The sequence below is a fragment of the Streptomyces anthophorae genome, assembly GCF_049310305.1.
GTDB lineage: Bacteria > Actinomycetota > Actinomycetes > Streptomycetales > Streptomycetaceae > Streptomyces.
This window is the reverse complement of record NZ_JBLWQQ010000001.1, coordinates 5,040,416-5,098,086: the sequence shown is the minus strand read 5'-3', so window position 1 is coordinate 5,098,086 and position 57,671 is coordinate 5,040,416. Positions and strand designations below refer to the sequence as shown.

48 protein-coding genes and 3 rRNA genes (2 of these 51 running past the window's edge) are annotated in these 57,671 nt (G+C 69.9%); 16 read left to right on the top strand and 35 right to left on the bottom strand.

The features are described 5' to 3' along the window. Positions 1–558, bottom strand: partial view of a redox-sensing transcriptional repressor Rex gene (locus tag ACNYS0_RS23245; RefSeq protein ID WP_422407996.1) — the 5' portion only. It extends 246 nt beyond the left edge of the window; the window shows 558 of its 804 coding nt (coding positions 1–558); its start codon is at positions 556–558; its stop codon lies beyond the left edge, outside the window. 362 nt (positions 559–920) lie between these two features. Next, positions 921–1,208: a glutaredoxin family protein gene (locus ACNYS0_RS23240; protein WP_399238511.1), complete on the bottom strand. Its 288-nt coding sequence runs from the start codon at positions 1,206–1,208 to the stop codon at positions 921–923. A gap of 106 nt (positions 1,209–1,314) precedes the next feature. Between ACNYS0_RS23240 and ACNYS0_RS23235 the strand changes: the two genes are divergently transcribed. The 3 genes from ACNYS0_RS23235 to ACNYS0_RS23225 all read left to right on the top strand — a co-directional run bounded on the left by ACNYS0_RS23235 (position 1,315) and on the right by ACNYS0_RS23225 (position 4,905). Continuing rightward, complete coding sequence (locus ACNYS0_RS23235; protein WP_422476409.1) at positions 1,315–2,253, top strand: HAD family hydrolase; 939 nt, start codon at positions 1,315–1,317, stop codon at positions 2,251–2,253. Positions 2,254–2,591: 338 nt separating this feature from the next. Beyond that, positions 2,592–3,416 (top strand): ECF subfamily RNA polymerase sigma factor, BldN family, encoded by an 825-nt coding sequence (locus ACNYS0_RS23230; RefSeq protein WP_385760890.1) that lies wholly within the window; start codon positions 2,592–2,594, stop codon positions 3,414–3,416. A 262-nt stretch (positions 3,417–3,678) separates the two neighbouring features. Continuing rightward, positions 3,679–4,905 (top strand): DUF5667 domain-containing protein, encoded by a 1,227-nt coding sequence (locus ACNYS0_RS23225; RefSeq protein WP_422476408.1) that lies wholly within the window; start codon positions 3,679–3,681, stop codon positions 4,903–4,905. A gap of 126 nt (positions 4,906–5,031) precedes the next feature. Here the strand turns inward: ACNYS0_RS23225 and ACNYS0_RS23220 are convergent, their stop codons facing one another. The 16 genes from ACNYS0_RS23220 to ACNYS0_RS23145 form a co-directional block, all read right to left on the bottom strand. Continuing rightward, positions 5,032–6,075, bottom strand: a complete 1,044-nt coding sequence (locus tag ACNYS0_RS23220) for a lysophospholipid acyltransferase family protein (RefSeq protein ID WP_422476407.1) — start codon at positions 6,073–6,075, stop codon at positions 5,032–5,034. Positions 6,076–6,089: 14 nt separating this feature from the next. Beyond that, positions 6,090–7,169 (bottom strand): NAD-dependent epimerase/dehydratase family protein, encoded by a 1,080-nt coding sequence (locus ACNYS0_RS23215; RefSeq protein WP_422476406.1) that lies wholly within the window; start codon positions 7,167–7,169, stop codon positions 6,090–6,092. 259 nt (positions 7,170–7,428) lie between these two features. Beyond that, complete coding sequence (locus ACNYS0_RS23210) at positions 7,429–7,527, bottom strand: 30S ribosomal protein bS22 (RefSeq protein ID WP_003948845.1); 99 nt, start codon at positions 7,525–7,527, stop codon at positions 7,429–7,431. Between the two features lie 150 nt (positions 7,528–7,677). Continuing rightward, positions 7,678–7,887 carry a helix-turn-helix domain-containing protein gene (locus ACNYS0_RS23205; RefSeq protein WP_266711274.1) on the bottom strand — a complete coding sequence of 70 codons (210 nt, stop codon included), beginning with the start codon at positions 7,885–7,887 and terminating at the stop codon, positions 7,678–7,680. Positions 7,888–8,016: 129 nt separating this feature from the next. Next, positions 8,017–8,832: a phosphatase gene (locus ACNYS0_RS23200; RefSeq protein ID WP_422476405.1), complete on the bottom strand. Its 816-nt coding sequence runs from the start codon at positions 8,830–8,832 to the stop codon at positions 8,017–8,019. A gap of 475 nt (positions 8,833–9,307) precedes the next feature. After that, the gene (locus tag ACNYS0_RS23195; protein ID WP_422476404.1) at positions 9,308–10,483 is read right to left on the bottom strand and encodes an acetoin utilization protein AcuC; all 1,176 of its coding nucleotides are present in this window, start codon (positions 10,481–10,483) and stop codon (positions 9,308–9,310) included. Next, a complete protein-coding gene (locus ACNYS0_RS23190; protein ID WP_422476403.1) occupies positions 10,434–11,687 on the bottom strand; it encodes an MFS transporter in 1,254 nt (417 codons plus the stop codon). Before ACNYS0_RS23190 ends, ACNYS0_RS23195 begins: the two co-directional genes overlap by 50 nt. Before the next feature lie 79 nt (positions 11,688–11,766). After that, positions 11,767–12,411, bottom strand: coding sequence for an HAD family hydrolase (locus ACNYS0_RS23185; protein ID WP_422482759.1), 645 nt, complete (start codon positions 12,409–12,411; stop codon positions 11,767–11,769). A 70-nt stretch (positions 12,412–12,481) separates the two neighbouring features. After that, a 5S ribosomal RNA gene (gene rrf / locus ACNYS0_RS23180) occupies positions 12,482–12,598 on the bottom strand. 88 nt (positions 12,599–12,686) lie between these two features. After that, positions 12,687–15,808: ribosomal RNA gene (locus tag ACNYS0_RS23175) — 23S ribosomal RNA — on the bottom strand. A 302-nt stretch (positions 15,809–16,110) separates the two neighbouring features. Further along, positions 16,111–17,636: ribosomal RNA gene (locus ACNYS0_RS23170) — 16S ribosomal RNA — on the bottom strand. The 16S, 23S and 5S rRNA genes sit together here, the layout of an rRNA operon. A 698-nt stretch (positions 17,637–18,334) precedes the next feature. Further along, positions 18,335–19,159, bottom strand: coding sequence for a pyrroline-5-carboxylate reductase (proC, locus tag ACNYS0_RS23165; protein WP_422476402.1), 825 nt, complete (start codon positions 19,157–19,159; stop codon positions 18,335–18,337). Positions 19,160–19,250: 91 nt separating this feature from the next. After that, positions 19,251–19,988, bottom strand: a complete 738-nt coding sequence (locus ACNYS0_RS23160; protein WP_422476401.1) for an ABC transporter permease — start codon at positions 19,986–19,988, stop codon at positions 19,251–19,253. 34 nt (positions 19,989–20,022) lie between these two features. Then, positions 20,023–20,781, bottom strand: coding sequence for an ABC transporter ATP-binding protein (locus tag ACNYS0_RS23155; protein ID WP_422476400.1), 759 nt, complete (start codon positions 20,779–20,781; stop codon positions 20,023–20,025). Positions 20,782–22,042: 1,261 nt separating this feature from the next. Next, positions 22,043–22,543 (bottom strand): EamA/RhaT family transporter, encoded by a 501-nt coding sequence (locus ACNYS0_RS23150; RefSeq protein WP_422476399.1) that lies wholly within the window; start codon positions 22,541–22,543, stop codon positions 22,043–22,045. A 59-nt stretch (positions 22,544–22,602) separates the two neighbouring features. Continuing rightward, positions 22,603–22,848, bottom strand: coding sequence for a peptidase (locus tag ACNYS0_RS23145; protein ID WP_422482758.1), 246 nt, complete (start codon positions 22,846–22,848; stop codon positions 22,603–22,605). 213 nt (positions 22,849–23,061) lie between these two features. On the opposite strand from ACNYS0_RS23145, the gene ACNYS0_RS23140 reads away from it, so the two are divergent. Next, positions 23,062–25,236, top strand: coding sequence for a protein kinase domain-containing protein (locus tag ACNYS0_RS23140; RefSeq protein WP_422476398.1), 2,175 nt, complete (start codon positions 23,062–23,064; stop codon positions 25,234–25,236). Positions 25,237–25,244: 8 nt separating this feature from the next. Here ACNYS0_RS23140 and ilvD read toward each other — a convergent pair whose 3' ends face one another. The 4 genes from ilvD to ACNYS0_RS23120 all read right to left on the bottom strand — a co-directional run bounded on the left by ilvD (position 25,245) and on the right by ACNYS0_RS23120 (position 29,684). Further along, on the bottom strand, positions 25,245–27,098 hold the full coding sequence (gene ilvD, locus ACNYS0_RS23135; RefSeq protein ID WP_422476397.1) for a dihydroxy-acid dehydratase: 1,854 nt from the start codon (positions 27,096–27,098) through the stop codon (positions 25,245–25,247). Positions 27,099–27,221: 123 nt separating this feature from the next. After that, complete coding sequence (locus ACNYS0_RS23130) at positions 27,222–27,830, bottom strand: TetR/AcrR family transcriptional regulator (RefSeq protein WP_422476396.1); 609 nt, start codon at positions 27,828–27,830, stop codon at positions 27,222–27,224. Further along, the gene (locus ACNYS0_RS23125) at positions 27,827–28,651 is read right to left on the bottom strand and encodes a sugar phosphate isomerase/epimerase family protein (protein WP_266711285.1); all 825 of its coding nucleotides are present in this window, start codon (positions 28,649–28,651) and stop codon (positions 27,827–27,829) included. The genes ACNYS0_RS23130 and ACNYS0_RS23125 overlap by 4 nt, the downstream gene beginning before the upstream one ends. An 82-nt stretch (positions 28,652–28,733) precedes the next feature. Further along, positions 28,734–29,684 (bottom strand): Ppx/GppA family phosphatase, encoded by a 951-nt coding sequence (locus tag ACNYS0_RS23120; RefSeq protein WP_422476395.1) that lies wholly within the window; start codon positions 29,682–29,684, stop codon positions 28,734–28,736. A 146-nt stretch (positions 29,685–29,830) separates the two neighbouring features. Between ACNYS0_RS23120 and ACNYS0_RS23115 the strand changes: the two genes are divergently transcribed. Then, complete coding sequence (locus ACNYS0_RS23115) at positions 29,831–30,646, top strand: DUF3109 family protein (protein ID WP_422482757.1); 816 nt, start codon at positions 29,831–29,833, stop codon at positions 30,644–30,646. 30 nt (positions 30,647–30,676) lie between these two features. On the opposite strand, the gene ACNYS0_RS23110 is transcribed toward ACNYS0_RS23115, so the two are convergent. Next, positions 30,677–32,365 carry a BACON domain-containing protein gene (locus ACNYS0_RS23110; RefSeq protein WP_422476394.1) on the bottom strand — a complete coding sequence of 563 codons (1,689 nt, stop codon included), beginning with the start codon at positions 32,363–32,365 and terminating at the stop codon, positions 30,677–30,679. Positions 32,366–32,581: 216 nt separating this feature from the next. Between ACNYS0_RS23110 and radA the strand changes: the two genes are divergently transcribed. Next, positions 32,582–33,988: a DNA repair protein RadA gene (gene radA, locus ACNYS0_RS23105; RefSeq protein WP_422476393.1), complete on the top strand. Its 1,407-nt coding sequence runs from the start codon at positions 32,582–32,584 to the stop codon at positions 33,986–33,988. 93 nt (positions 33,989–34,081) lie between these two features. Further along, a complete protein-coding gene (gene disA, locus ACNYS0_RS23100; RefSeq protein ID WP_385762899.1) occupies positions 34,082–35,206 on the top strand; it encodes a DNA integrity scanning diadenylate cyclase DisA in 1,125 nt (374 codons plus the stop codon). 78 nt (positions 35,207–35,284) lie between these two features. Here the strand turns inward: disA and ACNYS0_RS23095 are convergent, their stop codons facing one another. Further along, positions 35,285–36,097, bottom strand: coding sequence for a hypothetical protein (locus ACNYS0_RS23095; RefSeq protein ID WP_422476392.1), 813 nt, complete (start codon positions 36,095–36,097; stop codon positions 35,285–35,287). Between the two features lie 186 nt (positions 36,098–36,283). Here ACNYS0_RS23095 and ACNYS0_RS23090 point away from each other — a divergent pair, with 186 nt between their 5' ends. Next, positions 36,284–36,949: a phosphatase PAP2 family protein gene (locus ACNYS0_RS23090; RefSeq protein WP_422476391.1), complete on the top strand. Its 666-nt coding sequence runs from the start codon at positions 36,284–36,286 to the stop codon at positions 36,947–36,949. A 28-nt stretch (positions 36,950–36,977) separates the two neighbouring features. Here the strand turns inward: ACNYS0_RS23090 and ACNYS0_RS23085 are convergent, their stop codons facing one another. Both ACNYS0_RS23085 and ACNYS0_RS23080 read right to left on the bottom strand, forming a co-directional pair. Then, complete coding sequence (locus ACNYS0_RS23085; protein WP_422408017.1) at positions 36,978–37,655, bottom strand: response regulator transcription factor; 678 nt, start codon at positions 37,653–37,655, stop codon at positions 36,978–36,980. After that, a complete protein-coding gene (locus ACNYS0_RS23080; RefSeq protein ID WP_422476390.1) occupies positions 37,643–39,220 on the bottom strand; it encodes a sensor histidine kinase in 1,578 nt (525 codons plus the stop codon). The genes ACNYS0_RS23085 and ACNYS0_RS23080 overlap by 13 nt, the downstream gene beginning before the upstream one ends. Positions 39,221–39,971: 751 nt before the next feature. Between ACNYS0_RS23080 and ACNYS0_RS23075 the strand changes: the two genes are divergently transcribed. The 5 genes from ACNYS0_RS23075 to cseC all read left to right on the top strand — a co-directional run bounded on the left by ACNYS0_RS23075 (position 39,972) and on the right by cseC (position 44,570). Further along, positions 39,972–40,871 (top strand): HhH-GPD family protein, encoded by a 900-nt coding sequence (locus ACNYS0_RS23075; protein WP_422476389.1) that lies wholly within the window; start codon positions 39,972–39,974, stop codon positions 40,869–40,871. A 174-nt stretch (positions 40,872–41,045) separates the two neighbouring features. Further along, positions 41,046–41,597, top strand: a complete 552-nt coding sequence (locus tag ACNYS0_RS23070) for a SigE family RNA polymerase sigma factor (RefSeq protein ID WP_389282424.1) — start codon at positions 41,046–41,048, stop codon at positions 41,595–41,597. A 32-nt stretch (positions 41,598–41,629) separates the two neighbouring features. After that, positions 41,630–42,295 (top strand): hypothetical protein, encoded by a 666-nt coding sequence (locus tag ACNYS0_RS23065; protein ID WP_422476388.1) that lies wholly within the window; start codon positions 41,630–41,632, stop codon positions 42,293–42,295. Positions 42,296–42,340: 45 nt separating this feature from the next. After that, positions 42,341–43,069, top strand: coding sequence for a two-component system response regulator CseB (gene cseB, locus ACNYS0_RS23060; protein WP_422482756.1), 729 nt, complete (start codon positions 42,341–42,343; stop codon positions 43,067–43,069). Positions 43,070–43,232: 163 nt separating this feature from the next. Then, entirely contained in the window at positions 43,233–44,570 is a 1,338-nt protein-coding gene (cseC, locus tag ACNYS0_RS23055) for a two-component system sensor histidine kinase CseC (RefSeq protein WP_422476387.1), read from the top strand. Positions 44,571–44,599: 29 nt separating this feature from the next. On the opposite strand, the gene ACNYS0_RS23050 is transcribed toward cseC, so the two are convergent. Beyond that, on the bottom strand, positions 44,600–46,168 hold the full coding sequence (locus ACNYS0_RS23050) for an MDR family MFS transporter (RefSeq protein WP_422476386.1): 1,569 nt from the start codon (positions 46,166–46,168) through the stop codon (positions 44,600–44,602). A gap of 130 nt (positions 46,169–46,298) precedes the next feature. Here ACNYS0_RS23050 and ACNYS0_RS23045 point away from each other — a divergent pair, with 130 nt between their 5' ends. Continuing rightward, positions 46,299–46,880, top strand: coding sequence for a TetR/AcrR family transcriptional regulator (locus ACNYS0_RS23045; RefSeq protein ID WP_422476385.1), 582 nt, complete (start codon positions 46,299–46,301; stop codon positions 46,878–46,880). 22 nt (positions 46,881–46,902) lie between these two features. Here ACNYS0_RS23045 and ACNYS0_RS23040 read toward each other — a convergent pair whose 3' ends face one another. Then, complete coding sequence (locus tag ACNYS0_RS23040) at positions 46,903–47,607, bottom strand: M23 family metallopeptidase (RefSeq protein ID WP_422476384.1); 705 nt, start codon at positions 47,605–47,607, stop codon at positions 46,903–46,905. Between the two features lie 431 nt (positions 47,608–48,038). Here ACNYS0_RS23040 and ACNYS0_RS23035 point away from each other — a divergent pair, with 431 nt between their 5' ends. Further along, positions 48,039–51,098 carry an NACHT domain-containing protein gene (locus ACNYS0_RS23035; protein WP_422476383.1) on the top strand — a complete coding sequence of 1,020 codons (3,060 nt, stop codon included), beginning with the start codon at positions 48,039–48,041 and terminating at the stop codon, positions 51,096–51,098. A gap of 70 nt (positions 51,099–51,168) precedes the next feature. On the opposite strand, the gene ACNYS0_RS23030 is transcribed toward ACNYS0_RS23035, so the two are convergent. Beyond that, on the bottom strand, positions 51,169–53,697 hold the full coding sequence (locus ACNYS0_RS23030) for an ATP-dependent Clp protease ATP-binding subunit (RefSeq protein WP_422408024.1): 2,529 nt from the start codon (positions 53,695–53,697) through the stop codon (positions 51,169–51,171). Between the two features lie 430 nt (positions 53,698–54,127). Here ACNYS0_RS23030 and ACNYS0_RS23025 point away from each other — a divergent pair, with 430 nt between their 5' ends. Next, a complete protein-coding gene (locus ACNYS0_RS23025) occupies positions 54,128–54,775 on the top strand; it encodes an SCO3374 family protein (RefSeq protein ID WP_422411483.1) in 648 nt (215 codons plus the stop codon). On the opposite strand, the gene ACNYS0_RS23020 is transcribed toward ACNYS0_RS23025, so the two are convergent. The 6 genes from ACNYS0_RS23020 to ACNYS0_RS22995 form a co-directional block, all read right to left on the bottom strand. Continuing rightward, entirely contained in the window at positions 54,754–55,089 is a 336-nt protein-coding gene (locus ACNYS0_RS23020) for a histone-like nucleoid-structuring protein Lsr2 (RefSeq protein ID WP_266711306.1), read from the bottom strand. The two genes, ACNYS0_RS23025 and ACNYS0_RS23020, sit on opposite strands and share 22 nt — an antisense overlap. A 250-nt stretch (positions 55,090–55,339) precedes the next feature. Further along, complete coding sequence (locus ACNYS0_RS23015; RefSeq protein WP_422476382.1) at positions 55,340–55,900, bottom strand: amino-acid N-acetyltransferase; 561 nt, start codon at positions 55,898–55,900, stop codon at positions 55,340–55,342. 9 nt (positions 55,901–55,909) lie between these two features. After that, positions 55,910–56,326 carry a BlaI/MecI/CopY family transcriptional regulator gene (locus ACNYS0_RS23010; protein WP_326020051.1) on the bottom strand — a complete coding sequence of 139 codons (417 nt, stop codon included), beginning with the start codon at positions 56,324–56,326 and terminating at the stop codon, positions 55,910–55,912. 126 nt (positions 56,327–56,452) lie between these two features. Further along, entirely contained in the window at positions 56,453–56,641 is a 189-nt protein-coding gene (locus ACNYS0_RS23005; protein ID WP_422476381.1) for a hypothetical protein, read from the bottom strand. 13 nt (positions 56,642–56,654) lie between these two features. Next, positions 56,655–57,254, bottom strand: a complete 600-nt coding sequence (locus ACNYS0_RS23000; protein ID WP_422476380.1) for a hypothetical protein — start codon at positions 57,252–57,254, stop codon at positions 56,655–56,657. A gap of 75 nt (positions 57,255–57,329) precedes the next feature. Further along, on the bottom strand, positions 57,330–57,671 hold the end of the coding sequence (locus ACNYS0_RS22995; RefSeq protein ID WP_422476379.1) for a type III pantothenate kinase. It continues 456 nt past the right edge of the window; 342 of the gene's 798 nt are visible here — the last part of the coding sequence; its start codon lies off the right edge, out of view; it ends in the stop codon at positions 57,330–57,332.

Below are 57,671 nucleotides of genomic sequence, written 5' to 3'. Positions count from 1 at the left end.
GAAGTTCAGGATGGAGGTGACACCCGCGGCGACGAGCCGGTCGCAGACCTGCTGAGCGGCACCGGCCGGGGTCGCGATGACGCCGATGGAGACGCCGTTCTCGTCGATGATCTTCTCGAGGTCGTCGGCGTGCTGCACGGCGATGCCCGCGACGGACTTGCCGGTCATCGCCGGGTCGGCGTCGATCAGTGCCGCGACGCGGAAGCCGCGGGAGGCGAAACCACCGTAATTGGCAAGCGCGGCACCGAGGTTACCGATACCGACCATCACGATCGGCCAGTCCTGGGTCAGGCCCAGTTCGCGTGAGATCTGGTAGACGAGGTACTCGACGTCGTAGCCCACGCCGCGGGTCCCGTACGAACCGAGGTACGAGAAGTCCTTGCGCAGCTTCGCGGAGTTGACCCCCGCGGCGGCCGCGAGCTCCTCGGAGGAGACCGTGGGCACCGAGCGCTCCGACAGTGCGGTGAGGGCTCGGAGGTACAGCGGAAGCCTGGCGACGGTGGCCTCGGGAATCCCTCGGCTGCGGGTCGCCGGTCGGTGAGTTCGGCCAGTTGCCACGGTGCTCCTGCGGGTAGAGCGGGGCTGTGGGCGGCACCCTGCTACTCGACCGCCCCGTCGAATGCAGGCTATGTCTTTGTGAACGCGTGCACAAAGATGGTGTCCGATTTGCCCGGCCAACGTGACCGGGCTCACGCGCGCCCCGCGCGCCACCCTGGAACCGGCGCGCAGGCAGCTTCGTTGCTCACCAGTGGGGGCCAAAACGGCACACTCTCCTCAACGTTGCCAAGATCCACGCCCCCGAGACCAAAACCGCCCTCGATCCTAAGCGACTTTTGGGACCAGTTGGACTCGTCGGTCAGTGACTTGTACGACCGGACCGAGACCGACAGGGACCGGTCCGGGGCGTCGTGAGCGGACCGTCACCGCGTGAGCGCGCGCCGCAGCCTCTCCTCCTGGACGCGCCAGAAATCGTGCTGCGCCCCGTCGACGAGAACGACCGGGATCTGTTCCCAGTACTTGCGGTACAGCTCCTCGTCCTCGGTGATGTCCTTCTTCTCCCAGGACGCTCCGACCTCGGCACACACCTTCTCGATCACCACCTGTGCGTCGTCGCACAGATGACAGCCCGGCTTGCCGATCAGCGTGACGATCCGCTCACGCGGATCCTTCTTCTCGCGGTTGCGAAAAATGGGACTCATACCGGCCATTCTCGCCCCACCCATGGCCCTCCTGTCGCCGAGAATTCACGTGCGGACAGGCTCCCGAAACCCGCTCGACTCCGGAACCCCCGAACAGACTGGCTATGCTCACGACATGGCCGCTCTCGGATGGCTCACACCCCGTAGGCGCTCCGCCACCGCGCGGAGCGTGCTGGCAGGCGAGGCTTCGGCCGAGGCCGCCCGCAAGTCCTCCCAGGAGCTGGCGGACCAGTCGCCGCCGGTCGACGACGAGGTCCAGGAACCGGAGTTCCCGGTCGCGGGCGACGACAAGGCCGCCGCCTTCTTCGACCTGGACAACACCGTGATGCAGGGCGCGGCGATCTTCCACTTCGGCCGCGGCCTCTACAAGCGGAAGTTCTTCGAGCGCCGCGAGCTGACCCGCTTCGCCTGGCAGCAGGCCTGGTTCAGGATCGCCGGTGTCGAGGACCCCGAGCACATGCAGGACGCGCAGAACAGCGCCCTGTCCATCGTGAAGGGCCACCGCGTCGCCGAGCTGATGTCCATCGGCGAGGAGATCTACGACGAGTACCTGGCCGAGCGGATCTGGCCCGGCACCCGCGCCCTCGCCCAGGCCCACCTGGACGCGGGCCAGAAGGTCTGGCTGGTCACCGCCGCGCCCGTGGAGATCGCCACGGTCATCGCCCGCCGCCTCGGCCTGACCGGCGCGCTCGGCACGGTCGCCGAGTCCATCGGCGGCGTCTACACCGGCCGCCTCGTCGGCGAACCGCTGCACGGCCCCGCGAAGGCCGAGGCGGTCCGCGCGCTCGCCTCCGCCGAGGGCCTGGAGCTCGGCCGCTGCGCCGCGTACAGCGACTCGCACAACGACATCCCGATGCTCTCGCTCGTCGGACACCCGTACGCGATCAACCCGGACGCGAAGCTGCGCAAGTACGCACGCGAGCGCGACTGGCGGCTGCGGGACTACCGCACGGGCCGCAAGGCCGCGAAGGTCGGGCTCCCCGCCGCGGCCGGCGTCGGCGCGGTCGCGGGCGGCACGGCCGCGGCGATCGCGCTGCACCGGCGCCGTCGCTGACAACCGGTCACGGACGGTCGCGCGGCGGCCCGGGACGACATTCCGAACGTCCTACCCGTGTCCCGCCCCCGCCAGTCCCGCAAGTACCACTCGGCCACAACACGTCACCGCCAGAGCCGGAACTTGAACGTAATCGATCAACAAGTGGTCACTCTCTGGTACTTGAAACGCCGTCGAGTGACTACAGAAGTGACGTAATCGGTGATTTGAGCAACTGGGTGTAGTGCTCCCTGCACGAAGCGTTATTCTCCTCAGACGCAAACCGGTACCCACGCGTCAGCACGACGGGTGAACGGTCCCGCACTGCACGTGATGGAAGCTCTGCCTCTGGGAGTCCCGTGTACCCACACGTCGGGGTTGACGCCTCGGGCCTGGCAACGCTGCACGCGACGGTCGTGGACCGCTTGCGCGGTTTCGTCCCCACCGCGTACGCCGTCCCCGCCCTCGCCGCTGCGGCAGCGTCGGCCGTGCCCGCCCCTGCCTCGCCATGTTTCGCCATGGCCGATTCGACCGCGGCCACCGTAGGTCGGCGGGCCCGTTCCGGGTCCGCCGGCGCCTCGGGCACCGCGGCCAGGTCGGCCACACCTACGGCCCGCCGTCCCGCGGCCGACAGCGACAGTGCCCGCATGATGGATCTGGTCGAGCGCGCCCAGGGGGGCGAGGCCGACGCGTTCGGCCGGCTCTACGACCAGTACAGCGACACTGTGTACCGCTACATCTATTACCGCGTCGGCGGGAAGGCGACAGCGGAGGACCTCACCAGCGAGACCTTCCTGCGCGCGCTGCGCCGCATCAGCACGTTCACCTGGCAGGGCCGTGACTTCGGCGCCTGGCTGGTCACGATCGCGCGCAACCTGGTCGCCGACCATTTCAAGTCGAGCCGTTTCCGCCTCGAAGTGACCACGGGCGAAATGCTCGATGCGAACGAGGTGGAGCGTTCCCCCGAGGACTCGGTCCTGGAGTCCCTCTCCAACGCGGCCCTGCTCGACGCCGTGCGCCGCCTCAACCCACAGCAGCAGGAGTGCGTCACGCTGCGCTTCCTGCAAGGCCTGTCCGTCGCCGAGACCGCTCGCGCGATGGGCAAGAACGAGGGCGCGATCAAGACCCTCCAGTACCGGGCGGTACGCACGCTGGCGCGACTTCTGCCGGACGACGCCCGCTGAGCCGGGGCGCCCTTTCTTCACCCCTGGCGCCGTTACTGCCCGCAGTCCCCAACTCACCTACGGTGAAAGCGAGATGGGATCGCGCCCGGATCATATTTCGCGCGTAACCGAAGTACCGAGCCGCTCGTTGTGCGGGATGCAGGCTCCCTGTGGTCACTCCCGACCGGGATGCACCCACTCTTTGGTGTGTATCCGGGACCGGGGGTGCAACCCCAGGACCCCCTGGGGAGTCGACCGTCATGATTGAGAGGAGGTGCCGCCAGTGATCGCGAACGTATCGGCACACCGGCGGGCGAACGCCTTCGCCCAGGCCCTGGAGGACCAGTCCGACCAGGACCCGGCGGCGCAGCAACCGGAAGAAGAACCGGCCGTCCGGCGCAGCGATGCGGCGGCGGCCGAGGAGGGCGGGCTGCTGTCCCTGGCCGCGGCTCTCGGCGAGCTGCCGAAGCCGGAGCTGGATCCCGAGGTCAAAGTGGTGCAGCGGGCTCAGCTCGTCGCCGCCATGGAGGCCATGGTCCAGGAGGGCGGCGCGGCCGCCGCCGTACCGAAGCAGCGCCAGGGCAAGGGCGCGCACCGGGCGAGTCCGCTGCGGAAGCTGCGGCCCCGCTCCCGGCTGACCAAGGGCATCGCGGCGGGCGGGCTCACGGTCGGTGTGGCCGCGGGCGCGTTCAGCGGTGTGGCCGCGGCGTCGTCCAGCGCGCTGCCGGGTGACCACCTCTACGGCCTGAAGCGCGGCATGGAGGACCTCAAGCTGGGCATGGCGAACAGCGACTCGGACAAGGGCCAGGCCTACCTCGACCAGGCGTCGACGCGGCTGAGCGAGGCGCGCCGGCTCATGGAGCGCGGCCGCACGGGACAGCTCGACCACGAGTCGGTGGGCGAGGTCAGGCGCGCGCTCTCCGGCGTGCGGTACGACGCCTCCGAGGGCCACCGGCTGCTCAGCGACGCGTACAAGCGCGACGGCGCCCTCGGCCCGATCCAGGCCCTGTCCACCTTCTCCGACGCGCACAGGCAGAGCTGGACGGCCCTGAGCGACCGCCTGCCGGTCCAGCTCGGGGACGTACGGGACCAGGTCAGCTCGGTCTTCGACGCCATAGACGAAGAGGTCGGCCCGCTGCGCTCCCTGCTGCCGCGGACCCCGGACGAGAAGGGCGCCTCGACGAGCCCCGGCACCAGCCAGGACGGTACGTCGCCGGGGACCCCGGACACCGGCGGCTCCACGCCCTCCGGCTCCGCCTCCCAGGACGACAAGACGTCGACGAAGCCGAAGCCGTCCACGTCCGACACCGGCAAGGACAAGGAGGGTCTGCTCGGCGAGAACACGGGCGGCCTCCTCGACCCGCCGAAGGACGGGACGACCCCGAGCCCCTCGGACGACAGCCCGGGCTCCAACACCGGCACGGACTCCCCGAAGCCGGACGTGACGGTGCCCCCGCTGCTCCCGGGCCTCCTGCCGGGCCTGGGCGTCGACGGCGAGGACGCGCAGTAGTACACCGCGCAGCAGTCGGGGCCCGAGGCTTGCCTCGGGCCCCGACTCGTTCTACTCCGCCCGCCGACGCGGTGACGCCGCACCGAACAGAAAGCGGCCCGACCCGACCTCCCCAAGAAAGCCGCGTCAGAAGAACACCGACCGCCGCTGCACCAGGAGCTTGTAGAGCGTGTGCTGGATCTGTTCGCGGACCTGGTCCGTCAGGTTGAACATCAGCATCGGATCCTCCGCCGCCTCCGGCGGGTAGCCGTCCGTCGGGATCGGTTCGCCGAACTGGATCGTCCACTTCGTCGGCAGCGGCACCGCACCGAGCGGCCCCAGCCACGGGAACGTCGGCGTGATCGGGAAGTACGGGAAGCCGAGCAGCCGCGCGAGCGTCTTGGCGTTGCCGACCATCGGGTAGATCTCCTCCGCCCCGACGATCGAGCACGGCACGATCGGCGTCCCGGCCCGCAGCGCCGTCGACACGAAGCCGCCCCGCCCGAAGCGCTGCAACTTGTACCGCTCGCTGAACGGCTTGCCGATCCCCTTGAAGCCCTCCGGCATGACGCCGACCAGCTCACCGCTCTCGAGCAGCCGCTGCGCGTCCTCCGCGCAGGCCAGCGTGTGCCCGGCCTTGCGCGCCAGTTCGTTGACCACCGGCAGCATGAACACCAGGTCCGCCGCGAGCAGCCGCAGATGCCGGCTCGCCGGATGGTTGTCGTGCACGGCGACCTGCATCATCAGGCCGTCCAGCGGCAGCGTCCCCGAGTGGTTGGAGACGATCAGGGCCCCGCCTTCGGACGGGATGTTCTCGATGCCCTTCACCTCGACCCGGAAGTACTTCTCCGCGATCGGCCGCAGCAGCGACATCAGGACCTGGTCGGTGAGCTCCTGGTCGTAGCCGAACTCGTCGACGTCGTAGTCCCCGGTGATCCGCCGCCGCAGGAACGCGAGCCCACCCGCGATCTTCCGGTCCCAGCCGCCGCCCCGCGACGGCCCGGCCGGCTCCTGCGGCCCGGGCTCGGGTTCGGACTCCGGCTGCTGCAACGGCCGCACCTCCCGTACGGCCACGGGTTCGCCCTTGCGGCGCGCACCGCCCCCCGGGCCCCGGCCGCGGCGCGCGGCACCCTTCGCCGCCGCCCCTCGCGACCTGTCGTCGTCGAACGGAATGACCTTGGCGTCCGCCATCGTTGATGCGCTCCTCAGTTGGCGCTCTGCGTCGGGGGGTGGCTGGGACCTGTGCGGTGGGCACCGCCCAGGAAGGACAACGCGGCGATCCGGTCCACGGCCCCCGCGAGTGCCTGCGGCGGCAACAGGCCCGGGCCCCGGCCGCGTACGAACTCCGCGAACGCCTCCGCGGTCGTGTACTTGGGCGCAAAGCCCAGTGTGTCGCGCATCTGGGCCGTCGACACCATGCGTCCGTGCGTGAGCAGCCGGATCTGCTCGGGCGAGAAGTCCGTCACCCCCAGCGTACGCAGCGCGCCGCCCACCCAGGTCACGGCGGGAAGGAGAACCGGCACCGTCGGCCGGCCGAGCCGCCGCGAGCACTGCGACAGCAACAGCACACCGTCGCCGGCGATATTGAACGTGCCGCTGTTCAACGTCCCCCGGGCCGGGTCGTGCGAGGCGATCCGCAGCACCTCGATCACGTCGTCCTCGTGCACGAACTGCAACCGCGGGTCGTAGCCGAACACCGTCGGCAGGACCGGCAGCGAAAAGTACTCGGCGAGCGGCGAATCCGCCGTCGGCCCCAGGATGTTGGCGAAGCGCAGCACACAGACCGCGACATCGGGACGGCGCCGGGCGAACCCGCGCACATACCCCTCGACCTCCACCGTGTCCTTGGCGAAGCCCCCGCTCGGCAGCGACTTCGGCGGCGTCGTCTCGGTGAAGACGGCGGGATCGCGGGGAGCCGACCCGTACACATTGGTGCTGGACTTCACCACCAGGCGCTTCACGTTCGGCGCCTTCTGGCACGCGCCGAGCAGCTGCATCGTGCCGATGACGTTGGTCTCCTTGACCGCGCCCCGGCCACCGCTGGCCAGCGGGGTCCCGGTCACGTCCATGTGCACGACGGTGTCCACGGCGTACTCGGCGAGCACTCGCGCGATCGTCGGCTGCCGGATGTCGGCCTGAAGGAAGTCGGCACCGCCCAGATGGTGCGCCGGCGGCACCGCGTCCACGCCGATGACCCGGTCCACCTCGGGGTCCCGCTGGATCCTGCGTACGAACCGGCCGCCCAGCTGTCGGGCCACCCCCGTCACGAGCACGACCTTGCCCAAGATCAGCGCCTACCTTCCGTCCCAGCCTCGCCGCGCTCCGCAATCACTGCCTGCGGGCCACGTTAGCGGTTCGATGTTGCGCTGTGATGTCTGCTCGATGCAGGAAGTGACGACGGCCACACACCCGGACAACGGGAGGTTCCGAAGTGAACATTTGCCTGTTCAAGGGAGCTGTCGCCGCCACGGGCCGCGCAACGCAATGTGGCCCTCCCACCGGATGGTGGAAGGGCCACAAGGCGCGCTGTACAGCAGCTGCCGCTTACTTCTTGTTGCGACGCTGCACGCGGGTGCGCTTCAGCAGCTTGCGGTGCTTCTTCTTCGCCATCCGCTTACGCCGCTTCTTAATGACAGAGCCCACGACTACCCTCGCTCACTTCTCGGACAACCCCTGCGATGCAGGGACAATCACTCGGTGCGGGGCTGCATTGGGGCCCACACGACCTACGAGGGGCTAGCCTACCCCGCCCCGAGCGCCGAGCAGAAATCGAGGTCCGCGGGATCCTGTGGATCAGCCGGCGTCCACCCCCACGTAAGAGTCACGGAGGTACTCGTGAACCGCGTTCTCCGGGACTCGGAAGGACCTCCCCACCCGGATCGCGGGCAGATGACCGCTGTGCACCAAGCGGTACACGGTCATCTTCGACACACGCATCACCGCGGCGACCTCCGCCACGGTCAGGAACGCCACCTCGGATAGAGGCCTCTGGTCAGCAGCCATGACACACCTGAACCTTCCGCACTCGACGGCCACCGGCTTCCCCTTCCGGTGACTCAACGTCGTTGCGTGCTCACTCCCCAATGTAGAGGCGGGTGATGCGAGTGGGGAAGAGGAGCAGCGATCGGCCGCCTACTGTGACAGACACGCTCGATTGAGTACATAGCGAGTAAGCGGTCGGTAGTAATCAGACCGCACAGCGTCATCAAGTGGAACGACGACGGCCACCTGCCCCTCGGCCTCACCGACGAACAGGGCGGGATCGTCCGTATCGGCCAGACCGATGGCGTCGAACCCCAACTGACCTGCACCGCAGACCCATCCGTGGTCCCCGATGACCAGCTCCGGCAGCGGCTCGCCGGCCTCCGAGAGCGCGCCCAGCACCAGGCGAACCGGGAGTGGGGAATGGGTGTGCGCGCCGGTGTCACTTCGCGCCGAGTACGCGCCCGGTTCCCGCACCAGCGCGACTCCTCGGTCGTAGTCGAGGTTGTACGTGCGTAGGCCGAACCGGGTCGTTATGTCGACACTCCGGCCCTGCGCGGGGGTGAGGACGGGACAACCCACCGCCGACAGGGCGTCCGCCAACGCGGCGTAGAAACCGAGCAGTCGATGCGGATGGCCCGTCCCGAACAGCACCGGGGAACGGTTCTCCGCGGCCCTCCCGAGCCGCTCCGCAAACGCGTCCAGCGCCGCCAACGTCCGTTCCGGATCGATGACATCGTGCCCTGTCCGGTGCCGCGGGTCCCGGGAAACCCCGCACTTGTCCGCCATCAGCGCGAGCAGGTCCCGGTGCCCCCACACCCACTCGGGGTCGAGCCCGAGCATCACGCGCGGATCCCGCGCCTCGAACAGGCGGTAACTCCGCAGACTCTCCTCACGGGAGGTCGCCACGGGCCCGGCAAGCCGAGCCGCCAACAGATGCGCACGCAGGGCGCCGACGCTCAACACCCTTGTGATGTTGCTGCATTGCCCCCACCTCCACCCCGAAAACCCCGAAACACCCCACAGTCGGAGTAACCCTGCCCCCACCACACCTCTCGGCCCGCCGACCTCCGCCCCTCCGACTCCTTCGCCTGCCTCCGGCTCCCCCCGTCTGTCGCCGACTCCCCCGCCTATCTCCCACCCACCCGCCCCCTCCAGGGGCGTCGGCCCATCGGGCGCCACCCCGCCTCCGCCGAAGGTCACGACGAGGCCGCCCCCGCCTTGGGCAATCTGCCGCCTTGGGCGGCAGGGTGGGCAAGGCGGCGCCCGGTGCCGCGCAACGAGGGGAGAGGCCCGGCCCCGGCCGACGTGGGATCCCCCTGCGCCGCGCAACAAACGCAGAGGCCCCGGCCCCGGCCGACTCAGGAACCCCGGTGCCGCGCACCCATCACGACGGGCGCCGACCCCGGCACGGCTCAAAAACCCCGGTGCCGCCCACCGATCACGGCAACAGCCCCCGGAGGGGATACGCCGACTTACGCGTGGCCAGAATCGCCTGGTCCAACCGGTCCGCGGGGTCGTACCCCGCCTCCCACTCCCGATACGACACCGGCCACCGCCCATCCGTCATCCGCTGCGGAGCCAACTGCCGCGTACGCGCGAACACTTCCTGCCGCCACCCGTCGGGAATCACCGACTCGGGCGCGATCTCCCGCCCCGCCGCGATCCCCACCAGATGCGTCCACGACCGCGGCACCACATCCACCACGGCGTAGCCACCCCCACCGAGCGCGACCCACTTCCCGTCCGCGTACTCGTGCGCCCACTCGTGACACGCCACCTGCACCGCCCGCTGCGCGTCCAGCGAAACCGCCAGATGCGCCAACGGATCCTCGAAGTGCGTATCGGCCCCGTGCTGCGTCACCAGCACCTGCGGCCGGAACTCCGCCAACAGCTCCGGCACCACCGCGTGCAGCGCCCGCAGCCACCCCGCGTCCCCGGTCCCCGCCGGCAGCGCCACGTTCACGGCCGTCCCCTCGCCGGCCCCGTCCGCCCCGGTCTCCTCGGGCCACCCGGTCTGCGGGAACAACGTACGGGGATGCTCGTGCAGCGAGATCGTCAGAACCCGCGGGTCCTCCCAGAACGCCGCCTGCACCCCGTCCCCGTGATGCACGTCCACATCCACGTACACGACCCGCTCGGCGCCCAGCTCCAGCAACCGCGCGATCGCCAGCGCCGCGTCGTTGTAGACGCAGAACCCGGACGCCGCCCCCGGCATCGCATGGTGCAGGCCGCCCGAGAAGTTCACGGCGTGCAGCGCGTCCCCCCGCCACACGCTCTCCGCGGCCCCCACCGACTGCCCGGCGATCAGCGCGGACACCTCGTGCATCCCCGCGAATGCCGGATCGTCCATGGTCCCGAGCCCGTACGCCGGATCGGCGGCGTCCGGATCGGCCGAAGCCGCCTTGACCGCCTCCACGTAGTCCTCGCGATGCACGAGCCGCAGCGTGGACTCCCCCGCCGCCTTGGCCGCGACGACCTCCAGCTCCCGGTCGAGCCCGAACGCGTCCACGAGTCTCCGGGTCAGATCAAGCCTGACCGGATCCATCGGGTGTCCGGGCCCGAAGTCATACCCCGCTACCGCCGGGTCCCACATCAATTGCGCGCGGCCGCTCATGCCCGCCACCGTATCGGTCCCCCCGCTCCCGGAACGACGGGGCGTACACCAGCGTAAGAAGCACCAACACCATCGGCACGAGCATCGCCCCGCGGTAGCTCCACGCGTCCCCGATCGCCCCGACAAGCGGCGAACCGATCAGAAAACCCACGTAGTTGAAGATGTTGAGCCGCGCGATCGCCGCATCCGACGCGTTCGGGAACAGCCGCCCCGCCGCGGCGAAGGTCTGCGGCACGATCACGCACAAGCCCAGCCCCAGCAACGTGAAGCCCAGCATCCCCACCCAGGCCCCCGGCGCCACAGCCACCACACCGAACCCACCGGCGGCCACAACAGCCCCCAGCCGCACCACGGCCACCGCCCCGAACCGCCGCACCCCCACATCCCCGACGGCCCGCCCCACCAGCGTCATCACCATGTAGACGTTGTACGGAACCGTGGACAGCTGCTCCGAGCTCCCCAGCACGTCCTGGAGGTACTTCGCGCTCCAGTTCGAGACCGTCGAGTCCCCGATGTACGCGAAGGACATCACCAGGCACAGCGGCAGCAGCACCTTGAAGACGACCCCGCCGCCCTGCCCCTGCTCCGCGGCGTCCGCCTCCCCCGCGGCCGCCCGCCCGTCCACGTACCACCGGCTCGCCACGAGACAGAGCGGCAGCAGCACGCACACCACCGGCAGATACGACACGAACAGCGTCAGGTCCCAGTGCGCCCCGCCCCACGCGAGCGACGCCCCGACGATCCCGCCGAAGCTGTACGCGGCATGGAAGCCCAGCATGATGCTGCGCCCGTACGTCCGCTGAAGGCTGACGCCGAGCATGTTCATCGAGGCGTCGAGCGCCCCCACGGCCAACCCGAACGCGGCGAGCGCGACGGCCACCTCCGCCAGCGAGTCCCCCGCCCCGACCCCGAGCAGCGCCAGGAGCACGACGGGCTGCGACCACCTCAGCACCCGGCTGGGCCGCACCCTCTTCACCAACTGCTCGGTGCCTACGCTCCCGGCCCCGGCCAGCACCGGCACGGCGGCCAGGAACACGGGCAGCAGCGCGTCGGATATCCCGTACTGGTCCTGAATGGCGGGGATCCGGGTCACGAGGAGCGCGAAGGCGGCGCCCTGCGCGAAGAAGCTGAACCCCAGCGCCCCACGGCCCCACCGCAGCCGCCCACCCACCGTGCCGGCCGTCCCGGCTGTGCCATCGGTCATGGCGGCACAGCGTATGCCTCCGCCCTACCCGTGGGTAGATGGATCACAAAACCATGGGCCGACCGTGACCTCGGCGCCCTCAGCCGAGCAGCCGGGGCAACTCCCGCATGTCGCCGAAGAGTTCATCGGCCCGTGCCAGCCGGTCGGCGGGCGTCATCGCGGTGAACCCGTACACATCCATCCCGGCGGCGACGGCGGCCTGCACACCGAGCGGGCTGTCCTCGACGACCAGGCACTTCTCCGGCGGAAGGCCCATCCGCTCGGCGGCGTACAGAAACAGATCGGGCGCCGGCTTCCCCCGCCCCACATCCTGCGAGCTGAAGATCCGCTCGTCCCCGAACCACTTGTCGAGCCCGGTCTTCCGGTGCCCGACACGGATCCGCTCATGACTCCCGGACGACGCGACGCAGTACGGCACCCCGTCGGCCGTCAGCTTCTCCAGGACCTCGACGATCCCGTCGACCGGCTCCAGCTCCCGCTCGAACGCCGCGAACACCCGCGCGTGAAAGACCTCGTCGAAATCCTCGGGAAGCCGCTGCCCGGTCCGCTCGAGCACCACATCGTGCACGCGGTGCATGGCGGCGCCCATGTAGTCCCGCAGCGATTCCTCGTACGAGGTCGGGTGCCCGAGCTCGGTGAGATAGCCGGCCAGGAGCGTGTTGGAGATCGGCTCACTGTCGACGAGTACACCGTCGTTGTCGAAGATGACGAGGTCATAGCGAATGCCCATGTATTCGACCCTAAACGCAGAAAAGCCCGGACCGTATCCCGGCCCGGGCTTTTCTCTAAAATTAGTTCGGCGGCGTCCTACTCTCCCACAGGGTCCCCCCTGCAGTACCATCGGCGCTGTGAGGCTTAGCTTCCGGGTTCGGAATGTAACCGGGCGTTTCCCTCACGCTATGACCACCGAAACACTATGAAACTGTCAACCGGAGCCGTGGCACATGGCTACGACGGTTGTTCGTGGTTTCAGAACCAACACAGTGGACGCGAGCAACTGAGGACAAGCCCTCGGCCTATTAGTACCAGTCACCTCCACACCTTGCGGTGCTTCCAGATCTGGCCTATCAACCCAGTCGTCTACTGGGAGCCTTAACCCCTCGAGGGGGTGGGAATACTCATCTCGAAGCAGGCTTCCCGCTTAGATGCTTTCAGCGGTTATCCTTTCCGAACGTAGCCAACCAGCCATGCCCTTGGCAGGACAACTGGCACACCAGAGGTTCGTCCGTCCCGGTCCTCTCGTACTAGGGACAGCCCTTCTCAATATTCCTACGCGCACAGAGGATAGGGACCGAACTGTCTCACGACGTTCTAAACCCAGCTCGCGTACCGCTTTAATGGGCGAACAGCCCAACCCTTGGGACCGACTCCAGCCCCAGGATGCGACGAGCCGACATCGAGGTGCCAAACCATCCCGTCGATATGGACTCTTGGGGAAGATCAGCCTGTTATCCCCGGGGTACCTTTTATCCGTTGAGCGACGGCGCTTCCACAAGCCACCGCCGGATCACTAGTCCCGACTTTCGTCCCTGCTCGACCCGTCGGTCTCACAGTCAAGCTCCCTTGTGCACTTACACTCAACACCTGATTACCAACCAGGCTGAGGGAACCTTTGGGCGCCTCCGTTACCCTTTGGGAGGCAACCGCCCCAGTTAAACTACCCATCAGACACTGTCCCTGATCCGGATCACGGACCCAGGTTAGACATCCAGCACGACCAGAGTGGTATTTCAACGACGACTCCCTCGATACTGGCGTACCGAGTTCAAAGTCTCCCACCTATCCTACACAAGCCGAACCGAACACCAATATCAAACTGTAGTAAAGGTCCCGGGGTCTTTCCGTCCTTCTGCGCGAAACGAGCATCTTTACTCGTAGTGCAATTTCACCGGGCCTATGGTTGAGACAGTCGAGAAGTCGTTACGCCATTCGTGCAGGTCGGAACTTACCCGACAAGGAATTTCGCTACCTTAGGATGGTTATAGTTACCACCGCCGTTTACTGGCGCTTAGGTTCTCAGCTTCGCCACACCGAAATGTGACTAACCGGTCCCCTTAACGTTCCAGCACCGGGCAGGCGTCAGTCCGTATACATCGCCTTACGGCTTCGCACGGACCTGTGTTTTTAGTAAACAGTCGCTTCTCGCTGGTCTCTGCGGCCACCCCCAGCTCAGAGTGCAAGACTCATCACCAGGAATGGCCCCCCTTCTCCCGAAGTTACGGGGGCATTTTGCCGAGTTCCTTAACCATAGTTCACCCGAACGCCTCGGTATTCTCTACCTGACCACCTGAGTCGGTTTAGGGTACGGGCCGCCATGAAACTCGCTAGAGGCTTTTCTCGACAGCATAGGATCATCCACTTCACCACAATCGGCTCGGCATCAGGTCTCAGCCTTGTGTGCGACGGATTTACCTACCGCACGGCCTACACCCTTACCCCGGGACTACCATCGCCCGGGCTGGACTACCTTCCTGCGTCACCCCATCGCTCACCTACTACCAGCTTGGGCCGGCGGCTCCACCACTTTCCATTCCCCGAAGGGTCCGGAACGGCTTCACGGCCTTAGCATCACTGGATTCGATGTCTTTCGCGTCACAGCGGGTACCGGAATATCAACCGGTTATCCATCGACTACGCCTGTCGGCCTCGCCTTAGGTCCCGACTTACCCTGGGCAGATCAGCTTGACCCAGGAACCCTTAGTCAATCGGCGCACACGTTTCTCACGTGTGTATCGCTACTCATGCCTGCATTCTCACTCGTGAACCGTCCACAACTACCTTCCGGTGCTGCTTCACCCGGCACACGACGCTCCCCTACCCATCACAGCGGGCGTTGGCCCTATAGCTGCAATGACACGACTTCGGCGGTACGCTTGAGCCCCGCTACATTGTCGGCGCGGAATCACTTGACCAGTGAGCTATTACGCACTCTTTCAAGGGTGGCTGCTTCTAAGCCAACCTCCTGGTTGTCTCTGCGACTCCACATCCTTTCCCACTTAGCGTACGCTTAGGGGCCTTAGTCGATGCTCTGGGCTGTTTCCCTCTCGACCATGGAGCTTATCCCCCACAGTCTCACTGCCGTGCTCTCACTTACCGCCATTCGGAGTTTGGCTAAGGTCAGTAACCCGGTAGGGCCCATCGCCTATCCAGTGCTCTACCTCCGGCAAGAAACACACGACGCTGCACCTAAATGCATTTCGGGGAGAACCAGCTATCACGGAGTTTGATTGGCCTTTCACCCCTAACCACAGGTCATCCCCCAGGTTTTCAACCCTGGTGGGTTCGGTCCTCCACGAAGTCTTACCTCCGCTTCAACCTGCCCATGGCTAGATCACTCCGCTTCGGGTCTTGAGCGCGCTACTATGTCGCCCTGTTCGGACTCGCTTTCGCTACGGCTTCCCCACACGGGTTAACCTCGCAACACACCGCAAACTCGCAGGCTCATTCTTCAAAAGGCACGCAGTCACGACTGCATGTGCAAGCACATACAGCGACGCTCCCACGGCTTGTAGGCACACGGTTTCAGGTACTATTTCACTCCGCTCCCGCGGTACTTTTCACCATTCCCTCACGGTACTATCCGCTATCGGTCACCAGGGAATATTTAGGCTTAACGGGTGGTCCCGCCAGATTCACACAGGATTTCTCGGGCCCCGTGCTACTTGGGTGTCTCTCAAACGAGCCGCTGACGTTTCGACTACGGGGGTCTTACCCTCTACGCCGGACCTTTCGCATGTCCTTCGTCTACATCAACGGTTTCTTACTCGTCTCACGGCCGGCAGACCGTAAAAGAGAGATCCCACAACCCCGCACACGCAACCCCTGCCGGGTCTCACACGTATACGGTTTGGCCTCATCCGGTTTCGCTCGCCACTACTCCCGGAATCACGGTTGTTTTCTCTTCCTGCGGGTACTGAGATGTTTCACTTCCCCGCGTTCCCTCCACACTGCCTATATATTCAGCAGCGGGTGACAGCCCATGACGACTGCCGGGTTTCCCCATTCGGAAACCCCCGGATCAAAGCCTGGTTGACGACTCCCCGGGGACTATCGTGGCCTCCCACGTCCTTCATCGGTTCCTGGTGCCAAGGCATCCACCGTGCGCCCTTAAAAACTTGGCCACAGATGCTCGCGTCCACTGTGCAGTTCTCAAACAACGACCAACCACCCGTCACAACCCACCGAAGCGGATCTTTACCGGGGCCGGCACTGAGGTCGCGATCAAATCCGTACCCTCAGATACCCAACAGCGTGCCCGGCCCGACCTGTCCACTCTCACGTTCCACGCCGAAGCAGTACTAGTGAAGCCAACCGATCGTGCCGAATAATCAACGTTCCACCCATGAGCAACCACCGTCGAACGTGTGCCGACGTAATGGCCTCTGACCGCGCCCCGAAGGACTCGGTAAGAAGTGCTCCTTAGAAAGGAGGTGATCCAGCCGCACCTTCCGGTACGGCTACCTTGTTACGACTTCGTCCCAATCGCCAGTCCCACCTTCGACAGCTCCCTCCCACAAGGGGTTGGGCCACCGGCTTCGGGTGTTACCGACTTTCGTGACGTGACGGGCGGTGTGTACAAGGCCCGGGAACGTATTCACCGCAGCAATGCTGATCTGCGATTACTAGCAACTCCAACTTCATGGGGTCGAGTTGCAGACCCCAATCCGAACTGAGACCGACTTTTTGAGATTCGCTCCACCTTGCGGTATCGCAGCTCATTGTATCGGCCATTGTAGCACGTGTGCAGCCCAAGACATAAGGGGCATGATGACTTGACGTCGTCCCCACCTTCCTCCGAGTTGACCCCGGCGGTCTCCTGTGAGTCCCCATCACCCCGAAGGGCATGCTGGCAACACAGAACAAGGGTTGCGCTCGTTGCGGGACTTAACCCAACATCTCACGACACGAGCTGACGACAGCCATGCACCACCTGTACACCGACCACAAGGGGGCGCCTGTCTCCAGACGTTTCCGGTGTATGTCAAGCCTTGGTAAGGTTCTTCGCGTTGCGTCGAATTAAGCCACATGCTCCGCTGCTTGTGCGGGCCCCCGTCAATTCCTTTGAGTTTTAGCCTTGCGGCCGTACTCCCCAGGCGGGGCACTTAATGCGTTAGCTGCGGCGCGGACAACGTGGAATGTTGCCCACACCTAGTGCCCACCGTTTACGGCGTGGACTACCAGGGTATCTAATCCTGTTCGCTCCCCACGCTTTCGCTCCTCAGCGTCAGTAATGGCCCAGAGATCCGCCTTCGCCACCGGTGTTCCTCCTGATATCTGCGCATTTCACCGCTACACCAGGAATTCCGATCTCCCCTACCACACTCTAGCTAGCCCGTATCGACTGCAGACTCGGGGTTAAGCCCCGAGCTTTCACAATCGACGTGACAAGCCGCCTACGAGCTCTTTACGCCCAATAATTCCGGACAACGCTTGCGCCCTACGTATTACCGCGGCTGCTGGCACGTAGTTAGCCGGCGCTTCTTCTGCAGGTACCGTCACTTTCGCTTCTTCCCTGCTGAAAGAGGTTTACAACCCGAAGGCCGTCATCCCTCACGCGGCGTCGCTGCATCAGGCTTTCGCCCATTGTGCAATATTCCCCACTGCTGCCTCCCGTAGGAGTCTGGGCCGTGTCTCAGTCCCAGTGTGGCCGGTCGCCCTCTCAGGCCGGCTACCCGTCGTCGCCTTGGTGAGCCATTACCTCACCAACAAGCTGATAGGCCGCGGGCTCATCCTTCACCGCCGGAGCTTTTAACCCCCATCCAGGAGAATGGGAGTGTTATCCGGTATTAGACCTCGTTTCCAAGGCTTGTCCCAGAGTGAAGGGCAGATTGCCCACGTGTTACTCACCCGTTCGCCACTAATCCACCCCGAAGGGCTTCATCGTTCGACTTGCATGTGTTAAGCACGCCGCCAGCGTTCGTCCTGAGCCAGGATCAAACTCTCCGTGAATGTTTCCGGGATATCCCGGTGACACACACGAGAGCGGAACGGTCGGAGGAATAATCCGACCGTTCACAGCGTCCTCGCTGTGCGCCTGCCAGCCAATGGCTGGCAGGACTTTTCAAAGGAACCTCGTCCCAGCGGATGCTGGAGACGGGGTATCAACAAATTTTGGCGTTGATTTTTGGCACGCTGTTGAGTTCTCAAGGAACGGACGCTTCCTTTGTACTCACCCTCTCGGGCTTTCCTCCGGGCGCTTCCCTTCGGGTCTTGCTTTTGTTCTTGCTGTTTTGCGTTTCCGACTCTATCAGACCGTTTCCCGGCCCGTTTTCCTCGGTTCCGCTTCGCTTTCCGGCCTTTCGGCTTTCCGGCGAGTCCGACTCTATCAGATCCTTTCGGGCCTGATTCCCAGTCAGGGGGGCTTGTCTTCCCGGCTGTTGGGCCGTTCCGGCGAGTGAGACTTTAGCGGATTCCCGGCCCCCGAGCTAATCGGGGTCGCGTCCTTTCGAACGTGGATTCCTCATTTCGCAAAGACGCACGCAAATACAGACGACGACCGAGCAGAAGCCAGTCGTCGTGCTTTTGAGAGGTCTTGCGGAATGGTTGTCCGGGGACCGACCGGGGTCGGCGCTCACGGCGGACAACTCGGAGAACACTACGGATGGGCCCGGGGCGTGTCAACTTCACGCCTCGGGCCCGTACGCGGGTCAGCTGTTGTTGCCGGAGGCCAGTTCGCGGCTGCGGTCGCGGGCGGCTTCGAGGGCGGCGATGAGGGCCGCTCGTACGCCGTGGCTCTCGAGTTCGCGGATCGCGTTGATGGTCGTGCCGGCGGGGGACGTCACGTTCTCGCGGAGCTTGACCGGGTGTTCGCCGCTGTCGCGGAGCATCGTGGCGGCGCCGATGGCGGACTGGACGATGAGGTCGTGGGCCTTGTCGCGCGGGAGGCCGAGGAGGATGCCCGCGTCGGTCATGGCCTCGACCAGGAAGAAGAAGTAGGCCGGGCCCGAGCCGGAGAGAGCCGTGCAGGCGTCCTGCTGGGACTCGGGGACGCGGAGCGTTTGCCCGACCGAGCCGAAGAGTTCCTCGGCGTGGGTGAGGTGGGCGGCTGTGGCGTGGGTGCCGGCGGAGATGACGGACATCGCCTCGTCGACCAGGGCCGGGGTGTTCGTCATGACGCGGACCACCGGGGTGCCCTCGGGGAGGCGTTCCTCGAAGAAGGTGGTGGGGATGCCGGCCGCGCCGCTGATGACCAGGCGGTCGGAGGGGACGTGCGGGGCGAGCTCGTCGAGCAGCGTGCCCATGTCCTGGGGCTTCACCGTGAGGATCAGGGTGTCGGCCTGCTTGGCCGCTTCCTGGTTGGTGACCGGGGTGACGCCGTAGCGGGTGCGGAGTTCCTCGGCGCGTTCCGGGCGGCGGGCCGTGACCATGAGGTCGCTCGGTGCCCAGCCGCCGCGGATCATTCCGCTGAGCAGGGCTTCGCCGATCTTGCCCGTGCCGAGTACGGCGACCTTGTGGCGGGGGTGCTGGCTCATGAGCGGGGCCTTCCGTGTGCGTCGTCCGTCCGCACGCATCCTCGCATCGGCCCTGCCCGTCGTACGCGGTTGTCCGGTGGGCGGAACGGGCTCAGGCCGTACGGCGGCGCAGGGTCGCGGCGCCGAGGGCGAGGACGAGCACGGCGCAGCCGGCGACGATCACGGCGTCGCGGATGTAGGTGGCGGTGAGGTCGGTGTGCTTGAGGACCTCGTTCATGCCGTCGACCGCGTACGACATGGGGAGGACGTTGGAGATCCCCTCCAGGACCGGCTGCATCTGGTCGCGCGGGGTGAACAGGCCGCAGAGCAGCAGCTGCGGGAAGATCACCGCCGGCATGAACTGGACCGCCTGGAACTCCGATGCCGCGAAGGCCGAGACGAAGAGGCCGAGGGCCGTGCCGAGCAGGGCGTCGAGGAGGGCGACCAGGAGGAGCAGCCAGGCCGAGCCGGTGACGTCGAGGTCCAGGGCCCAGAGGGCGAGGCCCGTGGCGAGGATCGACTGGACGACCGCGACGGCGCCGAAGGCGAGCGCGTAGCCGCCGATCAGGTCCGCCTTGCCGAGCGGCATGGACAGGAGGCGTTCCAGGGTGCCGCTCGTGCGTTCGCGGAGGGTGGCGATGGACGTCACCAGGAACATCGTGATCAGCGGGAAGATGCCGAGGAGCGAGGCGCCGATGGAGTTGAAGGTGGCCTGGCTGCCGTCGAAGACGTAGCGGAGCAGGAAGAGCATCACGCACGGGACGAGCAGCATCAGGGCGATCGAGCGCGGGTCGTGGCGGAGCTGGCGCAGGACGCGGAGTGCGGTGGCGGTGGTGCGGTACGTGTTCATGGCGGGTTCCCCGGGGCTTTGGTCGGTGGGTGCGTCAGTGGGCGGGGGTGTTCGCGTTCGCTTCGTCGACGAGGTGCAGGAAGGCCTCTTCGACGGTGGGTGCGGCGGTGCGCTCGCGCAGGGCGTCGGGGCTGTCGTCGGCGAGCAGTTCGCCCTCGCGCATGAGGAGGAGGCGGTGGCAGCGCTCGGCCTCGTCCATGACGTGCGAGGAGACGAGGATCGTGGTGCCGCGGGCGGCGAGGTCGTGGAAGAGGTTCCACAGGTCGCGGCGGAGGACGGGGTCGAGGCCGACGGTCGGCTCGTCGAGGACGAGGAGTTCGGGGGTGCCGAGCAGGGCGACGGCCAGGGAGACGCGGCTGAGCTGGCCGCCGGAGAGGTTCCCGGCGAGGGCGTCGGCGTGGGAGGTGAGGTCTACGTCGGTGAGGACGCGGTCGACCTCGGCGTTGCGGTGGGCGGCGGCGGACCTGCCGGGGAGCAGGACGGAGGCGAAGTAGGCGAGGTTCTGGCGGATGGACAGGTCGAGGTAGACGGAGGGGGCCTGGGTCACGTAGCCGACGCGGGAGCGCAGGTTCGGGTGGCCTGCGGGGTGGTCGAGGACCGTGAGGGTGCCGGTGACCTTGGCCTGGGTGCCGACGACGGAGCGCATCAGGGTTGATTTGCCGCAGCCGGAGGGGCCGAGGAGGCCGGTGATCTGGCCGCGCGGGACGGTGAAGTCCAGGGCTCGCAGGACGGTGCGGGGGCCGCGGGCGACGGTGAGTCCGGTGGCGTCCACGGCGGGTGGCGTTTTATTCATCACACGATGAATAATCCTCCGGAGGGGGTGGGGCGTCAAGGTGGGCCGGGGGCGGTTTCGGGGTCGGTGGTTCTGGGCGCGCGGCGGCGGGGGTGGGCCTGTGCCGGGGTCGGCGCCTGTAGTCATGGGTGCGCTGCACCGGGGGTGGGCCTGTGCCGGGGTGGCGCCCGTCGTCATCGGTGCGCGGCACCCGGGGGGGCTTCTGCCGGGGGCGGCGCCCGTCCCATGGGTGCGCGGCACCGGGGGCCGCCTTGCCCACCCTGCCGCCCAAGGCGGCAGATTGCCCAAGGCGGTGGCGGCTGACCGCAACGGGTGGGGAGGCGGGGTCGGCGGTGGCCCAGCGCGGTGGCGGCCGCTCGTCACGGGTGGGGAGCCGTGCCGGCGGCAGGCTGCCCAAGGCGGGGGCGGCCGTCCCGCAACAGGCGGGGAGCCGGGGTCGGCGGCGGCGGCCCAACGCGGTGGCGGCCGCTCGTCACGGGTGGGGAGCCGTGCCGGCGGCAGGCTGCCCAAGGCGGGGGCGGCCGTCCCGCAACAGGCGGGGAGCCGGGGTCGGCGGCGGCGGCCCAACGCGGTGGCGGCCGCTCGTCACGAGTGGGGAGCCGTGCCGGCGGCAGGCTGCCCAAGGCGGGGGCGGCCGTCCCGCAACAGGCGGGGAGCCGGGGTCGGCGGCGGCGGCCCAACGCGGTGGCGGCCGCTCGTCACGAGTGGGGAGCCGTGCCGGCGGCAGGCTGCCCAAGGCGGGGGCGGCCGTCCCGCAACAGGCGGGGAGCCGGGGTCGGCGGCGGCGGCCCAACGCGGTGGCGGCTGCTCGTCACGAGTGGGGAGCCGTGCCGGCGGCAGGCTGCCCAAGGCGGGGGCGGCCGTCCCGCAACGGGTGGGGAGGCGTTGCTGCGGCAGATTGCCCAAGGCGGGGCGGGCCTTGCCGTCGCGGGTGCGGTGACCCGTGGGGCGACGCACCTGGAGGGGCGATTCAAGCCCCGGTCTGGGACGGGACACGCGGGGTCCGGGGCAACGCCCCGATCTTTTGAGACCCGCTCGCGGGGCCTGAGGCGGAGCCCTGGCGCCGGTTCAGCAATGACAGCCCCGCCGGCGATTGAGGCGCGGGGTCCGGGGCGGAGCCCCGAGGCCGCAACGCCGGTTCCGCCTGCTCAGCCCCGGCAGGGCAGCGCCACGAGGCCGCAACGCCGGTTCCGCCTGCTCGGCCCGGCGGGCAGCGCCACGAGGTCGTAACGGCGGATAGGACCGCTCAGTCCCGGCGGGATCAGCGCTTGCCCTTTTTCTTGGACGGGTTGCCCGTGCGGCGCTTCGTGCGGCGCTCGTACTGCTCGCGAGCCGTCTCGTACTCCTCGCGGCGGAGCTTCTCGCCCGGCGCCTCGACGAGGCACCGCAGGGCGTAGGCGAGCAGGACTCCCACGAAGCCGATCGCCAGGAAACCGCGCAGCGACGCCTGCTTCTCGGGGTCGTGGCGCTCGGTGAAACCGGTGCGGGTGCGGGCGAAGGCGAGCGCGCTGCACACCGCGAACATCACGATGAGCAGCAGGTTCACGAGGGATCCGACGTCGGCGATGGCCAGGCCCTCGTAGGCGAACCGGAGGACGAAGCAGCCGGCGGCCGCCAGGACGAGCGCGCCCACGCCGACCGCGGCCCGGCGCAGGCCGTAGTTGCCGCTGTGGTCGACCCAGGTCGTGCCGAAGAAGCGGATCTCCTCGGGCTGGGGCCCCGGGGCCGGGGAGGTGCTGGGGGTGCCGGTTTCGTCGCTCACGCCATCGATTATCACCGGACCGGGCCGCGCGTCCCGCAGCCCGGTCCGGGCCGCGCGGCTCAGGCGCAGCGCGGCGCCACGTAGCCGTCGCTGCCCGTCTTCACGTAGGTGTCGGAGACGTATTCGCCGACGCCGATGTTGTCCCAGATCCTCGACGTGCCGTACGGGCCGGCGACCGTCTCGCCCGGCTTCTGGCAGAAGATCGGCACCTTCGCGCTCAGCGGCAGCACGCGCACCACGCGGTACTGGGTGCCGGGGCCGCTGCGGACGTTCACGTTGTAGCCCGGCGCCACCGGGTAGTACATCGACGCCGCCGCCGCTTCCACGGACAGAGCGGACTGAGCGGACTGGCCGGACTGATCCGACTGCACGGGCTGCTCCTCTGGTGCCACTTTTCTGGGTCTCCCCCGTCGGGCCGACTCGTTCAACGTTCGTTGAGGGCCCGTTGAAATATGTGTGTTGGAATGTCGAACACGCAGGCTAGCAAGGCCCGTTCATCAGCCACGGGGGGCGTGGACATGCCGTCGTACAACAGCATCGGGAGCGGACCGGAAGCGGAACTTCCGGCGTATGCCGGGCACTACCGGCTGGAGGAGCGCCTCGGCGCGGGCGGCATGGGCGTCGTGCATCTGGCGCGGTCGGCGGCGGGGCTGCCGCTCGCGGTGAAGGTGGTGCACGCCGAGTTCGCGGAGGACCCCGAGTTCAGGGGGCGGTTCCGGCAGGAAGTGGCGGCCGCGCGGCGGGTCAGCGGAGCCTTCACCGCGCCGGTCGTGGACGCCGACCCGGAGGCCGAACTGCCGTGGATGGCAACGCTGTTCATCCCCGGTCCGACCCTCGCCGAGCACGTCAAGCGGAACGGGCCGCTGTGCCCGGCGCAATTGCGGCACCTGACGGCCGGGCTCGCGGAGGCGCTGCGCGACATTCATCGCGCCGGTGTCGTGCACCGGGATCTGAAGCCGAGCAATGTGCTGCTCGCCGAGGACAGCCCGAAGGTCATCGACTTCGGCATCTCGCGGCCGAAGGACAGTGAACTGCGCACCGAGACCGGGAAGTTGATCGGTACGCCGCCGTTCATGGCACCCGAGCAGTTCCGCAGCCCGCGTGAAGTCGGCCCGGCCGCCGATGTGTTCGCGCTCGGCTCGCTGCTCGTGCACGCGGCGACGGGGCGCGGCCCCTTCGACTCGGACAGTCCCTACCTGGTGGCGTACCAGGTGGTGCACGACGAACCGGATGTGTCCGGCGTGCCCGACGACCTCGCGCCGCTCGTCCTCGCCTGTCTGGCCAAGGAGCCGGAGGACCGGCCCACGCCGGACGAGCTGATGGCGGAGCTTCGGCGGATCTCGGCGCGGTACGACACCCAGGCGTTCATCCCGGCGCAGCGCGCGCCGGTCGAGTCGAACGAGCCGGTCAGGTCGGTCGAGCCGGTCAAGTCCGTCGAGTCCGTCGGGCCGGTCGGGCCGGTCGGGCCCGGCACCGGCGGCCCCGTTCAGGAGGCGCCCGGTTCGTCGGCGGCGCGCAGGCGGCCACGCCCCCGCACCCTCCTCACCCTCGCCGGGGCCCTCGCCCTGGGCGGCGCGCTCACGGCGACCCTGCTCACGGGCGGCGACTCCGGCACCGGCACCCGCACCGCCCCGGCGGGCTCCCCCGCCACGTTCCACCCCTGGCGGAGCAAGCTCGGCCCCGGTGCCGCGCCCGCCTGCTCGTACGGGGCCGGGAGCCTGAACTGCGTCGTACCCGGCGCGCTGGCCGTGTCGCTCGATCCGCGGGACGGCTCGGTGCGGTGGAAGCGGAAGGCGTCCGGCGGCACGGGGGACGTCGGCGGGGCGGCGCCCGTGGTGTCGGGCGGCCTGGTGCACGCGCTCACCCCGGACGGGTCCCGGCTCGTCGCGATGGCGGCCGGTACGGGGAAGTCGCGCTGGTCGATGGATGTGTCGCGGTTCCAGGGGCAGGTGCGTCAGGCGGCGGGGCGGGTGCTCCTCGCGGCGCCCGACGGCACGCTGAGCGCGGTCGACAGCGCGACCGGGCGACGGGAGTGGAGCCGTCGCCGGGCCCTGGGACCGCGGTCCACCCTCTCGTACGTCGGTGGTGGCCTGGCCTACGCCACGGCGCCGGCGCCCGACGGGGCGAACACCCAGGTGAGCGCGGTGGATCCGAGGACGGGTGCCGTCCGCTGGCGGCAGCGGTCGCCGGGCACGGCGACGCCGATCGGGGTGTCCGGCGGGGTCGTGTGGTGCACGGAGCGGGACGCGTCGGGCCGGACCGTCGCGCTCGTCGGCCATCGCCTCGCGGACGGGGCGGTGGCGCGTCGCGTACGGCTGGCACTGCCGCTGCCGTCCGCGACGGCGGCGCTGCACGGCGACACCGCGTATCTGCTCGCGGCGGGCGGTGCGCTGGTGGCGCAGGACCTCGCGGACGGCAAGGAGTTGTGGCGGTCGGAGACCTCCGTGAGCCGGGGCTCCGCGCCCGCCGTCGACGCCGCGTCGGACCGCGTGTACGTGACGGCCCCCGACGGGCGGCTGCTCGCCGTGGACCGGCGCACGGGGCGTCCGGTCGGCCAGAGCGGTCCCCGGCCCGCGGGCCGCTCCGACCGGGTGGTGGCGGACATTCCGGCGCCCGTGGTGAGCGGCGGCCGGGTGTACGGGAGCGCGCCGGACGGCACCGTCTCCGGTGCCGCCACGGCGGACGATCCTTAGGGCTTGTCCTAGCCGAGCTGCGACACGTCGCGGACCGCGCCCGTGTCGGCGCTGGTGGCCATCGCGGCGTACGCGCGCAGCGCGGCCGAGACCTTGCGCTCGCGGGACTTGGGGGCGTAGACGCCGCCCAGGGCCTCGCGGCGCGCGGCCAGCTCCTCCTCGCTCACGAGGAGTTCGATGCCCCGGTTCGGGATGTCGATGCGCACGCGGTCGCCGTCCTCGACGAGCGCGATGGTGCCACCGGCGGCGGCCTCGGGCGAGGCGTGGCCGATGGACAGGCCCGACGTGCCGCCGGAGAAGCGGCCGTCCGTGACGAGCGCGCAGGCCTTCCCGAGGCCGCGGCCCTTCAGGTACGAGGTCGGGTAGAGCATCTCCTGCATGCCGGGGCCGCCCTTGGGGCCCTCGTAGCGGATGACGACGACGTCGCCCTCCTTGACCTGCTTCATGAGGATCTTCTGCACGGCCTCCTCCTGCGACTCGCAGACGACGGCCGGGCCCTCGAAGGTCCAGATGGACTCGTCGACACCGGCGGTCTTCACGACGCAGCCGTTCTCGGCGAGGTTGCCCTTGAGGACGGCCAGGCCGCCGTCCTCCGAGTACGCGTGCGCGACGTCACGGATGCAGCCGCCCGCGGCGTCGGTGTCGAGGGTGTCCCAGCGCTCGGACTGCGAGAAGGCCTCGGCGGAGCGCTTGCAGCCGGGGGCCGCGTGCCACAGCTCGCTCGCCTCCTCGGTCGCCGCGCCGCCGCGGATGTCCCAGGCGTCGAGCCATTCCTTGATGGAGGCGGAGTGGACGGTGTGCACGTCCTCGTGGAGCAGCCCGCCGCGGTACAGCTCGCCGAGGATCGCGGGGATGCCGCCGGCGCGGTGCACGTCCTCCATGTAGTACGTGCCGCCGGGCGCCACGTTCGGGGCGACCTTGGACAGGCACGGGACGCGGCGCGAGACGGCGTCCATGTCGGCGAGCGTGTAGTCGAGCTCGGCCTCCTGCGCCGCGGCCAGCAGGTGCAGGATCGTGTTGGTGGAGCCGCCCATGGAGATGTCGAGCGCCATCGCGTTGTCGAAGGCGGCGCGGGTGGCGATGTTGCGCGGCAGCACCGACTCGTCGTCGCCGTCGTAGTAGCGCTTGGCGATCTCGACGACCGTGGCGCCCGCCTTCTCGTACAGCGCCCTGCGGGCGGTGTGGGTGGCGAGCACCGAGCCGTTGCCCGGCAGGGAGAGGCCGATGGCCTCGGTCAGGCAGTTCATCGAGTTGGCGGTGAACATGCCGGAACAGGAGCCGCAGGTCGGGCAGGCGTTCTCCTCGATGCGGAGGATGTCCTCGTCCGAGACGCTCTCGTTCACCGCGTCGCTGATCGCGTTGACCAGGTCGAGCTTGCGGACCGTGCCGTCGACCAGCGTCGCCTTGCCGGCCTCCATGGGGCCGCCGGAGACGAAGACGGTCGGGATGTTGAGCCGCAGGGCGGCGTTCAGCATGCCGGGCGTGATCTTGTCGCAGTTCGAGATGCAGATCAGCGCGTCCGCGCAGTGCGCCTCGACCATGTACTCGACCGAGTCCGCGATCAGGTCGCGGGACGGCAGGGAGTAGAGCATGCCGCCGTGGCCCATCGCGATGCCGTCGTCGACGGCGATCGTGTTGAACTCGCGGGCGATGCCGCCCGCGGCCGTGATGGCCTCGCTGACGATGCGGCCCACGGGCGCCAGGTGCGTGTGGCCCGGCACGAACTCCGTGAAGGAGTTGGCGACCGCGACGATCGGCTTCCGGCCGATGTCCGCACCGGGTACACCGGAGGCGCGCATAAGGGCGCGGGCGCCCGCCATGTTGCGGCCGTGGGTGACTGTGCGGGACCTCAGCTCGGGCATCGTCGCTCGCTCCTTCAGAGGGATATCAAGACTGTCTCCCGAGACTACGCCGCCGCTCCAAGCACTGGACAGGGTGTCCGGATGCCGGGACGGCCGTCTCACGTGCCGCTCGGGGAGCCGGCCTCAGGGGCCGGTCAGGTGCAGCTGCACCACGGGGGCGACCCGCGCGATGATCCGCTCCGGGTCCGCGGAGGCGATGGGCTCCACCCGCATCACGTACCGGATCATCGCGGTGCCCATGAGCTGCGCGGCGGCCAGCGCGACCCGCAGCTCGGCCTCGTCCTTCGGCAGGTCGATCCGCTCGGCGATGCTCGCGAGCAGCCGGGAGGCGACGAGCCGGCGCAGGACACCCGCCGCCACGTCGTTGTTCACGGCGGAGCGCAGGATCGCGAGCAGCGGGACGCGCGTCTCGGGCGACTCCCACACGCCGAAGAAGAACCGGGTCATGCGCTCGCCGACCTCGTCCAGGGGCCCGTCGGCCAGGGCGGCGGGGGCCTTGAGGGCCGGGGCGAGCGCCACCTCGATCGACGCGGCGAACACCTGCTCCTTGGTGCCGAAGTAGTGGTGCACCAGGGCCGAGTCCACCCCGGCGGCCTTGGCGATGCCGCGCACCGAGGCCTTGTCGTAGCCGCGCTCGGCGAACTCCTCGCGGGCCGCGTCAAGGATCCGGGCCCGGGTGTCCCCGGTCTCCGTACGAGCGGGGCGGCCCCTGCGGCGCACCGGTTCGGTCATGAACGCGGCACCCGCGCGGCCGACGCCAGGTGCAGGCGGGCGAAGGCGAGGGCCTCCGCCAGGTCGGCCTCGCGTTCGGCGCTGGACATGGCGCGCCGCGTGTTGACCTCGATGACGACGTGCCCGTCGAAGCCGTTCACCGCGAGGCGGTCCAGGAGTTCGGCGCAGGGCTGCGTGCCGCGGCCCGGCACCAGGTGCTCGTCCTTGCCCGAGCCGCCGCCGTCGGCGAGGTGCACATGGCCGAGCCGGTCTCCCATCCGGTCGATCATCTGCATCGCGTCGGTGCGCGCCGTCGCGGTGTGGCTGAGGTCGACCGTGAAGTGCCGGTAGTCGTCCTTGGTCACGTCCCAGTCGGGGGCGTACGCGAGCATCTCGCGGTCCCGGTAGCGCCACGGGTACATGTTTTCGACGGCGAACCGCACATCCGTCTCGCCTGCCATCCGCCAGATCCCCTGGACGAAGTCCCGCGCGTACTGGCGCTGCCAGCGGAACGGGGGGTGCACGACCACGGTCGAGGCCCCCAGCTTCTCCGCGGCGGCCCGTGCGCGCTGGAGCTTCACCCACGGGTCCGTCGACCACACGCGCTGCGTGATCAGCAGACATGGCGCGTGGACGGCGAGGATCGGGATGCGGTGGTAGTCGGAGAGGCGGCGCAGGGCCTCTATGTCCTGGCTGACGGGATCGGTCCAGACCATGACCTCTACGCCGTCGTAGCCCAGGCGCGCGGCGATCTCGAAGGCCGTCGCCGTCGACTCCGGGTACACGGAGGCCGTGGACAGCGCGACCTTCGCATCCGGGATGCGCACCACTGGTTCTGCCACGGGGACAGGGTACGGCCCCGTCGTTCCGGTGGGGCGCCCACCCGTGGTTGACGCCTCGGGACTCCGCCCCGGACCCCGCTCCTCAATCGCCGGAGGGGCTTGATTCTGTCGGCAAGTGGTCCAAGCGTCGGAGGATGACACCCTCGCGGAGGGCCCAGGGGCAGATTTCCAGGGTTTCGACGCCGAAGAGGTCCATCGCGCCCTCGGCCACCAGCGCCCCGGCGAGCAGTTGCGCGGCCCGGCCCTCGGAGACTCCCGGCAGCTCGGAGCGTTCTTCCACGGTCATCGCGGCGAGCTGCGGCACCCAGTCCTCCAGGGACTTCCGCTTCAACTCCCGCTGGACGTAGAGGCCTTCCGCGGAGCGCGCCGCCCCGGCGAGGCGTGCCAGTTGCTTGAACGTCTTCGACGTCGCCACCACGTGGTCCGGCGCCCCGAACCGCGCGAACTCCCCGACCGTGCGCGCGATCTGCGCCCGCACGTGCCGCCGCAGCGCCTTCACGTCGTCCGCGTCCGGCGGGTCCCCCGGCAGCCAGCCCGCCGTCAGCCGGCCTGCGCCGAGCGGCAGCGACACCGCGGCGTCCGGCTCCTCGTCGATGCCGTACGCGATCTCCAGGGAGCCGCCGCCGATGTCGATCACGAGGAGCCTGCCCGCCGACCAGCCGAACCAGCGCCGGGCCGCCAGGAACGTGAGCCGCGCCTCTTCCTCGCCGCTGAGCACCCGCAGTTCGACGCCCGTGGCCTCCTTGACCCGGGCGAGGACGTCGTCGGCGTTGCTGGCCTCGCGGACCGCCGAGGTCGCGAACGGCAGCAGGTCCTCGACGCCCTTGTCCTCGGCGGCCTCCAGGGCCTCTCTGACCGTTCCGATCAGCTGGTCCACGCCGTCGGGGCCGATCGCCCCGTGGTCGTCGAGGAGTTGGGCGAGCCGCAGCTCCGCCTTGTGCGAATGCGCGGGCAGCGGGCGGGCGCCGGGGTGCGCGTCCACCACGAGCAGATGGACCGTATTCGAACCCACGTCGAGGACACCGAGTCTCATGTAGGGAACGCTACCCATCCCGGCGGCTTGCCCGTCCAGGAAGGTCCTGTTGAAGGCGGCATCGCCTTTACTCTGGAACGGTGCCAAAGACGAAAAAGGCCAAGGCCGACAAGAGCGACAAGAAGACGAAGTCGGCAAAGCAGGAGCTGAAGGAGCCGAAGGGCCGGCAGAAGGACCTCCAGAAGCAATCGAAGCAGCGGGCCAAGGCGGACGAGAAGCCGATCGACTTCCCGCGCGCGTGGGTCGAGTTCCCGGACCCTGCGGACGACGAGCAGATCTTCCGCTGCGATCTGACATGGCTGACCTCTCGTTGGAGCTGCATCTTCGGCAGCGGCTGCCAGGGCATCCAGGCGGGCCGCGCCGACGACGGCTGCTGCACGCTCGGCGCCCACTTCTCCGACGAGGACGACGAGAAGCGCGTCGCGGAGCACGTGGCACGCCTCACGCCGGACATCTGGCAGCACCACGACATCGGCACGGAGACCGGCTGGGTGTCGACGGACGAGGACGGGGAGCGCCAGACCCGCCCGTACCAGGGCTCGTGCATCTTCCAGAACCGGCCGGGCTTCAAGGGCGGCGCGGGCTGCTCGCTGCACATCCTGGCGCTCAAGGAGGGCCGCGAGCCCCTGGAGACGAAGCCGGACGTGTGCTGGCAGCTCCCGGTCCGGCGTACGTACGAGTGGGTCGAGCGGCCCGACGACACCAAGGTGCTCATGGTCTCGATCGGCGAGTACGACCGGCGCGGCTGGGGCCCGGGCGGCCACGACCTGCACTGGTGGTGCACGTCGGCGACCTCGGCGCACGGCGCGGGCGACCCGGTCTACGTCAGTTACGGGCCCGAGCTCACGGAGCTGATGGGCAAGGCCGGCTACGACAAGCTGGTCGAGCTGTGCGAGGAGCGTCTCGCGGCCGCGCCCAAGGGCCTGCCGCTGATCGCCCCGCACCCGGCCGACCCCGCGTAACGCACACATCCGGACGTCCGGGACGGGCGGTCAGGAGGTCCCTGACGGCGAGCCCGACCCGGACCCGCCGGTCCCGGAGGGCGAGGCCGAGTCGGTCGGCGACGCCGAGTCGGTGGGCTCGGGGTCGCTCGGGCTCGGCGACGTCGTCGGCTCCTTCGTCGGCTCGGGCGAGGTGCGCGTCGGCGTGGGCGTCGGCTCGGACGGGGACGTCGGCACGGAGTGGGTCGGCGAGGGCCGCGAGGTGCCACCTCCGCCGCCGGAGCCCGAACGCCCGTAGCCCTCAAGGGAGATGATCGCGCCGGACGGGTCGATCCCGACGTGCGCCGTCCAGTGCCCGCGCGGCTCCCGGTACTCGTCCACGTAGACGTAAACCGTGAGCGATTCACCAGGACGCAGCGTTCCCGATGCCTGGCTCAGGTACAGCCAGGACGCGTCCGTCGAGGCCGTCCAGTCGACGGGGGAGCGGCCCGAGGCGGTGAGCGTGATCGCCGTCGCGTTCCCGCTGGGCTGGGCCTCCACGGTGATGCGGCCGGGGCCGCGGCCCGCGTGCCCGGGCGGCGAAGTGACCTCCACGGAGACGTCCGGCGAGCGGCTGCCCTTGGTGAAGCGGGGGTCGGGGCTCGTCCGCGCGTTCCCCGCGTTCTCGTACGCGCCGCCGGTGCGCTCGCCGTCGAGGCTGTCCGCCGTGCCGTCCTCGCTGGCCGTCACGGAGCGGCCGTCCGCGGCCTCGCCGGTCAGCGGGGCACCCCGATAGGCGGCCCACAGGGCGAGCACCGGGGCGGCGACCACGGTGGCGACCACCGTCGTCGTCACCGCGCGCGAGCGCAGCCGGTCGCGGCGGGCCGCGCGGTCCTTGGGGTCCATCGGGTAGCCGCGCCGGTCGAAGCGCGGGGCGCCGGGGCGCCGGCCGTGCATCGCGAAGTGCAGGGCGGGCCGCGGGGCCTCCACGAGGGGCAGCGCGGCGGGCGTCACCGAGGTCCCGGGCCAGGCGCGGGGCGCGGCGCGCTCGGCGGTGCGGCGGCAGCGCGGACAGTCGTCGACGTGCCGGACCAGCTCGCGGCGCAGGGCGGCCGACAGGAGCACCTGGTTGTCCCCGGTGAGGCGGGCGACGCTGGGGCAGCTGCCGGTCTCGACGACGGCGAGGGCGGCGCGGGTCCGCTCGACCTCGCAGGCCGCGGCCGAGAGCAGCTCACGGGTGGCGGTGGGGTCGGTGCCGAGGACGGCGGCGACCTCACGCGGCGACAGCTGGTGGCGCACGGCCAGCTCCAGGGCCTCGCGCTGCTCCGGGGTCGTGCCCGCGGCTTCCGGCCAGGCGAGCTGGGCCAGCTGCCGCCTGCGCTCCTCCTGAAGGAGGCCGTCCTCGGGGCGGCCGCTGTCCTGCGCGCTCTGCCGCCGCCGATTGGCCTCCGCCAGCCGGCGCAGGCAGGACCAGCGGGCCAGCGCGTAGAGCCAGGCCCTGCGCTCGGCGGGCGAGTCGCCCGCCGGGGCGCGCGAGCCGCGCCGCTCCGCGAGCGCGAGGGCGTCGCCGAGGGCCTCGGTCGCCTGGTCGTGATCGCAGAGCACGGAGAGGCAGTAGGTGAACAGGCCGTCCAGACAGGACTCGTAGCGGGCGGGCGGGCGCTGCGGGGCGGTACGCGGCCCTTGCCGCCTCGCCCCGGTGCGGTGCGCCCGGTGTGCGCCGGTGGTCTGTGTGGGAGTTTCCGGCCTGCTGCTCATCACTGTGCGACCGTAGGCTCACCGCGCGGGGGCTTCCTCCCCCTTGAGCGCATTTAATCCTTACGGGTGAAACGATCCCTCAAAAGAGGACAGGAAGCCGCCATTCCGTGGCCAGCACGGCTACGCGGGGCGACTTCCACGGTGGCGGCACGGGCCCTTCCGCGGGGCGGCACGGGCCGCGGACGCCCGTTGTCAGTCCTGCCCGCTACGGTTCCGTTCATGGCTGCCCGTACGAAATCCAAGGACCGTCCGTCCTACCGCTGCACCGACTGCGGCTGGCAGACGGCCAAGTGGCTGGGCCGCTGCCCCGAGTGCCAGGCCTGGGGGACGATCGACGAGTACGGCGCGCCCGCCGTGCGCACCACCTCACCGGGCCGCGTCACCACCTCCGCGCTGCCCATCGGCGAGGTCGACGGCAAGCAGGCGACGGCCCGGACCACCGGCGTGCCCGAGCTGGACCGGGTGCTCGGCGGCGGCCTGGTGCCCGGCGCCGTGGTGCTGGTCGCGGGCGAGCCCGGCGTCGGCAAGTCCACGCTCCTGCTGGACGTGGCGGCCAAGTCGGCCAGCGAGGAGCACAAGACCCTCTACGTGACGGGCGAGGAGTCGGCCTCCCAGGTCCGCCTGCGCGCCGACCGCATCCACGCGCTCGACGACCACCTGTACCTGGCGGCCGAGACCGATCTGGCCACCGTCCTCGGCCACTTGGACGCGGTGAAGCCGTCGCTGCTCGTCCTGGACTCCGTACAGACGATCGCGTCCGGGGAGATCGAGGGCGCGCCCGGCGGCATGTCCCAGGTCCGCGAGGTGGCCGGGGCGCTCATCCGCGCCTCCAAGGACCGCGGCATGTCCACACTCCTGGTCGGCCACGTCACCAAGGAGGGCACCATCGCGGGCCCGCGCCTCCTGGAGCACCTGGTCGACGTCGTCCTGAACTTCGAGGGCGACCGGCACGCGCGCCTGCGCCTCGTCCGCGGCGTCAAGAACCGCTACGGGACGACGGACGAGGTCGGCTGCTTCGAGCTGCACGACGAGGGCATCACGGGCCTGGCCGACCCCAGCGGCCTGTTCCTGACCCGGCGCGACGAGCCGGTGCCCGGCACCTGCCTGACCGTCACCCTGGAGGGCCGCCGCCCGCTGGTCGCAGAGGTCCAGGCGCTCACCGTCGACTCGCAGATCCCCTCCCCCCGGCGCACCACGTCGGGCCTCGAGACCTCCCGCGTCTCCATGATGCTGGCCGTGCTCGAACAGCGCGGGCGGATCAGCGCGTTGGGCAAGCGGGACATCTACTCCGCGACGGTCGGCGGCGTGAAGCTCTCCGAGCCCGCCGCCGACCTGGCCATCGCGCTGGCCCTGGCCTCCGCGGCGAGCGACACCCCGCTGCCCAAGAACCTCGTGGCGATCGGAGAAGTAGGCCTCGCGGGCGAGGTCAGAAGGGTCACGGGCGTGCAGCGCCGGCTCGCCGAGGCACACCGTCTCGGGTTCACACACGCCCTGGTCCCGGCCGATCCCGGAAAGGTCCCGGCCGGTATGAAGGTCCTGGAAGTCGCCGATATAGGGGATGCTCTGCGGGTGCTGCCGAAGGGCCGTCGCCGAGACACCCCACAGGAGCCGGAGCAGCGCCGGTAGACTTTGCCCTGGTCTCGCCCGCGCGTGCGAACGCGAGGGGCGAAGGCCCCGAGCCCACAGGGCACCCCAGAGTCTGCGATCCGGAGGAGTGCAGTGGCAGCCAATGACCGGGCGGCAACTCCCGGCAAGTCCGGCGGAAGCTCCGGCGCGGACAGCCTGATGCGCGCCGCGCTCAGCGCCGTCGCGCCCGGAACCGCCCTGCGCGACGGTCTGGAGCGCATCCTCCGCGGCAACACCGGAGGCCTCATCGTCCTCGGCTCCGACAAGACGGTCGAGTCGATGTGCACGGGCGGCTTCATCCTCGACGTGGAGTTCGCGGCCACGCGCCTGCGCGAGCTGTGCAAGCTCGACGGCGGCATCGTGGTCTCCTCGAACCTCGACAAGATCCTGCGGGCCGGCGTCCAGTTGGTGCCGGACCCGACGATCCCGACCGAGGAGACCGGCACCAGGCACCGCACGGCGGACCGGGTCAGCAAGCAGGTCGGCTACCCCGTCGTCTCGGTCTCCCAGTCGATGCGCCTGATCGCGCTCTACGTGGACGGCCAGCGCCGGGTCCTGGAGGACTCCGCGGCGATCCTGTCCCGCGCCAACCAGGCCCTTGCGACCCTGGAGCGCTACAAGCTGCGCCTCGACGAGGTGGCGGGCACGCTCTCCGCCCTGGAGATCGAGGACCTGGTCACGGTCCGGGACGTCACGGCGGTCGCGCAGCGCCTGGAAATGGTGCGCCGGATCGCCACGGAGATCGCCGAGTACGTCGTCGAGTTGGGCACGGACGGCCGTCTTCTGGCGCTTCAGCTCGACGAGTTGATCGCGGGCGTCGAGCCGGAGCGCGAACTGGTCGCGCGGGACTACGTGCCCGAGCCCACCGCCAAGCGCTCCCGCACGGTCGCGGAGGCGCTGGTCGAGCTGGACGCGCTCAGCCACGCGGAACTGCTCGAACTGCCGATAGTGGCACGGGCCCTGGGCTACACCGGCTCCCCCGAGGCCCTCGACTCGGCGGTGTCCCCGCGCGGGTTCCGGCTCCTCGCCAAGGTGCCGCGCCTTCCCGGCGCCATCATCGACCGGCTCGTGGAGCACTTCGGCGGCCTTCAGAAGCTGCTCGCCGCGAGCGTCGACGACCTTCAGACAGTCGACGGCGTGGGCGAGGCGCGTGCGCGCAGCGTGCGGGAGGGCCTGTCCCGGCTGGCCGAGTCGTCGATCCTCGAGCGGTACGTGTAGCCACATCAAGCCCCGCCGGCGATTGAGGCGCGGGGTCCGGGGCAGAGCCCCGAGGCCTCGAGCCGGCGGGCGCCGAACCTAGTCCTCCTTGAGGACGAACGACGTCTGCGCCTCCGGCAGTTGCGCCGCCTTCACCTCGACCAGGTACGTACCCGGCGTCGCGGAACCCGCGGGCGGAGTCGCACAGCGCGGCTCGCTCGGACGCAGGTCCCACGTGAAGTCACGCTGCACCGTGCCGCCCGCGGGGGCCCGCAGCACCATGCTGCCCGCCCCGGCCGGGCAGTCCTCGGAGGACCAGAACGGCTTGTCGCCCTCCGCCTTGGTGATCGTGACCACCGCGGTCTTCGGCCCGAGATCGACCTTGCAGGACTTGTCCGCCGTGTTCTTGGCGACGAGTTGGAGCTTCGGCTTGTCCCCGGGCGCGTACGAGTTGTGGACGCTGCGCACCTTCAGGGTCACGCCGCCCGCCGTGCAGTCCGGGAGGCTGGAGCCGGCCGGGACCTGGTCGCCGGAGGACGTGCCCCCGCTGCCGCCACTGCCCCCGCCGTCACCGGAGTCGCCGCCCGCGGCATCGTCCGAACCGCCGGAGCCCGAGCCGGAACCGGAACCGCCGCCGGAGCCCGAACCCGAGCCGCCGGAGCCGCCCGACTCGTCGCGACCGCCGGGGTGTTCGCTGATCGCGGGCCCCGTTCCGGAGGGTCCGGGCGTGATGGACTCCGTCGGACTCTTGCCGCCCGGGCCGTCGGCGCCGTTGTTCCCGCCGCCACCGCCCAAGTTGACGATCCATACGATCAGCAGCGCGAGCAGCGCCACAACGGACAGCAGAACAGCCCTCCGTCGCCAATAGATGGAGGAGGGAAGCGGCCCGATCGGATTGCGCAGAGATCCCACGGCTCAAACCTTACGAGAGATCGGGCCGTTGTCCGGTGCCACCCGCCGCCTCGGACCCCAAGTTTTCCGGATCATCATCACGCGCGGGCCCCCGAACGGGCTCCGGGACCCCTGTCGATCGTCAGGTGCGGGCCGGGACCATCGCTGGATGTGACAGGCCTTGGGTATTGCATACTGTCCGTCACCATGGGAACCATCGACTCCGACCTGTATCGCAGCATCCTCGACTTCGCCCACGACACGCCGTCGTGGGTCCAGCACCTCATGGAGGTGTGGACGGAAGTCGGCCTGCTGCTGTTCGCCGTGCTCTTCGTCGTCGCCTGGTGGCGGGCCCGGGGCAGTGACCCGAAGGCCTTCGCCGTCGCGGTGCTCGCTCCGCTGGCCACCGCCGTGGCGTATGTGATCAGCGAGGTGGTCAAGTCGGGGATCGACGAGGAGCGGCCCTGCCGAGCGGTCTCGGGCGCCCTGCCGTCCCTGATCGACTGCCCGGTCTACGGGGACTGGTCGTTCCCCTCCAACCACGCCACCATCGCCGCCGCCGCGGCCGTCGGCCTCGCGCTCGCCTGGCCGAAGATCGGCTGGCTCACCGTGCCGATGGCGATCCTGATGGCGTTCTCGCGCGTCTTCGTGGGCGTGCACTACCCGCACGACGTCGCGGCGGGCCTGCTGCTCGGCACCCTGGTCGCGTTCCTCGTCGTCCGCCTGCTGACGCGGCCGGGGGCGCGGGTGACCGAGGCGATGCGGGGGTCGGGGAACGGGCTGGTGACGTGGTTCGCCGGGCCGGGGCCCGCCGGGGCCGGGTACGGCTCGGGGTCCGAGGGCCGCTCGCGGCGCGGCTCGCACCGCCGCTGACTCCGCCGCTGACTCCGCCGCACCGGACTCAGGTCAGCAGCCCCGCCTCGTACGCCACGATGGCCGCCTGCACGCGGTTCTTGACCTCCAACCGGTCGAGGACCGCGCTGACGTAGGCCTTCACCGTGCCCTCCACGAGGTGCAGGCGTCCGGCGATCTCCGGGTTCGACAGGCCCGCGCCGACCAGGCCGAGCACCTCGCGCTCGCGCGGGGTGAGCGCCGCGACCCGCTGCCGGGCCGCGGCCTCGCGGGTCAGCCGGCCGCCGCCGAGCCCGTCGATGACGTGCCGGGCCACCTTCGGCGACAGGAACGCGGCGCCGTCCGCGACCGCCCGTACGCCCGCCATCAGTTCGTGCGGGTCGCCGGACTTGAGCAGGAAGCCGGTCGCGCCGCCGCCGAGGGCCCGCGCCACGTAGGCGTCCTCGGAGAACGTGGTCAGCATCGCCACCGCCGTGCCGGGCACCGTCGCCGTGATCTCCTCCGCCGCCGCGAGCCCGTCCAGGCGGGGCATGCGGATGTCGAGGAGCGCCACGTGCGGGCGGTGGGCCTGGGCGAGGCGCACCGCCTCCCGCCCGTCGGCGGCCTCCGCGACGACCTCGAAGTCGCCGCCCGCGGCGAGGATCGCGGCGACGCCGGCCCTGACCATCGCCTCGTCGTCGGCGAGCAGCACCCGGATGCGGCTGCCCGGCTCGCTCAGCGCGCCCATTCGCGCTCCTCTTCCTGTACCTGGTCGGCGGTGCCCGCCCTGGGGATCACCGTCTTGTCGACGAGCGTGTGCGACGCGTCGTCGGCGAAGCAGAGCCTGAAGTGCTCGACCGTCACGAACAGTTCGCCGCTCGCCCGGTAGTAGCGGCAGTCGGCCCGCGCGGGCGGCGGCGTGGGCGCGCGCTCGACCGGCGGATCGCTGATCGTGCGCTCGGGCAGCCGCGGTTCGACGTCGGCGAGGGGTGCGCCGACCCGCAGCTGCGCGTACGCCCGCGGGGCGAGGACGGCGTGCGTCTTCGTGTACGCGTACCAGGTGAACGCCCCGCCGATCAGGACGGTTCCCACGACCGCGGCGGCCCCGAAGGCGAGGCCCACCCGGCGTCTGGCGGTGCGGCGGGCGTGCACGAAACCGGTGTCGGCGGGGTGCGTGCGCGGGGCGCCGGGCGCGGGGAGGCGTGCGCTGACCCGGAAGCCGCCGTCGTGCGGTCCCGCCTCGAAGGCGCCGCCGAGCGCGGTGACGCGGTCCCGCAGGCCGAGCAGTCCGGTGCCGCTGCCGGACGGCGCGGCGGGCGGGTCCGCGGGGCGGGCGTTGGTGACGGTGACGGTCGTGGTGGTGCCGTCCTGCCGCGCCTCCACGGTGACGGGGGCGCCCGGCGCGTACTTGGCGGCGTTCGTCAGGGCTTCCTGGACGACGCGGTGGGCGGCGCGGTCGTCGGCTCCGGGTGCGATCCCGGGGTCACCCAGCAACCGCACCGGGAGACCGGACCCGGCGGCGCGCTCGACGAGTTCCGCGACGGTCTCGCCGGGCGGGGCGAGCGGGGCCTGTTCGTCGTCCGCCTCGCGCAGCAGGCCGATGATGGTGCCCAGCCGGTCGGTGGCGTCGGAGGCGGCGGAGCGGAGTTCGGCGGCGGCCGTGCGGTGCGCCTCGGCGAGGCCGGGGGTGACCTGGAGGGCGCCGGCGCGCAGGGCGATGAGGCTGAGTTCGTGGCCCAGGGAGTCGTGCATGTCCTGCGCGATCCTGGCCCGTTCGCGCAGCCGGGCGCGATCGGCGACGATCAGGTGCTCGCGCTCCAGCTGCTCGGCCCTGGCCCACCCGGCGGCCGTCAGCTCCCCGCTCTGCCGCCAGTACCGCCCGATGAGCCATGGGAAGACCGCGCCGAACAACAGCGTCCCCATGAGCACCAGCCACTCGGCGGCGGGGTCGACCTGCCGGACGCCGATCTTGACGGTGCCCGCGACGGCGACCGCCCCGAAACCGAGCAGCGCGGACCGCACGGCCGGCGACCGCAGCCCCATCAGATACGCGAACGCCGCGAGCGCGCACCCGTACGAGAGGGTGAACAGCGACGAGGCGACGGCGAGCCCCGGCGCGGCCGCGAGCAGAAACGCGGTGGCGGGCAGCCGCCGGTGCAGCGCGGCGGCCGCCCCCAGCGCGACGATCCCGCCCACCTGCTGCCAGGTGCTGTCGGGTTCATGCAGATGCAGCCACTCAACGGCGAACACGGGCACGACGAGCGCACCCCAGAGCACCAGGTCAACCACCAGGTTCCGACGTCGGGCGTTCACCCCGTCGACGGTACAAGCGCCACCCCCGAAACCCCCCCTGCCAATCGTCAGGTCCTGTCCCCCTACGACTGCCCTCGATCCGACTCCGCCCGCTACGGCTTCCCTCTCGCCGACTGCGACCCCTTCGGCTTCCCTCTCGCCGACTCCGACCCCTTCGGCTCTCCCGCGCCGACTCCGGCCCCGCGCTGCCCCGCGACGGCCGCCGGCATCACGCCATGGACGCCTCCGCACCGACGACGGTGAACCGCACCACACCATGGGCGACTCCCCACCGGTGAGGGCCGACGGCATCACGCCTCGGGCGACTCTCCGCCATGGGGCGCCTCCCCACCCCCATCGGTCGACCACACCGCACCTTGGGCCCCCGCCGCCTCCGTCGAAGGGACCGACGAGGCCGCCCTCGCCTTGGGCAATCTGCCGCCTTGGGCGGCAGGGTGGGCAAGGCGGCCCCCGGTGCCGCGCAACCGGAGCCCGAGGCGCCGACCCCGACACTGGCCCGGACCCGGTGCCGCGTATCCGTCACAACGGCCCTCGGCCCGACGCAGCCCCGGACCCCGACGGACCCAAGCCCCCGGAGGGGGCGGGCGGGTGGGAGACGAGCAAGGCCCGGCGCAGCCGAAAGGGCCGGACCGGACGGGCCCCCGCGCCGCCCCGGCGCAGCCGAAGCGCACTACCGGACAAGCCCCGGCGCAGCCGGACCGCACCGCGCTCCCCCGCCCCGCCCCCCGCACATGGCAGGATCGGATGTGCCATGACTGCGCTCACGAAGAACCCCGAGAACGCCGATCTCCACGCACCGGTCATCGACTGGTTCACCGAGCACGCCCGCGACCTCCCCTGGCGCCGCCGCGACGCGGGCCCGTGGGGCGTGATGGTCAGCGAGTTCATGCTCCAGCAGACCCCGGTCAACCGCGTGCTCCCCGTGTACGAGCAGTGGCTCGCCCGCTGGCCCCGCCCCGCCGACCTCGCCGCCGAGGCCCCCGGCGAGGCCGTCCGCGCCTGGGGCCGGCTCGGCTACCCGCGCCGCGCCCTGCGCCTGCACGGCGCCGCCGTCGCCATAACGGAACGCCACGGCGGCGACGTACCGACCGGCCACGCGCAGCTCCTCGCGCTGCCCGGCATCGGCGAGTACACGGCCGCCGCCGTCGCCTCGTTCGCGTACGGCCAGCGGCACGCCGTGCTCGACACGAACGTGCGGCGGGTGTTCGCCCGCGCCGTGGCCGGCGTGCAGTACCCGCCGAACGCGACGACCGCCGCCGAGCGCAAGCTGGCCCGGGAGCTGCTGCCCGAGGAGGAGGACACCGCCGCGAAGTGGGCCGCCGCCTCCATGGAGCTGGGCGCCCTGGTGTGCACCGCCAAGAACGAGGAGTGCCACCGCTGCCCGATCGCGGCGATGTGCTCCTGGCGGCTCGCCGGCAAGCCTGCGCACGAGGGCCCGCCGCGCCGCGGCCAGACGTACGCGGGCACGGACCGCCAGGTGCGCGGCAAGCTGCTCGCCGTGCTGCGGGAGGCCGTCGCCCCGGTGCCCCAGTCCGCGCTCGACCGGGTGTGGGACGAGCCGGTGCAGCGGGCCAGGGCCCTGGACGGTCTGGTCGACGACGGCCTGGTCGAGCCGCTCGCCGACGGCCTCTACCGGCTTCCGCAGGGCTGAGCCGGGCCCGGTTTTAGGCGGACCTTACGTTCGTTACACAACCGACGGACAGTCGTGCGTTGCCCGCTGGCCGGCACGGACAACGCCGTGACAACTCCTCCGTAACTTCTTCCTCGTAACCGCACAGGATCTGTGCGGACCACGGGGATTGCGGGAAGCGGGAGGCAGTTGATCATGGCGCACGCCGGTGAAGTGCTCGGGTTCGAAGAGTACGTGCGGACGCGGCAGGACGCCCTGCTGCGCAGCGCCCGGCGTCTGGTGCCCGACCCGGTCGACGCCCAGGACCTGTTGCAGACCGCGCTCGTGCGCACGTACGGGCGGTGGGACGGCATAGCGGACAAGCGCCTGGCCGACGCGTACCTGCGCCGTGTCATGATCAACACGCGGACCGAGTGGTGGCGCGCCCGCAAGCTGGAGGAAGTGCCCACCGAGCAGCTCCCGGAGTCCTCGGTCGACGACTCGACGGAGCAGCACGCGGACCGCGCCCTGCTGATGGACGTCATGAAGGTGCTCGCTCCGAAGCAGCGCAGCGTCGTGGTGCTGCGACACTGGGAGCAGATGTCCACAGAGGAGACGGCCGCCGCTCTCGGAATGTCGGCCGGAACCGTGAAGAGCACGCTGCACCGGGCACTCGCCCGGCTCCGTGAGGAGCTGGAGAAGCGCGAGCGCGAGGAACTGGCCGGCCGCGCGCTCGACGTGAAGGAGCGGGAGCGTTGCGCGGCCTAGGCATACGTGCCTCGGGGATTCGTACGTCCCTGATGCGGGGGCGTTCCGCCCTGATGCGGGGCCTGAAGGCGGGGAGCGCGGTGATCGCCGGGCTCGCCGCCCTCGGGCTGTTCGCCGGGGTCCTCGCGGCGTGCTCGACCGGTGGCACCGGCCCCCGTGACGAGGGCCCGGCCCGCTCGGACCCGGTCGGGTCGACGGCCGCGGGCAGCGCGAGCCCCTCGGCCTCCGCCTCGCCGAGCGCCCCCAGCTCCGCCGAAGCGGTGCGGATGGTGAAGAAGGACCCGTCGGTCGGCGCGGACATCAAGCGCGACCTGAAGCCGTGCGTCGCGGACGAGTACCCGGTGGACGTGAGCTACGGAACGCTGACCGGAAGCTCCCGGAGCGACGTCGTGGTCAACGTGATGACCTGCGGGGACGCGGTCGGCATCGGCACGTACGTGTATCGCGACGAGGGCGGCGCGTACAAGAATGTGTTCAAGGACGAAGAGCCCCCGGTGTACGCGGAGATCGATCGAGGTGATCTCGTGGTCACCAAGCAGGTGTACGAGAAGGGCGACTCGGTCGCCTCGCCGTCGGGCGAGGAGGTCCTCACGTACCGCTGGGGCGGGCACGGTTTCACCCAGGAAAGCCGCACGCACAACGATTACAGCAACGCGGTGGACGGGGAGAGTCCGGCGCCCTCGGACGACGGCGGCTGAGTGGCACGGTGAAGGCAGACGTGGAGGAGAGATCGGATGGCCGGCATGGGCGGTGAGCGCAAGGGCGAGCCGACGCACGTCCTGTTCGTCGAGGACGACGACGTCATCCGCGAGGCCACCCAGCTCGCCCTGGAGCGCGACGGTTTCGTGGTGACCGCGATGCCGGACGGGCTCGCGGGCCTGGAGGCGTTCCGGTCGAACCGGCCGGACATCGCGCTGCTCGACGTGATGGTGCCGGGACTCGACGGGGTCTCCCTGTGCCGCCGCATCCGGGACGAGTCGACGGTCCCGGTGATCATGCTTTCCGCGCGCGCGGACTCCATCGATGTCGTGCTCGGCCTGGAGGCGGGTGCCGACGACTACGTGACGAAGCCGTTCGACGGGGCGGTGCTCGTGGCCCGGATCCGCGCCGTGCTGCGCCGTTTCGGGCACGCGGGCGGGCCCGCGGCCGGTTCCGGCGCGGCCGAGGAGAGCCCCGCCCCCGACCACGGCGCGCTGCGCTTCGGCGACCTGGAGATCGACACGGACGGCATGGAGGTCAGGAAGGCCGGACAGCCGGTGGCCCTGACGCCCACCGAGATGCGCCTGCTGCTCGAGTTCTCCTCCGCGCCCGGCTCGGTGCTGTCCCGCGACAAGCTCCTGGAGCGGGTCTGGGACTACGGCTGGGGCGGCGACACCCGCGTCGTCGACGTCCATGTGCAGCGACTGCGTACGAAGATCGGCCAGGACCGGATCGAGACGGTCCGCGGCTTCGGCTACAAGCTCAAGGCCTGACCGGGCTGATGGGACAGCGCATATGAGAAGGGGGACCACCAGGTCCACGGAGACCACAAGGTCCACGGGGACCACAGGGACCACGGGAGCCACGGGGACCGCTCCCGCGACGGCCGTACCGGCGCCTCGCGCCACGGGCGCCGCCGGGAAGCCTGCCGCAGCGGTGCGGCCCGCCCGCTCCTGGATCCCGTACGGCCTGCGGACCGGCGTGCGCTGGAAGATCAGCGTCGCCATCGCCTTCGTGGGCGCGCTCGTCGCGGTGGCGCTCAGCCTCGTCGTGCACAACGCGGCCCGCGTCTCGATGCTGGACAACGCGCGGGACGTGCAGGACGAGCGGATCCAGTTCGTGCAGCGGCAGTACGAGGCGCGCGGCGGCAATCTGCCCGTCGGCTTCAAGGTCGACGACCCGGAGCTCCCGCACGATCTGCGGCTGAAGGCCCGCGAGGGCCGCCGTGTCACCTATGTGTCGGAGTCGGCGAGCGGCGTGCCCGACATCTGGGCCGCGGTCCCGCTGAGCAACGGCGGGATCCTCTCGGTGCACACCCGGTTCGCCGACCGCAGCGCCACCGTGATGAAGGACCTCGACAAGGCGCTGCTCATCGGCTCGATCTCCGTCGTGCTCGGCGGCAGCGCGCTCGGCGTCCTCGTCGGCGGCCAGCTCTCCCGCCGGCTGCGCAAGGCGGCGAGCGCGGCCCGCGATGTCGCGGCCGGCCAGAGCGAGGTCCGTGTCCGCAGCGCCATCGGGGGTGTCGTCCGCGACGAGACGGACGATCTCGCGCTCGCCGTGGACGCGATGGCCGACGCCCTGAAGCAGCGTCTGGAGGCCGAGCGCCGGGTCACCGCCGACATCGCGCACGAGCTGCGCACGCCGGTCACCGGGCTGCTCACCGCCGCCGAGCTGCTGCCGCCCGGTCGGCCCAGCGAGCTCGTCAAGGACCGCGCGCAGGCGATGCGCACGCTCGTCGAGGACGTACTTGAAGTGGCCCGGCTCGACAGCGCCGCCGAGCGGGCCGAGTTGCAGGACATCATGCTCGGCGAGTTCGTGGAGCGCCGGATCGCGGCCCGCGCGGGCGACGGCGTCACGGTCCGGGTGATCCACGAGTCCGAGGTGACGACGGATCCGCGCCGCCTGGAGCGCATCCTCCTCAACCTGCTGGCCAACGCCTCCAAGCACGCCCGCCCGCCCATCGAGGTCAGCGTCGAGGGCCGGGTCCTGCGGGTGCGCGACCACGGCCCCGGCTTCCCGGAGGAACTCCTGGAGGAGGGGCCGAGCCGCTTCCGCACCGGCGCCGCCGACCGCGCGGGCCACGGCCACGGCCTGGGTCTGACGATCGCGGCGGGCCAGGCCCGGGTGCTCGGCGCCCGCCTCACGTTCCGCAACATCCGCCCCCAGGGAGCGGACCACGACGCCCCCTCCGAGGGCGCCGTGGCGGTGCTGTGGCTTCCGGAGCACGCTCCGACGAACACGGGCAGCTTCCCGATGGTGAAGCTGCCCGACTAGTGCCCACCCAGTGCTCGACTGGTGCCCGACTAGGCGGCGGGCACCTCGTCCGCGGGCTCCTGGTCCTTCGGCCCCGCCCCCCGCAGCATGACCTCCTTGACGAAGACCGCCGCGAGCAGCGCGCCGAGCGCGACGATCGAGCCGAGCAGGAACGCCGAGTGCGTGCCGGAGGAGACCGCGAACTGGTAGGCGTCTCGCGCCTGCTCCGGCAGCTTCGCCAGGCTGGCCGCGTCGAGCTGCGCCGACTGCTCGGTGATCTTCCCGCCGAGGGCCCCGGCCCGCTCCGCCATGACGTCCTGCACCCGGTTGTTGAACAGCGCGCCCATGATGGCGACGCCGAACGAGGACCCGAGCGTACGGAACAGGGTCGTGGACGAGGATGCGACGCCCATGTCCTTCATCTCTACGCTGTTCTGCGCGACCAGCATCGTGATCTGCATCAGGCAGCCCATCCCGGCGCCCAGCACGGCCATGTAGAGCCCGGACGTGAACCGGGACGTCCCGGTGTCCATCTGCGCGAGCAAGAACAGGCCTACGATCATCAGGACGCTGCCCACCACGGGGAACACCTTGTACTTGCCGGTGTTGGTGGTGACCCGGCCCGCGATCAGCGAGACGACCATCATCGCGAGCAGCATCGGAAGCAGCAGCAGACCGGAGTTGGTCGCGGACGCGCCCTGCACGGACTGCTGGTACAGCGGCAGGAAGAGCACCGCGCCGAACATCACGAAGCCGGTGATGAAGCCGATCACGGACATCAGCGTGAAGTTCCGGTTGCGGAAGATGTGCAGCGGCACGATCGGCTCGGCGGCCTTGGTCTGCCAGAACACGAACCCGACGAGCGCGGCGACGCCGATCCCGATCAGCTCCATGATCACGGCGGAGTCCCAGGCGTACTCGGTCCCGCCCCAGGTCGTCACGAGGACGATCGAGGTGATGCCGACGGTGAGCAGCGCGGCGCCGAAGTAGTCGATGGAGTGCGCGGCCCGCTTCTTCGGCAGGTGCAGCACCGCGGTGATCGCCACGAGGGCGACGATGCCGAGCGGCACGTTGATGTAGAAGGCCCAGCGCCAGCCGAGGTGGTCGGTGAGGGTGCCGCCGACGAGCGGCCCGCCGATCATGGCGAGCGCCATCACGCCGGCCATCATGCCCTGGTACTTGCCGCGCTCACGGGGCGGGATCAGGTCGCCGATGATGGCCATGACCCCGACCATCAGTCCGCCGGCGCCGAGCCCCTGCACGGCCCTGAAGCCGATCAGCTGGCCCATGTCCTGGGCCATTCCGCTGAGTACGGAGCCGAGCAGGAAGATCACGATGGAGGTCAGGAAGGCGCCCTTCCTGCCGTACATGTCGCCGATCTTCCCCCAGATCGGCGTGGAGGCGGCGGTCGCGAGCGTGTACGCGGTGACCACCCACGACAGGTGCTCCAGGCCGCCGAGCTCGCCGACGATGGTGGGCATCGCGGTGCCCACGATCATGTTGTCGAGCATGGCCAGCAACATGGCGAGCATCAGCGCGAGCAGCACCACCCGCACGCTGCGCGGTTGCTTCACCGGCTCCTGATCCGCTTTCGCGGGCTGCACCGCCGTCTGCGTCATGGTCCCCACTCCCCCTGCCTCACCCGGACTTACTTGTCGCCCGGCTAGTTCCCTACAATGAGGAAAGTAGAGCGCCAACTAGCCGGGCGTCAAGTAAGTTTTTCTCCAAGGGCACGAAGGGCAGCAGCCGATGGTCACGGGCAGCAGCAAGCCGCAGCAGCGCCGCGGGGACACCCGCCAGCGCATTCAGGACGTGACCTTGGAACTCATCGCGGAGCAGGGGTACGAGAAGACCTCACTGCGGGAGATCTCCGAGCGCCTCGGCGTGACGAAGGCCGCGCTCTACTACCACTTCAAGACCAAGGAAGACATCGTCGTCAGCCTCTTCACCGATCTGATGAGGCCGATCGACGACGTGATCACCTGGGCCGCCGAGCAGCCGCCGACGCTCGAGGCCAAGCTCGAGATCCTCGCCCACTACTCGAACGCACTGGCCCACGCCGCCCCGCTCTTCCGCTTCATGCAGGAGAACCAGGCGACGATGCGCGAGCTGAGCATCGGCGAGAACTTCAAGGAGCGGATGACGTCCCTGCTCGACCACCTGCTCCCCGAGGACGTCACGCTGACCGACCGGGTCCGCTGCCTCAGCGCGCTGGTCTCGATGCACGCCGGGATGTTCATCCTCAAAGACGTCGAAGGCGACCCCGAGGAGAAGCGCAAGGCCATCCTCGAGGTCGCCTCCGACCTGGTCACGCGGGCCCATCACGGCTGACGGGCCACCGGCGCGGGCGTCGTCAGACGCGCACGCCCTCCTTCTTCAGGAAGGTGACGGGGTTGACTGCCGAGCCGTACTCCGCCGTCGTACGGATCTCGAAGTGCAGGTGCGGGCCGCTGGAGTTGCCGGTGTTGCCGGACTTCGCGATGTGGTCGCCCGTGGTGACCGTGTCGCCGACCTTCACGTCGATCCGCGACAGGTGCGCGTACTGCGAGTACGTGCCGTTGCTGTGCTTGATGACGATGGCGTTGCCGTACGCGGGGCCGTCACCGGCGCCGTTGCCGCCGGCCTTGACGACGGTGCCGCCGTGCACGGCGGAGACGTCGGTGCCGATCGGCACCGCGAAGTCCTGGCCGGAGTGGTGGCCGCTCGCCCACATGGCGCCGCCCTGCGAGTAGCCGGCGGAGAGCTCGTAGTCCTCGACCGGGTCGATCCAGGACTTGGCCTTCTTCTCCTCGGCCGCCTTCTTCTTGGCCTCGGCCTCCTTCTTCTCCGCCTCGGCCTTCTTCTTCGCCTTCGCGGCGTTGTCGGCGGCCTTGGCCTGAGCGGTGGCCTGGGCCTCGACGGAGGAGGCGGCGATTCCGGGGAGGGCGGTGTCTGCGGAGTCGGCGACCGCGGCCCCGGTCCCGAGCAGCGCCGACACTCCGAATCCGGCGGCCACGACGGCAGCCCGCTTACGGAGCATCGACGTACCGGGGCGGTGGGACTGGGTGCGCTTCGACATATGGGCAGACCTTTCAACGGGGACGTAACGGGGCCCGGCGCACTGCCTCGTGCTGCCGGGCCGGCCATCCCTTGGTAACCCCACCCCCCATCGCCGCCCAAAACACCCATCTACGACATGTCTTCGTAGAACCACCCCGAGAACCACCTCGCCCGGACCGCCGTCGGACCCGGACGAAAGTAGTCCGATTTATGACCTCATCCTTGGTTTAACCCCACTTCATCAAAGCAAGGCATGGCAATACGGGCTCGATGACCACTCCGTCCCACCGAAACGGTCAAATCACCGAAACCCGTCGACCGTGTAACGAGACGCCCGGATCGCCCCCGCTCCACTATTTCCGTTAGTACGTGATCCACGTCCTGTGCGGCATGTCACCGGCCGGCAAGATCCAACCCCTCCCGGGTGTGACCGGGGCTACGCTCCGCCCCATGGATCCCGCTGCCCTCGGCACCCGTCTGGCATCGAGCCTGATCGCCCCGGCACTCAAGAAACTCTTGGCCCAGGAGGGCCCTGGCGCGGGCCTGACGCCCGACCCGGTCCGCCTGTCGGGTCCGATCTCCTTCCGCGGCGAGAAGCGCGCCCTGAACGACACCGACGCCGAGCGGCTCGCCCGCGCCCTCGTCACCGCCGCCGCGGACACCCCGGGCGAGGCGCCGTTCCCGTCCGACGAGGCGGAACCCCTCGCCCTCGCCCTGGCCGCCACGCTGTCCGCCCTCGGCGGCCTCGCCATGGACGACGTGCAGGCGGCCCACCTCGACCCACACGCGCTGGCCCGCTCACTACGTCGCGCGGCCCCCGCTTCGCACGGCCTCTCCGCCGACGCGGGGCACTTCCTGGACGCAGCCGTCGACGAGGCCTGCCGCCAGGTGTTGCAGTTCTTCACCCAGCGGTCCACCTTCGTCGCCCGCACCCTGGTCGAGCAGCGCCGGGACGAGGCCGGACTCCTCGCCAGGGCGGACGAGCTCCTCGCCCGCACCCCGCGCGCCGATGCGGCCGACACCGCCTTCGAGGAGCGCTACGCCCGGCACATCGCCGACCGCCACCGGCATCTGACGATCTACGGCATCGACCTGCGCGAGGCCCCCGAGCGCTGGCCCCTGGACGTGGCGTATCTGAGCCTTGAGGCGACGGCCCCCGCGCCGGTGGACACCTTCGACCCGGTCGCCGAAGGACCCGCCCCGGCCGTCCGCATCCGCGCCGAGGACGCGTTCGCCTCCGGCCACGCCCGGGTGCTCCTGCGCGGCGAGGCGGGCTCCGGCAAAACGACGCTGATCCAGTGGCTGGCGACGAGGGCCGCCGCGGACGGCGACCGCGTCCCGTTCGTGCTGCCGCTGCGCACGCTGGCATCGGCAGACTCACTGCCCGCCCCCGAGTCGTTCCTGACGGCGGTCTCCTGTCCGCTGGGCGCGCCCGCGGGCTGGGCCGAGCGGGTCCTGTCCGCCTCCCGCGCCCTGGTCCTCGTGGACGGCCTCGACGAGATCCCCACGGCCGAGCGGAACCGGGTGCGCGACTGGCTGCTCGGTCTCGTCGGGGCGTACCCCGGCAACCGCTGGCTGCTCACCTCGCGCCCCACCGCCGTACGCCCCGACTGGCTTGCCGACAGCGACTTCCGGGAGGTGCTCCTGCCGGCCATGCGGCCCGCGGACGTCGCCACGTTCGTGCACCGCTGGCACACGGCCGCCGACGCCCTCCCGTACGAGACCGCGCTCCTCGACTCACTGCGCACCAAGCGCGACCTGGCCCGCCTCGCCACCAACCCCCTGATGTGCGGCCTGATCTGTGCCCTGCACCGCGAACGCCGCGGCTACCTGCCCACAGGCCGCAAGGAGTTGTACGACGCCGCCCTGACGATGCTCCTCGCCCGGCGCGACCGGGAGCGCGGCATGACCGTGCCCGAACTGAGCGAGGAGGTCCAGCTCGACCTCCTCCAGCACCTCGCGTACGCGCTCGTCCTCAGCGGCCGCACCGAGATGAGCCGCGAGCACGCCATCGGCGCACTGGAACGCCGGCTGCCGACCGTGGCCTCGGCGGCGGCGCATGGCGACGCGGCGACCGTCCTGCGCACTCTGCTGCTCCGCAGCGGCCTGCTGCGCGAACCCACCGCCGACACAGTCGACTTCGGCCACCGCACCTTCCAGGACTACCTGGCCGCGCGTTACGCCGTGGAGGAGGGCCACGCCCTCCCCTTCGTGCAGCGTCTCGCCGACGACCCGCAGGGCGAGGACGCGATCCGCATGGCCGTCGCCCACGCCCGCCCCGGCGAACGGGCACAGTTGTTACGGGAGTTGCTGTCACCGGCCACGCCGCGCCTCACGCTCCTCGCGCTGGCGTGCCTGGAGCATGCGATGGCGCTGGATCCGGGGGTGAGGGCTGAAGTTGAGCGGGCGGCGGGGGCGCTGACCCCGCCCCGCGACCGCGACGCCGCCCACGAGCTGACCGAGGCGGGGCCTCTCGTGCTGGAGCTGCTGCCGGGGCCCGATGGGCTAACCGACGAGGAGGCGCACGGGGTGGCGATCACCGCCTCACTCCTTGGCAGCGCCGAACCGGCGGGCGCGCTAGGGGTGCTGCGGCGGTTCCGCGCGCATCCGTCGTTGGAGGTGCGGCGTCAGCTGGCGGGTACATGGCGCCGATTCGACACCCGCGAGTACGCGGCGGAGGTCCTCGACCACTTGGGACGTGACGACCTGTACGTCACGTGCGAGACGGACGAGCAACGCCTGGAGCTGCCCGCGATGCGCCCCTGGAAGTGGCTCGATTTCCGCGGTCCGCACTCGCTGACCGACGTGGTCGCCGCGATCCCTGCCCCGGAGGCCGTGTCGGTTGTCAACGTCCAGGACAATCCACTGGCCGGGGACCTCGGCACCTTGGCCGCGTTCTCCGCCCTGGACAGCCTCATGGTGACTGGCTGCCCGAATGCACATGGACTCGGCGCCCTCGCCGACCTGCCCCTGACCTACCTCCAGTACGGGGCCCACGACTTCACGGGCCTGTCCGCACTGAACTCGCTGCGCCGCCTGACCCTCGAAGGAGAGCTCGCGGCTGACTCCCTCGCCGACGCTCTGCCGACCGGGGCCGCGCTGGAATTTCTCTACCTGGGCGGCGAAGCCACCCGCACGACCGGTCTGCGCGGCCTCAGCCGCTGGCCGACCCTGACCGCCCTGAGCCTCGGCTCCCTCACTGCCCCACCAACCGCCCAGGACTGGCGCTACGTAGCCGAACTCCCTGCCCTGGTTGGCCTCTTCCTGCACGCGGCCTTCTTCAGCGACCACCGCGACTCGATCGCGGCGCTGCCCGAACTCCCCGGAGTCGAGGCCCTGACCCTCTTCGCCCTGCACGGCGCCGAGGACCTGTCCGCGCTACCGTCTCGCTTCCCCGGCGTACGCGAGGTGGCCCTGCAGACCAGCCCCGGCAAGACCTTCCCGGCCGAGCGCTACGCCCCGCTATTCCCCGATGCCGAGGTCGCCGTGATTCCACGCGCAAAACGCTAAAAACGGGTGGGCCCGAACCGTTCCGTCAGGAACAGTTCGGGCCCACCCGTAAAGGCTCGCCCCGGAGGGGTTATGCCTCCTTGCTCAGGTTCGGGCCGCCACCGGCAGCCGCGTCCTCGATCGGCGGGGCGTCCGGCAGAGCCGCCTTCTCCTCGCCGCGGAAGGTGAAGGTCTTGTTCTCACCCTCGCCCTCCGTGTCCACGACCACGATGTGGCCCGGGCGCAGCTCGCCGAAGAGGATCTTCTCCGACAGGCTGTCCTCGACCTCGCGCTGGATCGTGCGACGCAGCGGACGCGCGCCGAGCACGGGGTCGTAGCCCTTCTTCGAGAGCAGCTCCTTGGCGGACTGCGAGAGCTCGATGCCCATGTCGCGGTCCTTCAGGCGCTCGTCCACCTTCGAGATCATCAGGTCGACGATCTCGAGGATGTCGTCCTGGCTGAGCTGCGGGAAGACGACGACATCGTCGACACGGTTGAGGAACTCGGGACGGAAGTGCTGCTTGAGCTCGTCCGACACCTTGTTCTTCATGCGCTCGTAGTTGGACTTCGAGTCGCCCTGGGCCGCGAAGCCGAGGTTGAAGCCCTTCGAGATGTCACGGGTTCCAAGGTTGGTCGTCATGATGATGACCGTGTTCTTGAAGTCCACGACGCGGCCCTGGGAGTCGGTCAGTCGACCGTCCTCCAGGATCTGGAGGAGCGAGTTGAAGATGTCCGGGTGAGCCTTCTCCACCTCGTCGAAGAGGACGACGGAGAACGGCTTGCGGCGCACCTTCTCGGTCAGCTGACCGCCCTCTTCGTAGCCCACGTAACCGGGGGGCGAACCGAAGAGACGCGACACCGTGTGCTTCTCGCTGAACTCCGACATGTCGAGGGAGATCAGCGCCTCCTCGTCACCGAAGAGGAACTCGGCGAGCGCCTTGGAGAGCTCGGTCTTACCGACACCGGACGGGCCCGCGAAGATGAACGAACCACCCGGACGCTTCGGGTCCTTCAGACCGGCCCGCGTACGGCGGATCGCCCGCGAGAGCGCCTTGACGGCGTCCTTCTGGCCGATGACCCGCTTGTGGAGCTCGTCCTCCATGCGCAGCAGACGCGAGGACTCCTCCTCGGTCAGCTTGAAGACCGGAATGCCGGTGGCGGTCGCGAGGACCTCGGCGATCAGCTCGCCGTCGACCTCGGCGACGACGTCCATGTCGCCGGCCTTCCATTCCTTCTCGCGCTTGGCCTTCGCGGCGAGCAGCTGCTTCTCCTTGTCGCGGAGAGAGGCCGCCTTCTCGAAGTCCTGGGAGTCGATGGCCGACTCCTTGTCGCGGCGCACGCCCGCGATCTTCTCGTCGAACTCGCGGAGGTCCGGCGGCGCGGTCATCCGGCGGATGCGCATCCGGGAACCGGCCTCGTCGATCAGGTCGATCGCCTTGTCCGGCAGGAAGCGGTCCGAGATGTACCGGTCGGCCAGGGTCGCGGCCTGGACGAGCGCCTCGTCGGTGATGGACACACGGTGGTGCGCCTCGTACCGGTCGCGCAGGCCCTTGAGGATCTCGATCGTGTGCGGCAGCGACGGCTCCGCGACCTGGATCGGCTGGAAGCGGCGCTCGAGGGCCGCGTCCTTCTCCAGGTGCTTGCGGTACTCGTCGAGCGTCGTCGCACCGATGGTCTGGAGCTCACCGCGGGCCAGCATCGGCTTCAGGATGGAAGCCGCGTCGATGGCGCCCTCGGCGGCACCCGCACCGACCAGCGTGTGCAGCTCGTCGATGAACAGGATGATGTCGCCGCGGGTGCGGATCTCCTTGAGCACCTTCTTGAGGCGCTCCTCGAAGTCACCGCGGTAGCGGGAACCGGCGACCAGCGCACCGAGGTCAAGCGTGTAGAGGTGCTTGTCCTTCAGCGTCTCGGGGACCTCGCCCTTGACGATCGCCTGGGCCAGTCCCTCGACGACCGCCGTCTTGCCGACGCCGGGCTCACCGATCAGGACCGGGTTGTTCTTGGTCCGGCGCGACAGGACCTGCATGACGCGCTCGATCTCCTTCTCGCGCCCGATGACCGGGTCGAGCTTGGACTCACGAGCGGCCTGCGTCAGGTTGCGGCCGAACTGGTCGAGCACCAGGGACGTGGAGGGCGTGCCCTCGGCAGGACCGCCACTGGCGCCGGCGGTCTCCTTGCCCTGGTAACCGGAGAGCAGCTGGATGACCTGCTGCCGCACCCGGTTGAGGTCTGCGCCCAGCTTGACCAGGACCTGGGCGGCGACGCCCTCGCCCTCACGGATCAGGCCGAGCAGGATGTGCTCCGTGCCGATGTAGTTGTGGCCCAGCTGAAGGGCCTCGCGGAGCGACAGCTCCAGGACCTTCTTGGCACGGGGGGTGAAGGGGATGTGGCCGGACGGGGCCTGCTGGCCCTGACCGATGATCTCCTCCACCTGCTGGCGGACCGCCTCGAGCGAAATCCCGAGGCTCTCCAGGGCCTTAGCGGCGACACCCTCGCCCTCGTGGATCAAACCCAGGAGGATGTGCTCGGTGCCGATGTAATTGTGGTTGAGCATCCGGGCTTCTTCCTGAGCCAGGACGACAACCCGCCGCGCGCGGTCGGTGAACCTCTCGAACATCGTTAATCGCTCCTCAGAGCGGTCAGGCAGTTAGGGGTCGGTCCCCTCCCTGTCCTTCCGCAGCTTAGTCCCGCAAGCGGGGACCGCTCATTCCATCTGCCGACACCCGTTCATGGTCTCCTGCCCCGAACGCCGACAACTGCTCCAACCCGATGGTGCGAGACGATGTTCCCGCAGGCCAGGCAGATACCCCCACCATCAGTACGCCGATGGCGAACGCAGGCTGCCCGTTCCGCACGTGTCGCCCCTCCCACTAGGGATGTCTTACCCGTAAGGACTGACACTCCATGCGGCGCGCCCCGGTTCCCTCCGCTACGGGCGAACATCTTTGCGCCGCCCAGCGCTCCCGTACGCCCCTTTTCCGGACACACTACGCATGCAGTCGGCGACAGTGCGTAACCCCGGAGCGTCGGTGGCTGTTGCTCCTGGCATGGTCACCACCTCCGGCACGACCGTTCCCGCTCCCCGGCAACCGCTGACCGACACCGGACGCGATCCGGTCCGGCAGTGGTACGAGGACCGACTCGGCTGGGCGACCGCGCCCGGCACCCATGGCGCACTGCTGCACACCGGGCTGCGCTTCGACGTCCTGGAGGTGCCGGCCGACGCCGGCTTCGCGATGCTGCGCAGACTCGATCCCCGGTCACCGGTGGCCGTGTGCGGGGAAACGATGCGGCTTCTGGTCGCCGCGGGCAGCGCGGACGAACTGCCGGGGCTGCTCGACTGGCTGGAGTGGGGGGCGCTGCCCCTGGATCTCGTCGCCGTCGGGGCGGGCGGTCTCATCGACGCGCCGACGCCTCCGGGATGGTCCGGCTCGCAGGAGGCCGCCGTCTGGGTGCGGCCCCCCGAGCCCGGCTGCGAGGTGGAACCGGTGCTGCCGGCCCTGACGAGCCTGACGGCCGTCTCGACCTGGTCGGTCGTGGGGGGCGGTGGGGGCGCCCCCGATCTCGTACGCCTCGTGGACACGGCGGCGACGCACTGCCACCGGGCCCGACTGCGTCGCGGCGCTGCCGCGCCGGCGACCACGTCAACAAAGCGACCAATGCGGCCGTCCCGTCAGCCGTTGGCCTTCTCGTAGGCCTCACGGATCGACTGGGGAACACGGCCGCGGTCGTTGACCTCGTAGCCGTTCTCCTTGGCCCACGCGCGGATCTGCGCGGTGTCCTGGTTGCCGCCGCCGGACGTGGCGCGCGCCTTGCCCCGGCCGCTCGAGCGGCCACCGGTGCGACGACCGCCCTTGAGGTACGGCTCAAGGAGGCCGCGGAGCTTGTCCGCATTGGCGGTGGTGAGGTCGATCTCGTACGACTTGCCGTCGAGCGCGAACGTCACGGTCTCGTCCGCCTCGCCACCGTCGAGGTCATCGACAAGAAGGACCTGAACCTTCTGTGCCACCGGATTTCCTTTCATCGAAATCTGAAGGGCGGCCCCCGCGACCACGGCCGCTGATTCGCCGTCCCCTTGTTATATGCAGTACTGCAGTACGTCGGAAAGCAAACCGCTTTTGCCCGAAAAACACAAACCCCTGGCTGAGATCAGGGAGAGATCCCAGAGTTGAACACTGCCCGCCGAGACCAAAAACATGCGCGATTCGGACATAGGGAACCGTTGCAAGCACGCATGCCGGAATAGCGCCCGGCGGCGATCACAGATGCAGAAGCATCCGGCTGTTGCCCAAGGTGTTCGGTTTCACTCGTTCGAGACCGAGGAACTCTGCTACGCCCTCGTCATAGGAACGCAGGAGCTCACTGTAGACATCGGTGTCGACCGTATCGACAGGTGTCTCGCCGATCTCCACGAAGGCGTGCTTGGCGAAGAACTCGACTTCGAAGGTGAGGCAGAAAACCCGCCGAACACCGATCCAGCGTGCGGTCTGAAGAAGCTTCTCGAGCAGCAGATGTCCGACGCCCGAGCCCTTGACCTGCGGGTCGACCGCGAGAGTGCGGACTTCCGCGAGGTCTTCCCACATGACGTGCAGTGCGCCGCAGCCGACGACCGCGGCGTTGTCGTCGCGTTCCGCGACCCAGAACTCCTGGATGTCCTCGTAAAGCGTCACGGTGGCTTTGTCGAGCAGGATCCCCTGTCGGCTGTACGCGTCGAGCAGGCGGCGCACCTCCGGCACATCGGCCGTCCTCGCCCTGCGTACGGTGACTGCTTTACGGGTCGATTCGACGGTTGGCCCGACTTCGGGGAGCTCTGCTGGCATGTCCGGACGCTATCGCCCGGCCCCGTCGCCCGCTTCCTCGGGGGCCGAGGGGACTTCCGCCGGCAGTTCGGGCGAGACGATCCGCATGGCATCCCTGAGTGCCTCGCGCTGTCCCGGCGACATCATCCCGAAGAACGCGACGAGCGCGGCGGCCGGGTTGTCGCTCTGCGCCCAGGCCTCGTTCATCAGCGCGGCCGAGTACGCGGCCCGTGTGGAGACCGCCTCATATCGATAGGCCCGGCCTTCCGCTTCGCGGCGCACCCAGCCCTTCTGATGGAGATTGTCCAATACGGTCATGACGGTCGTGTAGGCGATGGACCGTTCCTGTTGGAGGTCCTCCAGGACTTCCCTCACGGTGACCGGGCGGTTCCACTTCCACACCCGCGTCATCACTGCGTCTTCGAGTTCTCCCAAGGGGCGCGGCACGAGAAGCACAATAGTGGGAGAAGTCGGTAATTCAACGCGGGACGTGGCGACGATCGCCAAGCAATGACAAAAGGGGCGCCCGATGGGCGCCCCTCACTGCGGTTTCCGTGCCGGTCGCGGCCGCTCTCAGGCGGTCGCGTCCTGCTGCGGGCCGCCGCCCTGCCGGGCGGCCTCGGCACGCGCGATGGCGGCGTCGACGGCCGCGTCCTCCTTGGCCTTCTTGTCGCCGCCCTGCGACTTCACGATGGTCACGATGAGACCGATGAAGAACGCGGCCATCACGACCGGGGGCACGAGCGCGGAGACGTAGTCCATGCCCCCAGAGTAGCTACCCGACGGCCAGTCGCTGCGACGGGGCCGGAGGTTGGGCGGGGCGGCGCTTGGGTGGGAAGACCTCGGCCGGGGTGGGGACCGGGCGCTGAGGGGGCTCGGGGGCCGGTCGCGCGGGCTTGTCGCCGTCCGCCGCCGAGAGGCCGCCGGGCAGGGCGAGCAGGTGGGTGCGGGAGGCCGGGACGCGGGTCCGGTACAGCGTGTCGAACTTGTCGCGTACGCCCTGTTCCGCCAGGTCGCGGCAGCGGGCGAGCAGGGCCGCCGCGCCGGGGTTCCCGGGCAGCGCGCGCAGCGCCGCGAGGTCGTCGGCGCCGGGCCCGTGACCCGCCGCCAGGGCCTCCTTGAGCAGGCTGAGATAGCCGGGAGCGGAGCCGGGCAGGGCGGCCCGGTAGCGGTCGAGGTCGGAGCGGAGGAAGGCCCGCATGCGGATGCCTTCCCTGGCCGCTTCGTCGACCGACTCCGCGAGTCGCAGACAGGCCCGGACATCCTCGTCCGAGGTGGGGCTGGGGTGGAGGGCGAGGGCGAGGGCGCGTCGGAGCACACGCAGCTCTTCTGCACCGAACGCCATGCCGCCACGGTTTCCGTAGGGCGTGGGCATGAAATAACGGTAAGGCCAATTACGGACAAATCCGCTTAACCGGCAATTTCCGGGCGCGCCCCGCCGGACCGCCCGTCAGAGCCGCGACACGTTCCGCTCGTACACCAGACGGAGCCCGATCAGCGTCAGCCACGGCTCGTGCTCGTCGATCACGGTGGACTCGCCGAGGACCATCGGCGCGAGCCCGCCCGTCGCGATGACGGTCACGTCGTCCGGGTCGTCCGCGAGCTCCTTCGCCATCCGGTTCACGACGCCGTCGACCTGGCCCGCGAAGCCGTACACGATGCCCGCCTGCATGGCCTCGACCGTGTTCTTGCCGATGACGCTGCGCGGCCTGGCCAGCTCGATCTTGCGGAGCTGGGCGCCGCGCATGCCGAGCGCCTCGACGGAGATCTCGATGCCGGGGGCGATCACGCC

Excerpts from the sequence above, each read along its gene's own strand:
- ACNYS0_RS23040 (WP_422476384.1), bottom strand. The coding sequence starts at position 47,607 with ATGTCGAAGCGCACCCAGTCCCACCGCCCCGGTACGTCGATGCTCCGT.
- ACNYS0_RS23035 (WP_422476383.1), top strand. The coding sequence starts at position 48,039 with ATGGATCCCGCTGCCCTCGGCACCCGTCTGGCATCGAGCCTGATCGCC.
- ACNYS0_RS23220 (WP_422476407.1), bottom strand. The coding sequence starts at position 6,075 with ATGGCGGACGCCAAGGTCATTCCGTTCGACGACGACAGGTCGCGAGGG.
- ACNYS0_RS23195 (WP_422476404.1), bottom strand. The coding sequence starts at position 10,483 with ATGAGCGGCCGCGCGCAATTGATGTGGGACCCGGCGGTAGCGGGGTAT.
- ACNYS0_RS23240 (WP_399238511.1), bottom strand. The coding sequence starts at position 1,208 with ATGGCCGGTATGAGTCCCATTTTTCGCAACCGCGAGAAGAAGGATCCG.
- ACNYS0_RS23130 (WP_422476396.1), bottom strand. The coding sequence starts at position 27,830 with ATGACCGAACCGGTGCGCCGCAGGGGCCGCCCCGCTCGTACGGAGACC.
- ACNYS0_RS23190 (WP_422476403.1), bottom strand. The coding sequence starts at position 11,687 with ATGACCGATGGCACAGCCGGGACGGCCGGCACGGTGGGTGGGCGGCTG.
- ACNYS0_RS23205 (WP_266711274.1), bottom strand. The coding sequence starts at position 7,887 with ATGGCTGCTGACCAGAGGCCTCTATCCGAGGTGGCGTTCCTGACCGTG.
- ACNYS0_RS23155 (WP_422476400.1), bottom strand. The coding sequence starts at position 20,781 with ATGAATAAAACGCCACCCGCCGTGGACGCCACCGGACTCACCGTCGCC.
- ACNYS0_RS23050 (WP_422476386.1), bottom strand. The coding sequence starts at position 46,168 with ATGACGCAGACGGCGGTGCAGCCCGCGAAAGCGGATCAGGAGCCGGTG.
- ACNYS0_RS23090 (WP_422476391.1), top strand. The coding sequence starts at position 36,284 with ATGGGAACCATCGACTCCGACCTGTATCGCAGCATCCTCGACTTCGCC.
- ACNYS0_RS23075 (WP_422476389.1), top strand. The coding sequence starts at position 39,972 with ATGACTGCGCTCACGAAGAACCCCGAGAACGCCGATCTCCACGCACCG.
- ACNYS0_RS23120 (WP_422476395.1), bottom strand. The coding sequence starts at position 29,684 with ATGAGACTCGGTGTCCTCGACGTGGGTTCGAATACGGTCCATCTGCTC.
- ilvD (WP_422476397.1), bottom strand. The coding sequence starts at position 27,098 with ATGCCCGAGCTGAGGTCCCGCACAGTCACCCACGGCCGCAACATGGCG.
- ACNYS0_RS23235 (WP_422476409.1), top strand. The coding sequence starts at position 1,315 with ATGGCCGCTCTCGGATGGCTCACACCCCGTAGGCGCTCCGCCACCGCG.
- ACNYS0_RS23065 (WP_422476388.1), top strand. The coding sequence starts at position 41,630 with ATGCGGGGGCGTTCCGCCCTGATGCGGGGCCTGAAGGCGGGGAGCGCG.
- ACNYS0_RS23070 (WP_389282424.1), top strand. The coding sequence starts at position 41,046 with ATGGCGCACGCCGGTGAAGTGCTCGGGTTCGAAGAGTACGTGCGGACG.
- ACNYS0_RS23140 (WP_422476398.1), top strand. The coding sequence starts at position 23,062 with ATGCCGTCGTACAACAGCATCGGGAGCGGACCGGAAGCGGAACTTCCG.
- ACNYS0_RS23045 (WP_422476385.1), top strand. The coding sequence starts at position 46,299 with ATGGTCACGGGCAGCAGCAAGCCGCAGCAGCGCCGCGGGGACACCCGC.
- ACNYS0_RS23030 (WP_422408024.1), bottom strand. The coding sequence starts at position 53,697 with ATGTTCGAGAGGTTCACCGACCGCGCGCGGCGGGTTGTCGTCCTGGCT.
- ACNYS0_RS23015 (WP_422476382.1), bottom strand. The coding sequence starts at position 55,900 with ATGCCAGCAGAGCTCCCCGAAGTCGGGCCAACCGTCGAATCGACCCGT.
- radA (WP_422476393.1), top strand. The coding sequence starts at position 32,582 with ATGGCTGCCCGTACGAAATCCAAGGACCGTCCGTCCTACCGCTGCACC.
- cseB (WP_422482756.1), top strand. The coding sequence starts at position 42,341 with ATGGGCGGTGAGCGCAAGGGCGAGCCGACGCACGTCCTGTTCGTCGAG.
- proC (WP_422476402.1), bottom strand. The coding sequence starts at position 19,159 with ATGAGCCAGCACCCCCGCCACAAGGTCGCCGTACTCGGCACGGGCAAG.
- ACNYS0_RS23005 (WP_422476381.1), bottom strand. The coding sequence starts at position 56,641 with ATGGACTACGTCTCCGCGCTCGTGCCCCCGGTCGTGATGGCCGCGTTC.
- ACNYS0_RS23025 (WP_422411483.1), top strand. The coding sequence starts at position 54,128 with ATGGTCACCACCTCCGGCACGACCGTTCCCGCTCCCCGGCAACCGCTG.
- ACNYS0_RS23160 (WP_422476401.1), bottom strand. The coding sequence starts at position 19,988 with ATGAACACGTACCGCACCACCGCCACCGCACTCCGCGTCCTGCGCCAG.
- ACNYS0_RS23145 (WP_422482758.1), bottom strand. The coding sequence starts at position 22,848 with ATGTACTACCCGGTGGCGCCGGGCTACAACGTGAACGTCCGCAGCGGC.
- ACNYS0_RS23085 (WP_422408017.1), bottom strand. The coding sequence starts at position 37,655 with ATGGGCGCGCTGAGCGAGCCGGGCAGCCGCATCCGGGTGCTGCTCGCC.
- ACNYS0_RS23000 (WP_422476380.1), bottom strand. The coding sequence starts at position 57,254 with ATGCCCACGCCCTACGGAAACCGTGGCGGCATGGCGTTCGGTGCAGAA.